This window comes from Ramlibacter sp. (genome assembly GCA_019635435.1).
Taxonomy (GTDB): Bacteria; Pseudomonadota; Gammaproteobacteria; order Burkholderiales; family Burkholderiaceae_C; genus JAHBZM01.
This window is the reverse complement of the sequence record JAHBZM010000001.1, coordinates 4,157,644-4,209,251: the sequence shown is the minus strand read 5'-3', so window position 1 is coordinate 4,209,251 and position 51,608 is coordinate 4,157,644. Positions and strand designations below refer to the sequence as shown.

63 protein-coding genes, 1 tRNA gene and 2 pseudogenes (2 of these 66 only partly in view) are annotated in these 51,608 nt (G+C 68.2%); 36 read left to right on the top strand and 30 right to left on the bottom strand.

Annotated elements, in window-relative coordinates; all coding sequences use genetic code 11:
* The 9 genes from KF796_20620 to KF796_20580 all read left to right on the top strand — a co-directional run.
* Window positions 1-33, top strand: partial view of a hypothetical protein gene (locus tag KF796_20620; GenBank protein ID MBX3589041.1) — the final stretch only. It extends 171 nt beyond the left edge of the window; the window shows 33 of its 204 coding nt (coding positions 172-204); the start codon falls outside the window, past its left edge; it ends in the stop codon at window positions 31-33.
* Window positions 30-416, top strand: a complete 387-nt coding sequence (locus KF796_20615) for a hypothetical protein (GenBank protein ID MBX3589040.1) — start codon at window positions 30-32, stop codon at window positions 414-416. Before KF796_20620 ends, KF796_20615 begins: the two co-directional genes overlap by 4 nt.
* 13 nt (window positions 417-429) lie before the next feature.
* A complete protein-coding gene (locus KF796_20610; protein ID MBX3589039.1) occupies window positions 430-681 on the top strand; it encodes a hypothetical protein in 252 nt (83 codons plus the stop codon).
* Entirely contained in the window at window positions 678-926 is a 249-nt protein-coding gene (locus KF796_20605; protein ID MBX3589038.1) for a hypothetical protein, read from the top strand. The genes KF796_20610 and KF796_20605 overlap by 4 nt, the downstream gene beginning before the upstream one ends.
* Entirely contained in the window at window positions 926-1,231 is a 306-nt protein-coding gene (locus KF796_20600) for a hypothetical protein (protein ID MBX3589037.1), read from the top strand. The genes KF796_20605 and KF796_20600 overlap by 1 nt, the downstream gene beginning before the upstream one ends.
* The gene (locus KF796_20595; GenBank protein MBX3589036.1) at window positions 1,215-1,604 is read left to right on the top strand and encodes a hypothetical protein; all 390 of its coding nucleotides are present in this window, start codon (window positions 1,215-1,217) and stop codon (window positions 1,602-1,604) included. Before KF796_20600 ends, KF796_20595 begins: the two co-directional genes overlap by 17 nt.
* A complete protein-coding gene (locus tag KF796_20590; protein ID MBX3589035.1) occupies window positions 1,601-2,113 on the top strand; it encodes a hypothetical protein in 513 nt (170 codons plus the stop codon). The genes KF796_20595 and KF796_20590 overlap by 4 nt, the downstream gene beginning before the upstream one ends.
* A gap of 198 nt (window positions 2,114-2,311) precedes the next feature.
* Window positions 2,312-2,752, top strand: a complete 441-nt coding sequence (locus KF796_20585; protein MBX3589034.1) for a regulatory protein GemA — start codon at window positions 2,312-2,314, stop codon at window positions 2,750-2,752.
* Window positions 2,749-3,129, top strand: coding sequence for a hypothetical protein (locus tag KF796_20580; protein ID MBX3589033.1), 381 nt, complete (start codon window positions 2,749-2,751; stop codon window positions 3,127-3,129). The genes KF796_20585 and KF796_20580 overlap by 4 nt, the downstream gene beginning before the upstream one ends.
* Before the next feature lie 125 nt (window positions 3,130-3,254).
* Here the strand turns inward: KF796_20580 and KF796_20575 are convergent, their stop codons facing one another.
* The 8 genes from KF796_20575 to KF796_20540 all read right to left on the bottom strand — a co-directional run bounded on the left by KF796_20575 (window position 3,255) and on the right by KF796_20540 (window position 12,936).
* On the bottom strand, window positions 3,255-3,866 hold the full coding sequence (locus tag KF796_20575; protein MBX3589032.1) for a 50S ribosome-binding GTPase: 612 nt from the start codon (window positions 3,864-3,866) through the stop codon (window positions 3,255-3,257).
* Window positions 3,863-4,138 (bottom strand): ferrous iron transport protein A, encoded by a 276-nt coding sequence (locus KF796_20570; protein MBX3589031.1) that lies wholly within the window; start codon window positions 4,136-4,138, stop codon window positions 3,863-3,865. The genes KF796_20575 and KF796_20570 overlap by 4 nt, the downstream gene beginning before the upstream one ends.
* Window positions 4,139-4,309: 171 nt before the next feature.
* Window positions 4,310-4,384 (bottom strand) — tRNA-Arg (locus KF796_20565).
* A 49-nt stretch (window positions 4,385-4,433) separates the two neighbouring features.
* Window positions 4,434-8,294 carry a translocation/assembly module TamB domain-containing protein gene (locus tag KF796_20560; GenBank protein MBX3589030.1) on the bottom strand — a complete coding sequence of 1,287 codons (3,861 nt, stop codon included), beginning with the start codon at window positions 8,292-8,294 and terminating at the stop codon, window positions 4,434-4,436.
* Window positions 8,294-10,195: a BamA/TamA family outer membrane protein gene (locus KF796_20555; protein ID MBX3589029.1), complete on the bottom strand. Its 1,902-nt coding sequence runs from the start codon at window positions 10,193-10,195 to the stop codon at window positions 8,294-8,296. Before KF796_20555 ends, KF796_20560 begins: the two co-directional genes overlap by 1 nt.
* A gap of 78 nt (window positions 10,196-10,273) precedes the next feature.
* A complete protein-coding gene (locus KF796_20550) occupies window positions 10,274-11,464 on the bottom strand; it encodes a VWA domain-containing protein (protein ID MBX3589028.1) in 1,191 nt (396 codons plus the stop codon).
* Window positions 11,465-11,474: 10 nt separating this feature from the next.
* Window positions 11,475-12,077, bottom strand: a complete 603-nt coding sequence (locus KF796_20545) for a GNAT family N-acetyltransferase (GenBank protein ID MBX3589027.1) — start codon at window positions 12,075-12,077, stop codon at window positions 11,475-11,477.
* Window positions 12,078-12,093: 16 nt separating this feature from the next.
* The gene (locus KF796_20540) at window positions 12,094-12,936 is read right to left on the bottom strand and encodes a MoxR family ATPase (protein ID MBX3589026.1); all 843 of its coding nucleotides are present in this window, start codon (window positions 12,934-12,936) and stop codon (window positions 12,094-12,096) included.
* Between the two features lie 88 nt (window positions 12,937-13,024).
* Here KF796_20540 and KF796_20535 point away from each other — a divergent pair, with 88 nt between their 5' ends.
* The gene (locus tag KF796_20535) at window positions 13,025-13,690 is read left to right on the top strand and encodes a cytochrome c4 (GenBank protein ID MBX3589025.1); all 666 of its coding nucleotides are present in this window, start codon (window positions 13,025-13,027) and stop codon (window positions 13,688-13,690) included.
* An 82-nt stretch (window positions 13,691-13,772) separates the two neighbouring features.
* Here KF796_20535 and KF796_20530 read toward each other — a convergent pair whose 3' ends face one another.
* A complete protein-coding gene (locus KF796_20530; GenBank protein ID MBX3589024.1) occupies window positions 13,773-14,573 on the bottom strand; it encodes a helix-turn-helix domain-containing protein in 801 nt (266 codons plus the stop codon).
* A gap of 88 nt (window positions 14,574-14,661) precedes the next feature.
* Between KF796_20530 and KF796_20525 the strand changes: the two genes are divergently transcribed.
* Window positions 14,662-15,075 (top strand): MAPEG family protein, encoded by a 414-nt coding sequence (locus KF796_20525; GenBank protein MBX3589023.1) that lies wholly within the window; start codon window positions 14,662-14,664, stop codon window positions 15,073-15,075.
* Between the two features lie 57 nt (window positions 15,076-15,132).
* Here KF796_20525 and KF796_20520 read toward each other — a convergent pair whose 3' ends face one another.
* The 6 genes from KF796_20520 to KF796_20495 form a co-directional block, all read right to left on the bottom strand.
* Window positions 15,133-16,644 (bottom strand): tripartite tricarboxylate transporter permease, encoded by a 1,512-nt coding sequence (locus KF796_20520; protein ID MBX3589022.1) that lies wholly within the window; start codon window positions 16,642-16,644, stop codon window positions 15,133-15,135.
* Window positions 16,644-17,090 (bottom strand): tripartite tricarboxylate transporter TctB family protein, encoded by a 447-nt coding sequence (locus tag KF796_20515; GenBank protein ID MBX3589021.1) that lies wholly within the window; start codon window positions 17,088-17,090, stop codon window positions 16,644-16,646. Before KF796_20515 ends, KF796_20520 begins: the two co-directional genes overlap by 1 nt.
* Window positions 17,091-17,113: 23 nt before the next feature.
* Window positions 17,114-18,094: a tripartite tricarboxylate transporter substrate binding protein gene (locus KF796_20510; GenBank protein MBX3589020.1), complete on the bottom strand. Its 981-nt coding sequence runs from the start codon at window positions 18,092-18,094 to the stop codon at window positions 17,114-17,116.
* A gap of 125 nt (window positions 18,095-18,219) precedes the next feature.
* Window positions 18,220-19,635: a sensor histidine kinase gene (locus KF796_20505; GenBank protein ID MBX3589019.1), complete on the bottom strand. Its 1,416-nt coding sequence runs from the start codon at window positions 19,633-19,635 to the stop codon at window positions 18,220-18,222.
* A complete protein-coding gene (locus KF796_20500; protein MBX3589018.1) occupies window positions 19,632-20,300 on the bottom strand; it encodes a response regulator in 669 nt (222 codons plus the stop codon). The genes KF796_20505 and KF796_20500 overlap by 4 nt, the downstream gene beginning before the upstream one ends.
* A gap of 26 nt (window positions 20,301-20,326) precedes the next feature.
* Complete coding sequence (locus tag KF796_20495; GenBank protein MBX3589017.1) at window positions 20,327-20,761, bottom strand: DUF1841 family protein; 435 nt, start codon at window positions 20,759-20,761, stop codon at window positions 20,327-20,329.
* 115 nt (window positions 20,762-20,876) lie between these two features.
* Here KF796_20495 and KF796_20490 point away from each other — a divergent pair, with 115 nt between their 5' ends.
* Window positions 20,877-21,098, top strand: coding sequence for a hypothetical protein (locus tag KF796_20490; protein ID MBX3589016.1), 222 nt, complete (start codon window positions 20,877-20,879; stop codon window positions 21,096-21,098).
* Window positions 21,099-21,104: 6 nt separating this feature from the next.
* On the opposite strand, the gene KF796_20485 is transcribed toward KF796_20490, so the two are convergent.
* A complete protein-coding gene (locus KF796_20485; GenBank protein MBX3589015.1) occupies window positions 21,105-21,905 on the bottom strand; it encodes a helix-turn-helix domain-containing protein in 801 nt (266 codons plus the stop codon).
* 95 nt (window positions 21,906-22,000) lie between these two features.
* On the opposite strand from KF796_20485, the gene KF796_20480 reads away from it, so the two are divergent.
* The 5 genes from KF796_20480 to KF796_20460 all read left to right on the top strand — a co-directional run bounded on the left by KF796_20480 (window position 22,001) and on the right by KF796_20460 (window position 26,632).
* Window positions 22,001-22,717, top strand: a complete 717-nt coding sequence (locus KF796_20480) for a 3-oxoacid CoA-transferase subunit A (GenBank protein ID MBX3589014.1) — start codon at window positions 22,001-22,003, stop codon at window positions 22,715-22,717.
* Complete coding sequence (locus KF796_20475; protein ID MBX3589013.1) at window positions 22,714-23,379, top strand: 3-oxoacid CoA-transferase subunit B; 666 nt, start codon at window positions 22,714-22,716, stop codon at window positions 23,377-23,379. The genes KF796_20480 and KF796_20475 overlap by 4 nt, the downstream gene beginning before the upstream one ends.
* A 9-nt stretch (window positions 23,380-23,388) precedes the next feature.
* Window positions 23,389-24,462, top strand: coding sequence for a maleylacetate reductase (locus KF796_20470; GenBank protein ID MBX3589012.1), 1,074 nt, complete (start codon window positions 23,389-23,391; stop codon window positions 24,460-24,462).
* Window positions 24,463-24,479: 17 nt separating this feature from the next.
* Entirely contained in the window at window positions 24,480-25,682 is a 1,203-nt protein-coding gene (gene pcaF / locus KF796_20465) for a 3-oxoadipyl-CoA thiolase (GenBank protein MBX3589011.1), read from the top strand.
* 89 nt (window positions 25,683-25,771) lie between these two features.
* On the top strand, window positions 25,772-26,632 hold the full coding sequence (locus tag KF796_20460; protein MBX3589010.1) for an NAD(P)-dependent oxidoreductase: 861 nt from the start codon (window positions 25,772-25,774) through the stop codon (window positions 26,630-26,632).
* 27 nt (window positions 26,633-26,659) lie between these two features.
* On the opposite strand, the gene KF796_20455 is transcribed toward KF796_20460, so the two are convergent.
* Genes KF796_20455 through KF796_20445 form a run of 3 tightly spaced genes read right to left on the bottom strand, consistent with a single transcriptional unit; the run spans window position 26,660 to window position 28,295 of the window.
* Window positions 26,660-27,514: a sterol desaturase family protein gene (locus KF796_20455; protein ID MBX3589009.1), complete on the bottom strand. Its 855-nt coding sequence runs from the start codon at window positions 27,512-27,514 to the stop codon at window positions 26,660-26,662.
* 17 nt (window positions 27,515-27,531) lie between these two features.
* Window positions 27,532-27,879, bottom strand: coding sequence for a hypothetical protein (locus KF796_20450; protein ID MBX3589008.1), 348 nt, complete (start codon window positions 27,877-27,879; stop codon window positions 27,532-27,534).
* Window positions 27,880-27,893: 14 nt separating this feature from the next.
* Window positions 27,894-28,295 carry a hypothetical protein gene (locus tag KF796_20445; GenBank protein MBX3589007.1) on the bottom strand — a complete coding sequence of 134 codons (402 nt, stop codon included), beginning with the start codon at window positions 28,293-28,295 and terminating at the stop codon, window positions 27,894-27,896.
* Window positions 28,296-28,428: 133 nt separating this feature from the next.
* Here KF796_20445 and KF796_20440 point away from each other — a divergent pair, with 133 nt between their 5' ends.
* The 3 genes from KF796_20440 (at window position 28,429) to KF796_20430 (ending at window position 31,267) form a co-directional block, all read left to right on the top strand.
* Complete coding sequence (locus tag KF796_20440; protein ID MBX3589006.1) at window positions 28,429-29,124, top strand: response regulator transcription factor; 696 nt, start codon at window positions 28,429-28,431, stop codon at window positions 29,122-29,124.
* A gap of 22 nt (window positions 29,125-29,146) precedes the next feature.
* Window positions 29,147-30,460 carry a hypothetical protein gene (locus tag KF796_20435; GenBank protein MBX3589005.1) on the top strand — a complete coding sequence of 438 codons (1,314 nt, stop codon included), beginning with the start codon at window positions 29,147-29,149 and terminating at the stop codon, window positions 30,458-30,460.
* A gap of 102 nt (window positions 30,461-30,562) precedes the next feature.
* On the top strand, window positions 30,563-31,267 hold the full coding sequence (locus KF796_20430) for a hypothetical protein (protein MBX3589004.1): 705 nt from the start codon (window positions 30,563-30,565) through the stop codon (window positions 31,265-31,267).
* A 10-nt stretch (window positions 31,268-31,277) separates the two neighbouring features.
* Here the strand turns inward: KF796_20430 and KF796_20425 are convergent, their stop codons facing one another.
* Window positions 31,278-31,982 carry a glutathione S-transferase N-terminal domain-containing protein gene (locus KF796_20425; GenBank protein ID MBX3589003.1) on the bottom strand — a complete coding sequence of 235 codons (705 nt, stop codon included), beginning with the start codon at window positions 31,980-31,982 and terminating at the stop codon, window positions 31,278-31,280.
* A 177-nt stretch (window positions 31,983-32,159) separates the two neighbouring features.
* Between KF796_20425 and KF796_20420 the strand changes: the two genes are divergently transcribed.
* Window positions 32,160-33,443, top strand: a complete 1,284-nt coding sequence (locus KF796_20420; GenBank protein MBX3589002.1) for a serine hydrolase — start codon at window positions 32,160-32,162, stop codon at window positions 33,441-33,443.
* 77 nt (window positions 33,444-33,520) lie between these two features.
* On the opposite strand, the gene KF796_20415 is transcribed toward KF796_20420, so the two are convergent.
* The 3 genes from KF796_20415 to KF796_20405 form a co-directional block, all read right to left on the bottom strand.
* Complete coding sequence (locus tag KF796_20415) at window positions 33,521-34,642, bottom strand: multidrug effflux MFS transporter (protein MBX3589001.1); 1,122 nt, start codon at window positions 34,640-34,642, stop codon at window positions 33,521-33,523.
* A 56-nt stretch (window positions 34,643-34,698) separates the two neighbouring features.
* Entirely contained in the window at window positions 34,699-35,133 is a 435-nt protein-coding gene (locus tag KF796_20410) for a YciI family protein (protein MBX3589000.1), read from the bottom strand.
* An 89-nt stretch (window positions 35,134-35,222) separates the two neighbouring features.
* Window positions 35,223-36,311 (bottom strand): MBL fold metallo-hydrolase, encoded by a 1,089-nt coding sequence (locus KF796_20405; protein ID MBX3588999.1) that lies wholly within the window; start codon window positions 36,309-36,311, stop codon window positions 35,223-35,225.
* Between the two features lie 105 nt (window positions 36,312-36,416).
* On the opposite strand from KF796_20405, the gene KF796_20400 reads away from it, so the two are divergent.
* The 3 genes from KF796_20400 (at window position 36,417) to KF796_20390 (ending at window position 38,231) form a co-directional block, all read left to right on the top strand.
* Window positions 36,417-37,664, top strand: a complete 1,248-nt coding sequence (locus tag KF796_20400) for a serine hydrolase (GenBank protein ID MBX3588998.1) — start codon at window positions 36,417-36,419, stop codon at window positions 37,662-37,664.
* Between the two features lie 61 nt (window positions 37,665-37,725).
* On the top strand, window positions 37,726-37,971 hold the full coding sequence (locus KF796_20395) for a type II toxin-antitoxin system Phd/YefM family antitoxin (GenBank protein ID MBX3588997.1): 246 nt from the start codon (window positions 37,726-37,728) through the stop codon (window positions 37,969-37,971).
* Window positions 37,968-38,231 (top strand): Txe/YoeB family addiction module toxin, encoded by a 264-nt coding sequence (locus tag KF796_20390; GenBank protein MBX3588996.1) that lies wholly within the window; start codon window positions 37,968-37,970, stop codon window positions 38,229-38,231. Before KF796_20395 ends, KF796_20390 begins: the two co-directional genes overlap by 4 nt.
* A gap of 46 nt (window positions 38,232-38,277) precedes the next feature.
* Here the strand turns inward: KF796_20390 and KF796_20385 are convergent, their stop codons facing one another.
* The 4 genes from KF796_20385 to KF796_20370 are packed head-to-tail and all read right to left on the bottom strand — an operon-like array spanning window position 38,278 to window position 41,240.
* Complete coding sequence (locus KF796_20385) at window positions 38,278-38,874, bottom strand: DUF429 domain-containing protein (protein ID MBX3588995.1); 597 nt, start codon at window positions 38,872-38,874, stop codon at window positions 38,278-38,280.
* 24 nt (window positions 38,875-38,898) lie between these two features.
* Window positions 38,899-39,531 (bottom strand): glutathione S-transferase, encoded by a 633-nt coding sequence (locus tag KF796_20380; GenBank protein ID MBX3588994.1) that lies wholly within the window; start codon window positions 39,529-39,531, stop codon window positions 38,899-38,901.
* Between the two features lie 26 nt (window positions 39,532-39,557).
* Entirely contained in the window at window positions 39,558-40,427 is an 870-nt protein-coding gene (gene yghU / locus KF796_20375) for a glutathione-dependent disulfide-bond oxidoreductase (GenBank protein MBX3588993.1), read from the bottom strand.
* A 57-nt stretch (window positions 40,428-40,484) separates the two neighbouring features.
* The gene (locus KF796_20370) at window positions 40,485-41,240 is read right to left on the bottom strand and encodes an AraC family transcriptional regulator (GenBank protein ID MBX3588992.1); all 756 of its coding nucleotides are present in this window, start codon (window positions 41,238-41,240) and stop codon (window positions 40,485-40,487) included.
* 252 nt (window positions 41,241-41,492) lie between these two features.
* Here KF796_20370 and KF796_20365 point away from each other — a divergent pair, with 252 nt between their 5' ends.
* From KF796_20365 to KF796_20340, 6 genes and pseudogenes are all read left to right on the top strand, one after another.
* The gene (locus KF796_20365) at window positions 41,493-41,963 is read left to right on the top strand and encodes an SRPBCC domain-containing protein (protein MBX3588991.1); all 471 of its coding nucleotides are present in this window, start codon (window positions 41,493-41,495) and stop codon (window positions 41,961-41,963) included.
* Window positions 41,964-41,975: 12 nt separating this feature from the next.
* On the top strand, window positions 41,976-42,362 hold the full coding sequence (locus tag KF796_20360; protein MBX3588990.1) for a hypothetical protein: 387 nt from the start codon (window positions 41,976-41,978) through the stop codon (window positions 42,360-42,362).
* A gap of 40 nt (window positions 42,363-42,402) precedes the next feature.
* A pseudogene (locus KF796_20355) lies at window positions 42,403-43,620 on the top strand (helix-turn-helix domain-containing protein).
* A 44-nt stretch (window positions 43,621-43,664) separates the two neighbouring features.
* Window positions 43,665-44,357: a PQQ-binding-like beta-propeller repeat protein gene (locus tag KF796_20350; protein MBX3588989.1), complete on the top strand. Its 693-nt coding sequence runs from the start codon at window positions 43,665-43,667 to the stop codon at window positions 44,355-44,357.
* Window positions 44,354-45,133 (top strand): DUF899 domain-containing protein, encoded by a 780-nt coding sequence (locus KF796_20345; GenBank protein ID MBX3588988.1) that lies wholly within the window; start codon window positions 44,354-44,356, stop codon window positions 45,131-45,133. The genes KF796_20350 and KF796_20345 overlap by 4 nt, the downstream gene beginning before the upstream one ends.
* A 27-nt stretch (window positions 45,134-45,160) precedes the next feature.
* Window positions 45,161-45,712 (top strand): annotated as a pseudogene (locus KF796_20340) (hypothetical protein).
* A 14-nt stretch (window positions 45,713-45,726) separates the two neighbouring features.
* Here the strand turns inward: KF796_20340 and KF796_20335 are convergent.
* On the bottom strand, window positions 45,727-46,035 hold the full coding sequence (locus KF796_20335) for an MTH1187 family thiamine-binding protein (protein MBX3588987.1): 309 nt from the start codon (window positions 46,033-46,035) through the stop codon (window positions 45,727-45,729).
* Between the two features lie 103 nt (window positions 46,036-46,138).
* On the opposite strand from KF796_20335, the gene KF796_20330 reads away from it, so the two are divergent.
* The 3 genes from KF796_20330 to KF796_20320 all read left to right on the top strand — a co-directional run bounded on the left by KF796_20330 (window position 46,139) and on the right by KF796_20320 (window position 48,811).
* Entirely contained in the window at window positions 46,139-46,597 is a 459-nt protein-coding gene (locus KF796_20330) for a hypothetical protein (protein MBX3588986.1), read from the top strand.
* Window positions 46,598-46,778: 181 nt separating this feature from the next.
* Window positions 46,779-47,861, top strand: coding sequence for a serine hydrolase (locus tag KF796_20325; GenBank protein ID MBX3588985.1), 1,083 nt, complete (start codon window positions 46,779-46,781; stop codon window positions 47,859-47,861).
* Window positions 47,858-48,811: a pseudouridine-5'-phosphate glycosidase gene (locus KF796_20320; protein ID MBX3588984.1), complete on the top strand. Its 954-nt coding sequence runs from the start codon at window positions 47,858-47,860 to the stop codon at window positions 48,809-48,811. Before KF796_20325 ends, KF796_20320 begins: the two co-directional genes overlap by 4 nt.
* Here the strand turns inward: KF796_20320 and KF796_20315 are convergent.
* Window positions 48,792-49,223, bottom strand: coding sequence for a helix-turn-helix domain-containing protein (locus KF796_20315; GenBank protein MBX3588983.1), 432 nt, complete (start codon window positions 49,221-49,223; stop codon window positions 48,792-48,794). The two genes, KF796_20320 and KF796_20315, sit on opposite strands and share 20 nt — an antisense overlap.
* Before the next feature lie 97 nt (window positions 49,224-49,320).
* Here KF796_20315 and KF796_20310 point away from each other — a divergent pair, with 97 nt between their 5' ends.
* From KF796_20310 to KF796_20300, 3 genes are read left to right on the top strand one after another with little or no spacing between them, the layout of a single operon-like run.
* Complete coding sequence (locus tag KF796_20310; GenBank protein MBX3588982.1) at window positions 49,321-49,806, top strand: DUF2938 domain-containing protein; 486 nt, start codon at window positions 49,321-49,323, stop codon at window positions 49,804-49,806.
* A gap of 46 nt (window positions 49,807-49,852) precedes the next feature.
* Window positions 49,853-50,440, top strand: a complete 588-nt coding sequence (locus KF796_20305) for a flavodoxin family protein (GenBank protein ID MBX3588981.1) — start codon at window positions 49,853-49,855, stop codon at window positions 50,438-50,440.
* Window positions 50,437-50,673 (top strand): DUF2798 domain-containing protein, encoded by a 237-nt coding sequence (locus KF796_20300; protein MBX3588980.1) that lies wholly within the window; start codon window positions 50,437-50,439, stop codon window positions 50,671-50,673. The genes KF796_20305 and KF796_20300 overlap by 4 nt, the downstream gene beginning before the upstream one ends.
* Before the next feature lie 21 nt (window positions 50,674-50,694).
* Here the strand turns inward: KF796_20300 and dhaK are convergent, their stop codons facing one another.
* Window positions 50,695-51,608: the 3' portion of a dihydroxyacetone kinase subunit DhaK gene (gene dhaK, locus KF796_20295; protein ID MBX3588979.1), read on the bottom strand. The gene runs 70 nt beyond the window's last position; 914 of the gene's 984 nt are visible here — the last part of the coding sequence; the start codon falls outside the window, past its right edge; its stop codon occupies window positions 50,695-50,697.

Genomic DNA, 51,608 nt, shown 5'->3' with positions numbered 1-51,608 from the left:
GCGCGCTTGAAAAAGTCACGGGGGAAGAAGTGACCAACGACCACATTCAGAGCGTTCTCGCCATGTCCGGAGCCCTCTACAAAGACGATGTGCGGGGTATGGTTTGGTATGTCAACGAGTCCGCCTGCTTGCTCGCACAGATCGCCAAGTCAGGCGGCGCCATCAGCATCGCCGACGAGGCGTCGTGGGAACTCATTCAGTCCGAATGCCGAGGGCGGGAACTCAACGGCGTCAACTGGTACGAGGTTCACGCAACGAACCTGAGGCTCGATTTGAACGGAGAGGACGAGGAGATTTTCCAACGGGTTTCCGAGGCCGTTTCCTACCTCACGTCGCGCGGGCTGCTGGTTGCTCACCCCGACAACGCGACGTTGGTGCGGCAAAGAGACCCTGCGTCACCCGAGGTTCGGACCTGAAATGGAGCACGCAGTGAGCAACTACATGTCCCAGGCCGAGGCCAACGCCTATTGGGCCGGCAAGTCCCCCAAGAAGTACGTCGTCACCCTGGAGCTCGGGCGTCAGAGCAAGCCCGACCAAGAGCTGAAATTCGTGAGTGCCAGCACCACGGCCGGCGCAATCAAAACGGCGCGTGCAAACGCTTTTCGCGTCAAGAATCCGACCCGCATCCTCTGCCGCCTGGCCACGGCTCAAGACCTGGGCTGCGTGAGGACATCACGATGAGCCATATGCAGTGGCTCCTGATCGGCGGCCCAGCGCACGGCCAAACGCTGCGGGTGAAGGGCGGCTCTCAGATCCGATACCGCCATTCGGACGCGGAGGAATACCTCTATTGCGCGAGAACCTTCAGGCACCAGGGCCGGGAATATCGCCTGGGCGTTTGCTACTCAGACAGCAAGCGCTACTCGGACGACATGATCGCCACGCTGGTCGAGCGCAGCGGCGTTCAATCACTGGGTGCTGCCTGATGCCCTTCTATCGCGTCAAAGGCATGCGTATTCACATGAGAGGCACCAAGCTGCCCGATCCCTGCGCGGCCGTCGTCGGGATCGCTGACAAGCGCTATGTCTGCGAGGACATGAGCCGCTACTTGTGTGACTGGCCTGTTGGCGGTGGCCGTAGCTGCGACAAGGCCCTTTGCGAGGCCCACGCCCACCAGGTGGGGCCGAACAAGCACTACTGCCCGGAACACCTAGCGGAATACATCGACGGGCAGAGCGATTTGTTCTCTGGCGTCCAGGTTGAGGAGACTGACCATGCCGATCAAGCCTGAAAACCGCCACCGCTACCCGGCCAACTGGCCGGAGATCGTTGACCAGGTGCGGGAGCGGTCGGGCGACCGCTGCGAAGGCTCGCCGGCCTTCCCGGATTGCCGGCGGCCGAACGGGTGGCTGCTCAACAAAACGACCGGCGAACTGACCGATGACGGTGCGTTGGCCGAGGCGTGGGAACTGGCTGACGGCGACAAAGTCGTTCGCATCGTCTTGACGACGGCGCACCTTGACCACGTGCCAGAGCATTGCGAGCTCAGCAACCTGCGCCACTGGTGCCAGCGCTGCCACCTGGCATACGACCAAAAGCACCACCTTCAAACCGCGTACATGGCCCGCATGGCCCGTGCGCAGACCCTGGAGTTGCCGCTGTGAGAAAGCCTGATGACTTCCTACGCATCCGCATCCTCAAGCAGCTGCGCACTGAACAGCCGGAGCCGGTGGGCATGATTGAGTTGGGCCTGACGCTGGGCATGAAGAAGTCGAAGATCGACAAGGTGGTCTGGCTGCAGCTCAAGCTGCTTCGCGCCGACGATCTGGTAGCTCGCACGGGCAGCCCCCGGTACTACCGCTACGCGATCACTCACAACGGAATCGCACACCTGTCCGACGTTGAGGCCGGCAAGCATCCGGGCCACAACTTTGCTGCCGGCGCCAAAAAGCGCGATGCAACGCGCCGCCACGACGGCGCGCGCAGGGCCGCTGCCAAGTCCGCACACTTCAGGGCCTGGGCTGACAGCCGCGCGGCTTTGTCCGACGAAGAGCTGTCAATGGCCCCCTACGATGACCGGCACATCATCTGGTCGCAGGCCAGGCAGGGGCAGGCCCCGGCCCGCCCAATAGCGTCCGTTTTTCACCTGGGCATGTACCGCAATGAGCAGTAAACGTGCCCAGCGTCGCAAGGCCTGCAAGGGCAAACGTCGCTTCGACTCCTTCGATGCCGCCCACCATGCCATGAGTGCCCTGATTCATCACCGGGGCAACGGCGGGTGGCCCATGCAGCCGTACCCGTGCAGGTTCTGCGGCGAGTTTCATTTCGGCCACACGCCGAGCACTTTGCTTCGAGCACGAAAGGGGCGCAGATGAGCAAACTCGCGCGAGATCACCGCAACCGTGAACTGGCACAGATTCACGTCGCCAAAAAGCAGTTTTTGGACTCTGGAAAGTTCGCCAGTGACGACGACTATCGGGCGATGCTCTGGACACAGGCCCGGGTTCGGTCGGCCGCTGAGCTGGATCACGCGGGCCGGCAGAAAGTGCTGGACTACCTCAAGCGCATGGGCTTCTCGGCCACGAAAGCCGGCGCCCGCGCCAAGGCGAGGAAACTGGAGCCGCGGGAACGCCTCATGTTCTCGCTGTGGCAGCAGCTGGCCGACGCCAGGGAGGTTCGAGATCGGCGCATGCCGGCATTGCTGGCCTTCATCAAGGCCCAGACTGGCGTAGACCGCCTGGAGTGGCTGAATACGGCCCAGCAGGACCTGGTCATCGAGCGCCTGAAGCGCTGGCTGGGGCGCGTCGAATGAGCAAGAGCCGCAAGCTGATCAAGGCCAAGAACCGCACCCGCGTTCGGGCGTTTGTGGCCAGCGCCACCGAGATCATCAAGCGCCGGCTGATGGCCGACGTCGGCGTCTTGCCCGTCCAGGCCGAGGAAATCGCCAGGGACTGCGCGCACGACATTTGCGCCGGCCACGGCGGCTTGTTCATGTATGTGCCCAAGGATGTAGAGTTCACCCTTACGAAGCGCGATCTGGAGATTTTCGAGCGCTACAACGGCCGCAACATGCCTGAGCTGGTCGAGGAATTCGGGGTGACCCACATCCGCATTTACCAGATCGTGGCCAAGGTCAAGGCCAGGCTGACCGCCGAGCGGCAGGGCGTGCTGCCGGGCATGGATGAGTAGGCAGCAGGGCAAATGCGTCGGTAGCGACGCATTTCGGGGGCCCGATTTTCTTTCCCCCTGCTAAAGTCCATTTAAGCGGGGTCCGTTTTTTTCCGGCCTCTTCCGACATCTTCCGGCCGTTTTTCTCATTTCCCCCTGTGGGTTTTCTCAATACCGGTCACCGAGGGCAGGGTCATGGGTGTATCGCCAATGGTCTGGGCCAGGTCCGGCGAAGCCAGCAGTTCGCGCAGGGCCTTCGCGCCATCGTCGTCCACGGCGACCGTGGTCACCACGGGCAGGCCCAGCTCCCGCGACAACGCCGGGGCATCAATGTGGATGCCCCGGCGCGTGGCCATGTCGGCCATGTTGAGGGCCACGACACAGGGAATGCCCAGCCGCTGGACGCCCAGCACCAGGCGCAGGCCGCGCCGCAGGTTGGTGGCGTCGACCACGCAGACCACGAGGTCCGGTCGCTTCTCGCCGGCCGCAATGCCGCGCAGCACATTGCAGGTGACTTTCTCGTCGGGTGAGCGCGGGTGCAGGCTGTAGGTGCCCGGCAGGTCGAGCACGCGCAGGGTTTTGCCGGTGGGCAGGGCCATCCGGCCTTCCTTGCGCTCCACGGTGACCCCCGCGTAGTTCGCCACCTTCTGGCGGCTGCCCGTCAGCAGGTTGAAGAGCGCGGTCTTGCCGCAGTTCGGGTTGCCGACCAGCGCCGCCAGCCGGCCGGCCGGATGGACATGAATGATCGACGGGCTCATGCGGCCGCGGGCCTCTCGACCTGGATGCAGGCGGCCTCGGCGCGGCGCAAGGCAAAGGTGGATTGCCCCACGCGAACCACCAGCGGGTCACCGCCCATCAGGGCCCGGCGGGCCACCATCACCTGTTCCCCGGGCACAAAGCCGATGTCTTCCAGCCAGCGCAGCCACTCGGCCGGCCCGTTGCCAACGTGCACACCGGCGACGACGCAGGGCGCGTTCAGCTCGACCAGGTCCAGGGTGGTCGGGGCTGGAAGGCGGTCAGCGCGGATCATGGAATTTGGAGGCGAATGCAAATGAGAACAATACGCAATCATAACGACATCAGAATCTGGGTCTGCCGTGGGGGTTTGCGAATGGCGGCGGGGTGGAGGCGTTCACCGGGGCCTGCGCGCAACGAGGCGCTGGCGGGGCGGGCCGGCACAGGGTGCTGCGGCCGTGCGGGATGGCGCCCCCGACGGGAATCGAACCCATATCTAGCGCTTAGGAGGCGCTCGTTCTATCCATTGAACTACGGCGGCAAGGTGCTCATTGTAGGGCGGCACCGGGGGGTGTTCGGGCGGGGGTGGCTCAGTCGTACTGCAGGGTGTAGATCAGGTCCACCGCGCTTTGGCCGCCGGCCTGGCCGCGCACGGTCAGGTGTTTGGTGAGGTCGTAAAACACGAAGAACGTACCCATGGCGCTGGCCAGGCTGCGCTCATAGGCGACGTAGAAGTTGCTGGCAAAGCGCTTGCCCAGCGTGACCACGCCCTGGCTGGTGCTGCCGTCTTCCTGTGAGGCGGCACCGCGGAACGAGAGTTCATCGAGCCCCAGCGAGCCTGCCAGCCCGCCCGACATCGCGCCGCCCCGGCTGCCCAGCAGCGCCAGCGCGGCCTGCTGGAGCAGGGCAGCCTCGGCGCCACCACTGGCCGAGGAGCGGCCCAGCACCAGCCATGACAGTTTTTCCGCGTCCGGCATGTCGGGCTGGGCGTACAGGCGCACCCGCGGCAGCAGCGCGCTGCCGGTGATCTGCACGCCCACGCGCTGCGTCATGCTCGGGCGGATTGCCAGGATGTCCAGCGACGGATTGGCCGGCGCGCCGGTGAAGCGCAGCACACCCTGCTCCACATTGAGTTGCTGGCCATAGGCCCGGTAGCGGCCGCCAAAGGTGTTCACAGTGCCGGTGAGGCGGGGCGCGGCCAGCGAGTCGCCGCCAATCTGCAGCGTGCCGCGCAAGCGGGTGTCCAGCCCGTGGCCCTGCACGCGCAGGTTGTCTCCCAGGTCCAGCTCGACGGCCAGGGTTACGGTGCGATGGGGCTCATTGCCGGCGCCCTGCGGCGCCGCGGCCTTGCCCGGGGCCTTGGGGCCCAGCGCCGCGGTCTGCGTGTTGCGGACCAGCACGTCGTCGCCCAGCCGTGGTGTGTCTTCATCGGGCAGCAGGATGCTGGCCTCGTCCACATGCAGCGCGCCTTGCAGGCCGATCTCGGCCTGACTCCAGCGGCCCTGCAATTGCCCCGACAGGGTGATGCGCCGGTCGGTGCGGATGCTGGCGCGCAGCCGCTCGAGCCTGGCACTGAGTTGCACCTGGGGCTGCCCGTTGTTCCAGCCGGCCTCGCCCCGGGCCGTCAGCGTTCCGCCGGATGCCTGGTCGCCCACGCCGCGCAGCATGAACTCATCGATCAGCAGGCGGTCGCCATCCAGTCGCAGCCGCATCCGGCCATCGCGGAACTCGATGCCATCCACCACGGAGCGCAGCGCCAGGTCGTCCGCCTGCAGCGTGCCTTCGAGCCGCGGCGCGGCGCGGGCGCCGCCGATGTTGAGGTTCGCATCCACCGATCCGCGCAGGCGCCAGCCCGGCGGCGCCAGCACCGACCAGACCCCGATGCGGGGCAGCCGTGCCTTGAGCTGCCCAGTCAACGGGGCCGCGGCGGGCCACTGCCAGCCATCGGCCTGGCGGGCCAGCCGCGTCACCAGAGTACCCTGGGCCGTGCCGGCGCGTTCGCTGTCCCAGCGCAGCGCGAGGCGGACCTCGTCGCCCTGGTTGTCGAGCGTGACCTGCGCTTCGCGCACGCCCGCCGGAACGCGCGTGGGGGCGCCCTGCGCCGATTCGGCCCGCACGCTGACATCGCCGCTGCGCCGCTTCAGGGCAGCGTGAATCCGTGGCGTTGCGGTCAGCGAGGCATCCCATTCGCCATCGAGGACCAGGTCACCCATGAGGCCCGCGCCCGCCATCTGCGCGCCGCCCACCAGATCGATCCAGGCCATGGGCAGGCCGGTGATGCGTCCGGCCGTGGTGAGCCCACCCGGCTTCCATTGCGCTGGTTGCCAGGCCACGCGTGTGGGCTCACCCGCCGGCGATGCGCTGGCCGCTCCGGTGCCCGAAGGCGCGGTGAGCGTGGCGGTGCCCGCCCCCAGGTCGAACGATGCGCCTGGCGCCCATCGCAGCGCCGCCGGGGCGTCAAGCGCAACCCGCCATTCGCCGCTGCCCAGGGCCGGGTCCTGCGCCGTGGCCATGAGCCGGGTCACGCGCGCCTGCCAGAGCGGCAGGGTCACGCGCGGCGCGGTTGACGTGGCAGCCCGCTGACCACCTTCGGCGGCGGCCTGCAGGCTGAAGCGGCGCTTGCCGGCTTCGACCCGCCCGCTCACGGTGGCTTCAAGCCGCTCGATGGGGCCGGCCACGGTGGCCTGTAGCGCCGTGGCGGTCCAGGGGGGCACAGCCGAATCACCGTGCCACACCAGGCGCGGCACGCTCAGCTTGGCGTCCAGCGTGGGGTGGCCCCAGCCGCCTTGCCATGTGGCGTCCAGCGTGCCGCTGCCCTCGGCCCGCGCGTCGCGCAGGCCGGTGGGCCAGCCGGGAATTTGCCGCAGCCACCGCAGGGTGCGCGCGGTATCGGCGGCGCGCACGTTCAGGGTTCCGCGTCCGGCCCGCTCAGACAGTGCGCCATGGACATGGGCCTGCAGGCCCGGTGCGGCCAGCGTCGCGGTGCCACTGCCGGCGCGCGCGGCCGGCCGCAGGTCCAGCGTGGCGTCGAGTGTGGCCTCGCGCGTGCGCACTTCCAGCCGGGGCAGCGAGAGCTGGCCGGCTTCCCAGCGGCCGCGTGCCGTGGCGCTGCGCAGGTCCAGTCCGGTGGCATTCGCCTGGCCGCGCGAGCCGGCCTGAGCCGCGCGCAGGGCCGCGTCGAAGCCGATCGCCGCGCCAAGGCCTTCAAGGTGAGCCTTGCCATTGATCACGGGGCAGGCCAGCGCACTGTGCAACTGCGTGGGGTCCACCCCTCGCAGTTGGGCATCGAGCTGCCAGGCCGGTTGCGCGGCGCCAGCAGGGGCCCAGCGTCCGCTGGCCTGCAATTGCCCGCGGGCCAGGCGTGCCGTGAGGCTTTTGACGAGCGAGGCGCCATCGCGCCATTCACCTTCCAGCACCACCTGCTCCAGTGGCAGGCGCTGCTGGTCCCAGCGGCCTGCCATGGCGTTGTCGGCCGTGGCCTGCACCCGCCAGGTGTTGCTGGCGGCTGGATCGGGCTGCACGCTGAGATGGCCCGTCAGCTCGGTCTGGGGTGCCTGGGGCCACAGGGCGCCAAGGTCCAGAGCCCGGAAGCCCGCCTCGGCTTGCTGCAGGGGCTGCGCCGCCCAGGCCGTGATGCGGGCTGTCGCCGTGGCGTGGGGCAACGACTGACGCGGCGCGGCGGTGTCCGCCTGCACCAGGGCCTGCAGGCGCAGATCGGCCAGCGGCCCGGCCAACGTGGCCTGGAACGACAGGGGCAGCGTGGCCGCGGCGTTGGGCACGCGGGACACCACCGCACCCGACAGGCGCGCGTCCAGTTGCATGGGGCCAGATGCCTGCAGGCGGGCCTGGCCGTGGTACTGGCCGCCCGCGGCCTGCAACTGGCGCAGCACGATCTGGTGGTCCAGGCCGTCAAAGGTGTAGCGGCCCGCCAGGGATCGGGCCTCAAGGGCGACCGGCCCCGCCAGCTCGATGCGCGCGATGTCCAGGTTCGCCAGCGTCACACGCAACGGAAGACCCAGTGCCTTGGGTGGTGTTGAGAGGGCCTGCGGCGCGGGGGGGCGCCGGTCGTTGACCCGCACCGCCGCGGCGGACAGGCGGTCAAGCTGCAGGGTGCCCGAGAGCAGGGCCAGCGGTTGCCAGGCCAGCGCCAGCGCGTCCACGTTCACGGTCAGTCCATCCCGCTGCCAGTTGAGATGCCCGATGCGCCCGCCCGCGCGCAGCGAGCCACTGACGTCCTGCACCGTCAGTGGCTGCGTGCGTTGCAGCCATCGCGTCGCGGTGGCCAGCGAGCCTTCGGTGCCGGCCCACCACCAGAGGACGGCGACCGCCATGGCGGCCAGGGCCAGCAGCAGGGCCAGCAGCCGCAAGCCGGCCCTGAGCCAGACCAGGGCGCGGTGGCGCCGGCGCACCGGCGGCGCGTCGTGAACGTCGCTGTACACCGGCTGCGTCATCAGAAAGTGAACCCTACGTTCAGGTGCAAGCGGAAACGCCGCGGCTGCACGCCGTAGGCGAGGTCAATCTGCAGCGGGCCGATGGGGCTGCGCCAGCGCGCGCCGACGCCCACGCCAAACACCGCATGGAGGTCCTGTGCCTTGTCGGCCACCGCGCCGGTGTCGATGAACAGCGTGCTTTCCCACTCGGTCCGCACGCCATTGCGCACGATCGGACGCTGCCATTCCACGCTGCCCGCCGTCATGTAGCGGCCGGGGCCGATCACGCCGCCCGGCAGCGTGACGCCAATGTCGCGGTACCCATAGCCGCGCACGGTGGTGTCGCCGCCCGTGCGGAACAGCTGGGACGAGGGCACCTGGGCATCGGCCGCCACCGCCACACCGCCGGCTTCGGCGCGCAAGGCGAGGCGCCCGGTTCCCAAAGGCTGGATGCCGAGCCAGCGGGCCACGCCGCGCAGGTAAGGCTTGCGCTGGGCGCCGAGGGTGATGCCGCCACCGGCTTCGAACCCCAGGCCATAGCCGCGCGAGGGGAAGGGCAGGCTGTCAAAGTAGCGGCCAGTCCAGACGTAGTTGGCGCTCAATGCGGAGCCGTCCCCCGTGCTGGCATCGGTCAGGGCGAGCGCGCCATCCTGCTTCACGTTGGCACGGTCGTACTGCACGTAGATGTTGCGGTCGATGTGTTCACCCGCCTCGGAGCGGCCCACACGCAGCTTTTGCCCGTAGGTCACGAGCGCGCCATCGTCCACGCGGTCCACCCGGCCCAGAACGCCCCAGCGCCAGCCATCTTCGTCGGGGATGGCGGTCCACTCGCTTTGCAGCGAGGGGGACTGGCGCTCGACCTGCAGCTTGGTCACGGCCCGCCAGCCCACGCCGGGCACTCGGTGGTGGGTGTATTCGACCGAGGCGCGGGGCCCGGTGTCGGTGGCTGCGCCGATGCCGAACACCACTTTTTGCAGCGGCGCTTCGCGCACCTGTACCTGCACAGGGGCAGCCGCCGGATCGCTTTGCGGGTCCACATAGAAATAGACCGAGTCAAAGTAACCGCTGGCCGACAGGCGCTGCTGGGCATCCACCAACTGCTGCTGGTCATACACCGTGCCTGCGGGCAGGCGCGCCAGGCGCGGCACCAGCCGCGGGTCGTAGCGCTCCATGCCCGACACGTTCATGGGCCCGAGCCGGAACAGCGGCCCCGAATCGAGTTGCAGGCCCAGGCTGACCCGGTTGGCTGGCGCGTTCACGTCGGCCAGGCTGTAGGAGACCTGACCGGCCGGGTACCGGCGCGCGACCAGCTGGCGCAGGGCCTGCGACTTGGCGGCGTCCCAGGCGTCCTGCGTGAAGGGCCGGCCGGCGGGCAAGCGCCAGTCGCGCCGGATCTCCGCCTGCTGGCGCTGCGCATCGGCGTCCGCCGATTCGGCAATGTCACCGCTGAAGGCGATGTTGACGCTGTCAATTTGCGTGACGGGACCGGTCGCCACGGTCACCACGATGCGCGGTCGGCCTCCGGCGCCGGCTTCGCGGACGATGTCGATGGTGGGGCTGAAATAACCCAGCGTGCCCACCAGGTTGCGCACGTCCTGCCGGGCCAGTGCCACAAGGCGCGCGAGTTCGGCCTGGTCCAGGTCGGTCACTGCACGGTAGCGGCGCAGCTCCATGTGCTTCTCCAGCATCCCGCGGACGGGTTCCGGCGCCCGCACCTCGATGTCAAAAGCCGTGACTTCGGGATCGGCCTGGGTCGGCCCCACGGAGCCACCTGGCGTGTCCGGCGCTTTGACTGCGGGTGGCGGTGGCTCGGGAGGGGGCGCCGTCTGCGTGGCGCCGGACGCCGGGGTCAGCGTGACGGTGGCGGTGACGGCGGACTGGGCGCCCGCGGGGAGCGCCCAAAAGCCCGCCAGCATGCCCATCAGGATGACAGGCCGCAACCAGGCGGGCAGGACAGGCAGGGGAGAGCAAAAGGCAGGAAGGCGGGGCACCCGCCTACCTTACTTGGAAAGCAGGCGCATGGCTTCCTCAAGCCCCTTGATGGTCAGGGGGTACATGCGGTGGCTCATGAGTTGCTGGATCACGCTGATGCTCTGGCGGTACTGCCAGACGCCCCGTGGCTCGGGGTTGATCCACGCGAACTTGGGGAAGGCATGGGTGAGGCGCTGCAGCCATTCGGCGCCCGCTTCCTCATTGTTGTACTCGACGCTGCCGCCCGGTTGCAATATTTCGTAAGGGCTCATGGTCGCATCGCCGATGAAGATCAGCTTGTAGTCCTTGTTGTACTTGCGGATGATGTCCCAGGTGGCAAACTTCTCGCTGAAGCGGCGGCGGTTGTTCTTCCACATGAAGTCGTAGACGCAGTTGTGGAAGTAATAAAACTCCATGTGCTTGAACTCGGTCTTGGTGGCCGAGAACATTTCTTCCACGCGGTGGATGTGCTCGTCCATGGTGCCGCCCACGTCCATGAGCAGCAGTACCTTGACGTTGTTGTGCCGCTCGGGCCGCATCTTGATGTCGAGCCAGCCGGCATTGGCGGCCGTGCTGCGGATGGTGTCGTCCAGGTCCAGCTCGTCTTCATGGCCCTCGCGCGCGAACTTGCGCAGGCGGCGCAGGGCGATCTTGATGTTGCGCGTGCCCAGTTCCTGCTGGTCGTCGTAGTCCTTGTAGGCCCGCTGGTCCCAGACCTTGACCGCGCTCCTGTTGCGGCTTTTTTCCTGGCCGATGCGGATGCCCTGGGGGTTGAAGCCGTTGGCGCCGAAGGGGCTGGTGCCGCCCGTGCCAATCATCTTGCTGCCGCCTTCGTGGCGCTCCTTCTGCTCTTCAAAACGCTTCTTGAGCGTCTCCATGAGCTCATCCCAGCCCATGGCCTCGATCTTGGCCTTTTCCTCGGGGCTGAGTTCCAGCTCGAGGTTCTTGCGCAGCCACTCCAGGGGAACGTCCTTGGTGAAGTCGGCCACCATCTCGACACCCTTGAAATAGGCGGCAAAGGCACGGTCAAACTTGTCGTAGTGCTTCTCGTCCTTGACCAGCGCGGTGCGGCTCAGGTAGTAGAAGTCGTCGATCTTGTAGCCGTCGTCGCTGTTGGGGCCCACCACGCCCTCCTTGAGCGCCTCCATCAGCGTCAGGTATTCCTTGACGGACACGGGCAGCTTGGCGCTGCGCAGGGTGTAGAAGAAGTCGATCAGCATGGGCGTCTCCTCAGGGCCGCGGCTTGTCCAGCAGATACAGCAGTTGGGCACGCACTTCGGGCCACTCGCCGGATCGCAGGCTGTACATCACGGTGTCACGGATGGTGCCGTCGCGGCGCAGGGCGTGGCCGCGGATCACGCCGTCCTTGCGCGCGCCCAGCCGCTCGATGGCGGCCTGCGAGGCAAAGTTGAAATTGTCGGTGCGCCAGCCCACCACATGGCAACCCAGGGTGTCGAAGGCATGGCGCATCATGAGCAGCTTGCAGGTGGTGTTGATGTGGGTGCGCTGGCAGCGTTTGGCGTACCAGGTGTAGCCAATTTCCACGCGCTTCACCGCGGGCAGGATGTCGTGGAAGCTGGTGCTGCCCAGCACGGTGCCCGTGGCCGCGTCGGTCACGGCAAAGGCAAAGCGATGGCCTTCGGCGCGCATTTTCAGCGCATCCTCGATGTACTTGCGGGTCTGGCCGGGCTCGGGCACCGAGGTGATGCGCAGCGTCCAGAGTTCACCATCGGCCGCGGCGGCGCGCAGGCCCTCTTCATGCTCCAGGCCCAGCGGCACCAGCCGCACGCCACGGTCCTGCAGCTCGACGGGTTGAACAAATGCGTCAGCCATCGCGACTCCCCGGTGCTCAGCGGTTGTGCCGCTGCATGAACACCAGTTTCTCGAACAGGGTCACGTCCTGTTCGTTCTTGAGCAGGGCGCCCACCAGTGGCGGCACGGCGACCTTGTCTTCCTTGCTCTGCAGGGCTTCGAGCGGAATGTCCTCGGCCACCAGCAGCTTGAGCCAGTCCAGCAATTCGCTGGTGCTGGGTTTCTTCTTCAGGCCGGGCAGGTTGCGCACGTCGTAGAAGGTCTTCATCGCGGCCGTGAGCAGCTCTTTCTTCAGGCCGGGGAAATGCACGTCCACGATCTGCTGCATCGTGGCGGCGTCGGGGAACTTGATGTAGTGGAAGAAGCAGCGGCGCAGGAACGCGTCAGGCAGTTCCTTCTCGTTGTTGGAGGTGATGAACACCAGCGGCCGGTGGGTGGCGCGGATCAGCTCCCGGGTCTCGTAGCAGTAGAACTCCATGCGGTCGAGCTCGCGCAGCAGGTCGTTCGGAAACTCGATGTCGGCCTTGTCGATCTCGTCGATCAGCAGTGCCACGGGCTTGTCGGCCGTGAAGGCCTGCCACAGCACACCCTTGACGATGTAGTTGTGGATGTCCTTGACCCGCTCCTCGCCCAACTGGGAGTCGCGCAGCCGGCTGACCGCGTCGTACTCGTACAGGCCCTGCTGGGCCTTGGTGGTGGACTTGATGTGCCACTGCAGCAGTGGCATGTCCAGGGCCTGGGCCACTTCCTCGGCCAGCATGGTTTTGCCGGTGCCGGGTTCGCCCTTGACCAGCAGCGGGCGCTTGAGTGTGATGGCGGCATTCACGGCAAGCATCAAATCCTGCGTGGCGACGTAGTTCTGGGAGCCTTGGAACTTCATGAGCGGGTGCGTTGGGGGGTTAGGGTTGTGCCGGATATAATCAAAGGTTGATTACAAGTGTGAACTCTCACGGGATTGTGCGCGCAAAATGAACAAGTTGTTGACCACGGTATTTGCCCTTGCTGTCGCTTGCGTGACGGCCGTTTCCCATGCCCAGGACATCAAGGGCGATGCGAAAGCTGGCGAGAAAAAGATTGACATGTGCATCGGCTGCCACGGCATTATTGGCTACCAGGCCAGTTTTCCCGAGGTCTACAAGGTGCCGAAGATCTCCGGCCAGGGCGCGAAATACATCATTTCGGCGCTCAATGCCTACAAGAAGGGCGAGCGCAAGCACCCCACCATGCGCGGCATTGCCGACTCGCTGAGCGATCAGGACATGGCCGATGTGGCCGCCTTCTACAGCCAGCACGGCGTGGTCGAAGGTGCCACGTTGCCGGCCACGGCATCGGTGCAGCCCAGCGCCGAAGTTGACGCGCTGCTCAAGAAGGCGGCCTGCGTCTCCTGCCACGGCGCCAATTTCGCCAAGCCCATCGATCCTTCCTACCCCAAGATCGCGGGCCAGAATGCCGACTACCTCTATGTGGCCCTCAAGGCCTACAAGACCGAGAACAATGCCAACGTCGGCCGGTCCAATGGCGTGATGGCGGGCATTGCCAAGCAGTTCAGCAATGCCGAACTCAAGGCACTCGCCAAGTATGTGGGCTCTCTCGAAGGCGATCTGAAGACCGTGCCCGAGAGCAAGTTTCGCTGAACTGCGGCGCAGTTCATCTCCGCAAAAAGCCCCGCTCAGCGGGGCTTTTTTCATGGCGGCGCACAAATTCGCTGGCTGGGCCTCAGGGCAGGCTGCGCCAGCGCGAGGGCGGCAACCCGAAGCGCTGGCGAAACATCCGCGAAAAATGCGAGCTGTCCTTGAACCCCAGGCCGTGGGCGATCTGGGTCACTGGCCGCCTGGGGGCGTCGCGCAATTGTTCCGCCGCCAGGGCCAGCCGGCGGTCCCACAAATGCTGGCCCAGGGTCTTGCCGGTGGACGCGAAGGCTCCGTCCAGATGGCGACGGCTCACACGAAGATGAGCGGCGAGCGAGGCGGCACTCGCGCTGGCGATGTCCAGTTCCAGCAGGGCCAATGCCCGTGCCCGCAATTGCGCGCGGGCGTCTTGCGGCGCACGCTGGGCCAACCCACCCAGCAACGCCAGCACGGCGCCTGCGGCGTGGGCCACGGCGGTATCGGACAGCGCGCCCGAACGCGCGGCCAGTGCCTGCAGGAAATCGGCCAGCAGCGCTTCGTCAGGGCCGCTGCCCTGGACGCGGGCCGTCTGGCGGTGAATCCCCGCGTGGCGGTCCAGCACGCGCTGGCGCGGCAAGGCCACGACCAACTGGGCGCCCGGCGCGCCTGCCCGCAGGTGGAAGGCCTGGGCACCGTCCAGCAGCGTGAACTGGCCTGCATCGAGCCTGGCCAGCCGCCCCTGCTGCTGAACGTCCAGTCGGCCCCGGACCTGCCACAGCAGTTTGAAAGGCCGGCCCCCGGTGGGGTCGGGGCCTGCCCGCAGATCGAGCGCGGGCGCCTGCACCGCCAGCAGTTGCGGACGCTGGCCGCGCAAGAGCGACGGAGGCGACGCGGACAGGGTTGTTTCCATGAGAGTCCATTTCCTGTTCCGGCGCAGACCTGCTCGCGCGGCGGCCCGTGCCTATCGTGCAGGCTTCTCAACGACCTGAAGGTGCTGGATGAAATCTGCTGTTTCTGCCGAATTGCTGTGGCTGGCCGCCACCTGCGTGACGACCGGTCTGCTCTGGGTGCCCTATGTTATCAACCGCTTTCGGGAACTCGGGCCGCCCGGCTGGGACTGGTTCCCTGCGCCGGACCCGCCGCCGCGCGCGGCCTGGGCGGATCGCGCCCAGCGGGCCCACGCCAATGCCGTGGAAAACCTGGTGGTGTTCGCGCCCCTGGCGCTGGCGGTGCACGCGGGGGGGCTTTCAAGCACCGCCACCGTCTTGGCCTGTCAGGTGTACTTTGTGGCCCGCCTGGCGCACTACGCCATCAGCCTGTGCGGGCTGCCGATCGTGCCGAGGACCATCGCTTTCCTCGCGGGCGTGGGTTGCCAGCTTGCGCTCGGGGCGGCCTTGCTGGGGCTTGCGTAGCCGCGCAAGGCCCGGTGGTGCCAGGCCTTCTGGCCTTGGCCCCCAGCGCCGAGCCCGTCAATGCGCGGGCACGAGCGTCTTGCGGCGACGCGCGAGCCATCGCAGCAGCGGCGGGATCGTGACCATGGCCGCGGCGCCAGCCCAGAGCCCGATCGAAATCGGGCTTTCCACCAGGATGCCGAGCTCGCCATTGGTGATCGAAAGGGCGCGCCGCAGGTTCTGCTCCATCATGTCGCCCAGCACAAAGCCGAGGATCAGCGGGGCCATGGGCACGCCCTGCTTGCGCAGCAGAAAACCCACGGTGCCAAACACCGCCATCAGCATCAGGTCAAAAGTGGTGGCGTGGACCGAATACACCCCCACCGCGCTGACGGCCAGAATGCCCGGCACCAGGGCCCAGTTGGGCAACCGCAGCACGCGGGTGAACACGCCCACCATGGGGATGTTGATGAACAGCAGCATCACGTTGGCCACAAACAGCGACGCAATCAGGCCCCATACCAGCGTGGGGTTCTGCGAGAACAGCGCCGGACCGGGCGTGATGTTGTACAGGGACAGCGCGCCGACCATGACGGCCGTGGTTCCCGAGCCCGGGACGCCCAGCGTCAGCATGGGCACAAACGAGCCCGCCGCCGACGCATTGTTGGCCGCCTCAGGCGCGGAGACGCCACGGATGTCACCCTCGCCAAAATGGCCGTCATCCGCTGCAATGCGCTTTTCCATGGCATAGGTCATGGCGCTGGCGATGGTGGCGCCGGCACCGGGCAAAACCCCCACCACAAAGCCCACGATGCTGGACCGCACGGTGCCCCACCAGGTCAGCGACAGCTCCTTGAGGTTGAACAGCGAGCGGCCCGACACCTTGATCAGGCCCTCGCTGCTGTGGTGCTGCTCCAGCATCAGGAGGATCTCGCTGATGGAGAAAACGCCAATCACCACCACGATGAACTGGATGCCGTCCGACAGGTGGACATCGCCGCCGGTGAACCGGTAGACACCTGAGTTCGAGTCCAGGCCCACCGTGGACAGCGACAGGCCGATGATGGCCGCCAGCGCAGCCTTCATCGGCGCGTCACCCATCAGGCCGGTGATGCAGGCGAAGGCAAAGCACATGAGCGCGAAATACTCAGCCGGTCCGAAGGCCAGGGCCCAGCGCGCCAGCAGGGGGGCAAACAGCACAATGCCCATGGTCGCCACCAGCGAACCGATGAAGGAGGACCAGGCCGAAATCGACAGGGCGACCCCGCCCAGTCCCTTTCTGGCCATGGGGTAACCATCCATCGCAGTCATGATTGCCCCGGCGTCGCCCGGCACGTTCAGCAGGATGGAGGAAATGCGGCCCCCGTATTCGCAACCCATGTAGACGGCGGCGAGCAGGATCAGGGCGGTTTCAGGGGGGAGTTTGAGCGCGAAGGCCAGGGGCATCAGAATGGCCACGCCGTTGATGGGCCCCAGGCCAGGCAGCATGCCCACGATGGTGCCGATGAACGCGCCCAGCGCGGCCACCGCCAGATTGGTGGGGGTGAGCGCCACGCCAAAACCGGAGAGCAGGTATTGCAGGGTTTCCATCAACGCCCTCCCAGAAGAATGGACAGAACGCCGGTGGGCAGCACCACGTCCAGCGCCTTGTCAAACAGCAGGTACAGCACGAGCCCGAGGCCGATGCCCCCAGCCAGGGCCTGCTTCCAGCTGCCCCCAAAGGCCATGCCCACCGGCAAGGCCATCAGCGTCGTTGCCAGGGGGAAGCCCAGCGCCTCGAACAGGCCGGCGTAGACGAACACCGCGGCGACCGCCAGCGCGAGCGGCTTCAACTGGGGCAAGCGGGCCCGCAGTTCCCCGGGGCCGGGCTTGATGACCAGCCAGGCGCCCGCAGCGGCCATCAGGCCTGCCAACAACAGCGGAAATGCCCGGGGCCCCACGGGCTCGTAGGAGATGGGCGCGGTGTAGGCCTGCGCGGCCCAGGCCATGCCCGCGCCCAGCGCCACACACACCGCGCCAAGAAGGCGGTCACTCATGGTTTGTCTCCGTTGGCTGACGGCTACTTGGCCACGTTCAGGCCGAAATCGGCGGCCAGCGTGCGATAGAAGGCCACGCGTTGCTTGATGTAGGTGTCGAGCTCGGCCCCGGTTTTGGCGTACTGGAACAGGCCGCGCTCGGCGCGCAGCTTGTTGTAGGCCGGCGTGGCCATCATCTTGTTGAAGGTCTCCACCCAGACCTTGTAGTCCGCGTCACTGACCTTGGGCCCTACATAGAAGCCCCGGATGATGGGCCACTCCACATCCATGCCCTGCTCCCGGGCGGTGGGCACGCTGGCCAGGCTGCCTTCCAGGCGCTTGTCGGCCATCACGGCGAGCACGCGGATCTTGGCGCCGGCCTTGATCTGCTCCTCGGCCTCGGAAGCGTCGCCTGAATAGACCTGCACGTGGCCACCCTGCAGTGCCGTGAGCGCTTCGCCCCCGCCCTCGAAGGCAACAAAGCGCATGGACTTGGGATTCAGGCCCGCGGCGCGTGCCGTCAGCGCGGCTTTCATCCAGTCCTGGCTGCCCACGGTCCCGCCGGCGCCGAACACCACCTTGGTGGGGTCTGCCTTGACCGCGGCGATCAGGTCCTTGAGCGACTTGAATGGGGAATTCTGGGCCACGATGACGGCGCCAAAATCGCTGCCCACGGCCGCCAGCCAGCGCACGTCGTTTTCGTTGTAGCGGCCAAACTTGCCCTGGGCCAGATTCAGCAGCGAGCCGCCAGAGAACGCCACCAGGGTGTTGGCCTCAGCGGGCCGCTGCGCAATGATGGCGTTGTAAGCCACCGCGCCAATGCCGCCTGGCATGTACGAGATGCGCATGGGATCGCTGATGAACTTGCCGTCCATCAGGGCCGACTGGGCCAGTTTGCAGGTGAGGTCGAAGCCTCCGCCCGGCTTGGCCGGGGCAATGCACTCGGTCTTGTCGAGCGGGCCTGCGGCCGCAGCGGTGGCGGCGCAGCACAGGGCCAGGGAAATGAGGGAAAGCCTGCTGTTCATCGGTGTGTCTCCTTGAAGGGTGGTCAGACCCGGCAACCCAGGCGGGTTGGGGGGGTGGAGGCACTGTATCGAGCGACGACTTTCAACTGCCTTTCACTCAAAATCGTCAAACCTAAGGGCTAACCCTAGGCTTTGGAGGGCGCTTTTGCCGTCGGCAGGCACAGGGATGCGCACAGGCCGCGCCCGCCGGGGCCGGCCTCCAGCAGCAAGCGCCCGCCGTGGCGTTCAACAATCGATTTGACAATGGCCAGCCCCAGTCCTGTTCCCGGAAGCCGGGCGTTGGCCCCACGGAAAAAACGCTCTCCCGCCCGGGCAATGTCCTCGGCGGGCATGCCCGGGCCGTCGTCAAGCACCGAGACCAGGCTTTGGTCTTCATGGGCGAGCACCTTCACGGTAACTTCGCTGCCTGAAGGCGCGTAGCGAATGGCGTTGTGCAGCAGGTTGGAAAGCGCCTCCCGCAAAAGCGCGGGCTGGGCCAGTACCCAGACGGCTTGCCCGGCGGGTTCCAGGCCCAGATCAATGCCCCGTTCGCGTGCGTCGCCCCACCAATGCCGCGCCACGTCGCGCGCCAGGGGGTTCAGGTCAACGGGCTCGTGCTGGATGTCGGCGCTGTCCGCCTTGGCCAGTGCCAGCATCTGGTTGGTTTGCCTGACGGTCTCGTCGAGCTGGGCTTTGATGGCGGCCAGCGCCTGGCGTTGCTGCTGGGCATCCGTTTCGCGCAAGGCAAAGCCGACCTGCGTGGCCAGCGTGGTGAGCGGCGTGCGCAGCTGGTGCGATGCGTCGTCAATGAAGCGGCGGCGGGCCTCGGCCTGCTGACGGTTGCGCTCCACGTGGTGGTTGATGGCCTCCACCAGGGGCTGCACGTCGGCCGGAATGCCGGTCGATGAAATGGGCGTCATGTCCAGCGCCGAACGTGCCTGCACTTCCGCGCGGAGCCGGGTCAGCGGACGAAGCGCCCAGGCGACGGCAAGGACCAGCAGCCCGGTGGCCGCCAGCACCAGCAGGAGATCGCGCGCCACCGAATCGATCAGCAAGGTGCGCGTGAAAGCCTGGCGCGACTCCAGTGTTTCCGCCACCTGGATGACCACGCGCTGGGCCTTGCGCTGGCCCGCCACCGGTCGGTCCAGCAGGCGGGCGTAGGAGCCCACGCGCACCGGCTCATCAAAATAGGTGGCGTCGCGGAACTGGGGCTGTCCTGTCACCAGGGCATGGGGCGGCAGGGGCAGGCCCGGGGTGCCAATTTCAACCAGGCCGTCCTCGGAGGCCACGCGGTAATAGACCCGCCCGCTGGCCGTCAGCTCAAAAAACTCCAGCATGCGGTAGGGCAACTCGACCCCAAGCCCGCCGCTGTCGGTGGAAATGCGGGCATCCATGGCCTTGATCGCACCCAGCAGCGAGCGGTCATAGGCTGAGTTGGCGGCGTCGACTGCCGTGCGCCAGGTCAGGGCCAGTTCCACCCCCACCAGCAGCAACAGCCCGGGGAACAGCACCAGCAGCAGGGTGCGCCGCAAGCTCAGCGAGTGCCAGGCCTGGGCTGTCATGGCTTGCACTCCAGCAGGTAGCCGAGCCCGCGCAGGGTCGTGATGTGGACGGGGCTGTTCGCCAGGCGTTTGCGCAGGCGGTGGACCAGCACTTCGATCGCTTCCGGGTTCACGTCCTGCTCGTCGGAAAAGACCCGATCGAGGATCTCCTGCTTGGACAGCGGCTCCCCGCTGCACTGGATCAGGGCCCTCAGGGTGGCGTGCTCGCGTGGCGTCAGTGCCAGCGGTTCATGGTCCAGCGTGAATTGTCTGGCGGTGGTGTCATACACCAGGGGGCCGCAGGCAAAACGCGGGTGCTCGCTGCCCCGTGCGCGGCGAATCAGCGCCGTCAGCCGCGCCTCCAGTTCTGGCAGTTCAAAGGGCTTGGCCAGAAAATCATCGGCACCGCTGTTCAGGGTGCTGACCCGTTCCATCAGCGAATCCCGGGCCGTGAGGATCAACACCGGAAGCCGGTGACCGGCGTCGCGCAGGTCGTCCAGCACGTCGTGGCCGCCCAGCCCGGGCAGGCCCAGGTCGAGGATCAGGGCGTCGTACCGGGTGCTTTTGAGGCTGCGCCTGACCATGCGCCCATCGTCCACCCAGTCAACGATGAATCCGCTTTGATGCAGGGCGCGCACCAGCCAGGCCGCGAGTTCGCGTTCGTCTTCGGCCAGGAGGATGCGCATGGGGCTGGCGTCCGGCGGGCCAGGTGTCAATCCCTGGTGGCCCGGCGCTGCACACAGTCGATGTAGGCCTGCCCGTCGGGCGGGCGGCCCGCGCGCTGGCTTTCCCAGAGCATCTGGCCCAGGCATTCCATGGCTTCGTGGTGCGCGTCGTGCAGCGAGCCCCGGCGCGCGGCCAGCAGTTCCACCGCCTGGCGGATGCCCTGGGGCTGGTCAATGGAGCACTGCTCGCTGATCGACAGGTGCATCGACAGGTGCAGGAAGGGGTTGGTCCGGCCGTCGTCGCCCGCGTACTGGCGCTGAAGCGCGGCATCCACGTCGGCCAGGTCGCCGTGGTATTCGGGGTGCTCGGCCACCCATTGGCCAGCCAGGGTTTCCAGCGCTTCCATGGGCTCGCCGACGCGGGTCTTGGCATGGACGTCGCAGAAAAAGCGGCGGACGTCGGCTTGCGAGGGGCTGAACATGGGCGCAAAGCGTAGCAGATCAGCTTGCCACGCACAGGGGCTTGCGGTGGCGTCCTACGATTTGAAACACGCTGGGGCCGCACCATAGCGGTCATTCCAACCAAGGAGAAACAGCATGAACGCAGCAAGAATCACCGGCATCGTCCTGATCGTCCTGGGCCTCGCGGGCTTTTTCACCGGCGGCTTCAGCTTCACCAAGGACTCGACCAAGGCCGAGATCGGCCCCGTGAAGCTCAAGGTGCAGGAGCAGGAATCCGTCAACGTGCCGCAGTGGCTGAGCATTGGCGCGATGGTGCTGGGCGGCGTGGTGCTGGTGCTTGGCTTCCGCAGGAACTGAAGCGCCTCACACCGACTGAGACAGCAGGCCCGAAATGGTCTGCGCACTCGCCAGCAGCGCAGGCAGCAATTGCTCCTGCGCTGTTTTCACGTTGGTGCGGTTGGCCTGGCCGCTGATGTTCAGCGCCGCCACGGTGCGCCCCGCGCGGTTGGTGATGGGCACGGCCACCGAGATCAGCCCCTCCTCCAGTTCCTGGTTGACGATGCACCAGCCTTGGCGCCGCACCTGGGCCACCCTGGCCACCAGTGCGTCAATGTCGGTGAGGGTGTGCCGGGTGCGCTGGCTGCGCTCGCTGGCGTTGAGCCGCTTCACCAGGTCGTCCTCGGGCAGGTCAGCCAGCAGCACCCGGCCCATGGACGTGCAGTAAGCCGGCAGGCGCGAACCCACGCCCAGCGTGATGCTCATGATCTTGTGCGTGGGCACGCGCAGCACATAGACAATGTCGGTCGCGTCCAGCACGGCAGCCGAGCAGGATTCCTTGACCTGCGCCACCAGGGACTCCATGACCGGTTCGGCCAGGTTCCAGATGGGCATGGACGAGAGGTAGGCAAAGCCCAGGTCCAGGATGCGCGGCGTCAGCCGGTACAGGCGGCCGTCGGTCTGCACGTAGCCCAGCGCCTGCAGCGTGAGCAGGATGCGCCGCGCGCCCGCGCGCGTGAGGCCGCTGCGCTGCGCCACCTCGCTCAGTGTCTGCTGCGGGGCCTGGGCATTGAAGGAGCGGATCACTTCCAGCCCGCGCGCGAACGACTGCACGTAGCTGTCGCCGGGGCGGGGCGCGTCAACGGTTCGCGGAGCGGCATTTGCCATGATCGGGGGCTTCCTTTAAAATCCATTATACGAACAAATGTTCTTTATACGAACATTTTTGAAGAAGTCGTGAAGAAGCCAAAAGGAGACATCAGATGATCAACAAGGTGGCCGCCTCGGTGGCCGACGCGCTGGCCGGCATTGCCGATGGCGCGACCGTGATGATTGGCGGCTTCGGCACCGCCGGCATCCCCAATGAGCTGATCGACGGCCTGATCGCCCAGGGCGCGAAAGACCTCACGGTGGTCAACAACAACGCCGGCAATGGCGACACCGGCCTGGCGGCCCTGCTGGCCACCGGGCGCGTGCGCAAGATCATCTGCAGCTTTCCGCGCCAGGCCGACAGCCAGGTGTTTGACGGCCTGTACCGCAGCGGCAAGCTGGAGCTGGAACTGGTGCCGCAGGGCAACCTGTCGGAACGCATCCGCGCGGCGGGCGCGGGCATTGGCGCCTTCTTCACGCCCACGGGCTTTGGCACCGAGCTGGCCAAAAACGCCGACGGCAGCCCCAAGGAGACGCGCGAGATCAACGGCCGCCACTATGTGCTCGAGTACCCCATCCACGGCGATGTGGCGCTGATCAAGGCCGAGCGCGGCGACCGCTGGGGCAACCTCACCTACCGCAAGACCGCGCGTAACTTCGGCCCCAGCATGGCCATGGCCTGCCAGCGCACGGTGGCCAGCGTGCACGAGGTGGTGGAACTGGGTGCGCTCGACCCCGAGGCCATCGTGACGCCCGCCATCTTCGTCAGCCAGATCGTGCAGGTCCCGCGCCAGATCACGCAGGCCGGCGGCCTGAGGAAGGCAGCATGAGCTTCACCCGCAGAACCAAGGACCAACTCGCCGCGCGCGTGGCCCGGGACATCCCCGAGGGCGCCACGGTCAACCTGGGCATTGGCCAGCCCACGCTGGTGGCCAACCACATCCCCGCGAGCCGCGAGGTGCTGCTGCACAGCGAGAACGGCCTGCTCGGCATGGGCCCGGCCCCCACGCCGGGCGAGGAAGACTACGACCTCATCAATGCCGGCAAGCAGCCCGTCACGCTGCTGCCGGGGGGCTCGTACTTTCACCACACCGACAGCTTTGCCATGATGCGCGGCGGCCACCTGGACATCTGCGTGCTCGGCGCCTTCCAGGTCAGCGAAAAGGGCGACCTGGCCAACTGGCACACCGGCGAGCCCGGCGCCATCCCCGCGGTGGGTGGCGCCATGGACCTGGCCGTGGGCGCCCGGCAGACCTGGGTCATGATGGACCTTCAGACCAAACAGGGCACCAGCAAGATCGTGCGCGAATGCAGCTACCCACTCACCGGCCTGGCCTGCGTCAAGCGCATCTACACCGACGTCGCCACGCTCGACGTCACACCCACCGGCCTGCTTTGCGTGGACCGGGTCGAGGGCCTGAGCCATGCCGGTCTGGAGCAGCTGGTGGGCCTGCCGATTGCCCCATCGATGGCCGAACCCCTGGCTGAATAGGACACCCTGATGCGCCACTTCATCTTCAATGGCCAGCCCTCGCGCGTGGTGTTTGGTGCCGGGTCCATCCAGCACCTGGAGCGCGAGATCGATGCCCTGGGCGCGCGGCGCGCACTGGTGCTGTCCACGCCCGAGCAGTCGCACCAGGCCCAGGCCATCGCCGACCGCCTTGGCGCCCGCGCCGCCGGCATTTTTCCGCGCGCCGTGATGCATGTGCCCATCGAGACCGCGCGCGAGGCGCGTGAGGAAGCGCGGCGCCTGGGCGCCGACTGCGCCGTGGCCATTGGCGGCGGTTCCACCACGGGGCTGGGCAAGGCCATCGCGCTGGACTCGGGCCTGCCCATCCTGGCCATCCCCACCACCTATGCCGGCAGCGAAATGACGCCGATCTACGGCATCACCGAGGGCGGCCTCAAGAAGACCGGCAAGGACCCGCGCGTGCTGCCGCGCACCGTGATCTACGACCCCGAACTCACGCTCACCCTGCCCGTGGCCATGAGCGTGACCAGCGGCATGAATGCCATTGCCCATGCGGCCGAAGGCCTGTACGCGCGGGACAGCAACCCCATCATGGACCTGATGGCCGGGGAAGGCATTGCCGCGATCGCGCGGGCGCTGCCGGTGATCCGCCAGAACATGGGCGACGTGCAGGCCCGGGGCGATGCGCTCTATGGCGCCTGGCTGTGCGGCGCCGTGCTGGGCAATGTGGGCATGGCCCTGCACCACAAGCTGTGCCACACGCTGGGCGGCAGCTTCAACCTGCCGCATGCCGAGGTCCACACCGTGGTGCTGCCCCAGGCCATGGCCTTCAACGCCGCCGCCGCGCCGCAGGCCATGGCGCGCATCGCGCGTGCCTTGCAGGCCCCATCGGCCGCCGGCGGCCTGTTCGATCTGGCGCGCCACAATGGCGCGCCCGTGGCCCTGAAAGACATTGGCATGAAGGCGCAGGACCTTGACCGCGCGGCCGACATTGCCGTGAGCAACCCCTACTGGAACCCGCGGCCCATCGGCGCGGGCGAGCGCGCCGCCATCCGCGAGCTGCTGCAGCGCGCCTACGATGGCGTGCGACCTGAAGACATTTGAACCACCGGAGACCGACCATGACCCAAGCCTTCATCTGCGACGCGATTCGCACCCCCTTTGGCCGTTACGGCGGCGCGCTCAGCAGCGTGCGCACCGATGACCTGGGCGCCATCCCGATCCAGGCGCTGATGGCGCGCAACGCCGGGGTGGACTGGGAAGCCCTGAGCGACCTGATCTACGGCTGCGCCAACCAGGCCGGCGAAGACAACCGCAACGTGGGCCACATGGCCAGCCTGCTCGCGGGCTTGCCCACGGCCGTGCCGGGCGCCACCATCAACCGCCTGTGCGGCTCGGGGCTGGACGCCATCGGCACGGCCGCGCGAGCCATCAAGGCCGGGGAAGCCACGATGATGATCGCCGGTGGCGTGGAGAGCATGAGCCGCGCGCCCTTCGTGATGCCCAAGGCCGAGAGCGCCTTCAGCCGCGCCAACGCGGTGTACGACACCACCATTGGCTGGCGCTTCGTCAACAAGCTCATGAAGGCGCAGTACGGTGTTGACTCCATGCCCGAGACCGCCGAGAACGTGGCCACCGACTACAGGATCGAGCGCGAAGCGCAGGACCGCATGGCCCTGGCCAGCCAGCTCAAGGCCGTGGCCGCGCAGAAGGCCGGCTACCTGGACGCCGAGATCACGCCCGTGACCATCCCGCAGAAAAAGGGCGACGCCGTGGTGGTCAGCAAGGACGAGCACCCCCGCGAGACCAGCCTGGAGGCACTGGCCAGGCTCAAGGGCGTGGTCAAGCCCGACGGCACCGTGACGGCGGGCAATGCCAGCGGCGTCAATGACGGCGCCTGCGCGCTGCTGCTGGCCGACGAAGCCACGGCCGCCAGAAACGGCTTGACGCCACGCGCGCGCGTGGTGGGCATGGCCACCGCGGGCGTGGCGCCGCGCATCATGGGCATCGGCCCCGCGCCCGCCACGCAGAAGGTGCTGGCCCTGACCGGGCTCAAGCTCGAGCAGCTCGACGTGATCGAACTCAACGAGGCCTTTGCGGCCCAGGGCCTGGCGGTGCTGCGCACCCTGGGCCTGCAGGACGACGACCCGCGCGTCAACCGCTGGGGCGGCGCTATTGCGCTGGGCCACCCGCTGGGCGCCAGCGGCGCGCGGCTGGCCACCACCGCGGTCAGCCAGTTGCACCAGGGCGGCGGCCGCTATGCGCTGTGCACCATGTGCATTGGCGTGGGCCAGGGCATTGCGCTGATCCTCGAGCGGGTCTGAGCATTCGGATTGCTCTGCTTTTGATAGCGCACAGTGGCCGCCCCGCCTGGACTCCAGCCACTTTTCATTCATAAACAGGGCTTGACCCCATGAAAATCCACCTGATTGGCGCCGGCAAGATGGGCCTGCCCATGGCCACGCATTTCCTGAACGCCGGGCACAGCGTCAGCGTCAGTGACCCCAGCGCCGAGCGGCTGGTCCTGGCCCGGGCAGCGGGCCTGGGGGTGGCTGAGTTGCCCGCCGCGCTGGCGGGCGCCGAGGTGGTGTTCACCTCGCTGCCGCATGACGATGCGCTGCGGGCCGTGGGCGCGCAGGTGGCACGGCACGCGGCACCAGGCACCGTGCTGGTGGACACCAGCACGGTGTCGCAGGCCGCGTCCGCGGCCGTTGCCCAGGCCTGTGAGGTGGCCGGCGTGCGCTACCTGCGCACCACGGTGTCGGGCAACAACAAGATGGCCGAGGCCGCCCAGCTCACGGTCATGGCCTCGGGGCCGCGCAGCGTGTACGACGCCCTGCTGCCGCTGCTGCGCCTGCTCGGGCCGAACCAGTTCTGGCTGGGGGAGGGCGAGCAGGCCCGGCTGATGAAGCTGGTGGTCAACCTGCTGATCGCGCAGACCAGCGCCATGCTGGCCGAGGCGCTCACGCTGGGCCAGAAAGGCGGCCTGGCCTGGCGCGACATGTGGGACGTGCTGGGCGCCAGCGCCGTGGCCTCGCCCATCCTCAAGGCCAAGGCCGTGCAGCTCAAGGAGCGCGACTTTGGCGCCACCTTCACCGTGCCGCAGATGCTCAAGGATGTGGACCTGATCCTGGGCGAAGGCGCCCAGGCCCAGGTGCCGTTGCCGCAGGTGGCCCTGACGCGCCAGATGCTGCAGGCCGCGCAGGCCCAGGGCTTCAGCGACGAGGACTACGCCGCCATCATCAAGGTGGTGGAAGCCAGCGCGGCGCTGTAGCGCCGGGCCCTTGCTGCCCGCCGGGGCTCAGCGGCGCCCGGGCGGCCCCAGCACCAGGCGCAGGCGGGCCCGCCAGCCGCGGGTGTGCCACAGGTCGCGGCCCAGTTCCCACCAGCCATGCAGGCCGATGCGCAGCGGGTTGTGGCTGTGCAGCGGCTCGGTCAGGCCATAGCGGATGGCCACGTCGGCGCGCTCGGCCTGGAAGGTGCCGAACAGTCGGTCAAACACGATCAGCACCCCGCCGAAGTTGCGGTCCAGGTATTCGGGGTTGCTCGCGTGGTGCACCCGGTGGTGCGAGGGCGTGTTGAACACCCACTCGAGCGGGCCGAGCCTGGGGATCCAGGTGGCGTGCAGCCAGAACTGGTAGAGCAGGTTCAACGCCACAACGGCCAGCACCGCGCCGGGTGCAAAGCCCAGCCACACCAGTGGCGCAAAGAACACCGTCGTGCCCGTGAGTTTGCCGGTCCAGCCCAGGCGCAGGGCCGAGGCCAGCGTCAGCTCGTTGGGCGAGTGGTGCACGCAATGCGTGGCCCAGAACCAGCGCACGCGGTGCGCCGCCCGGTGGTACCCGTAATAGAAGAATTCCTGCCCGGCAAACAGCAGGGCAAAGGCCGCCAGCGAGTTCAGCGGGATGTGCGTCAGCGGGTGCGCGGCCGCCCAGGCGAGCGCGGGCGCGGCCAGCGTCAGGCCCAGCGCGTCCATGGCCCGCCGGCCCAGGGCGTCGCCCACCGAGGCGGCGTAGGCGCGCCAGTCATAGGGCTGGTGCCTGACCCAGGTCTGCACGCAGCCCTCCAGCGTGCTGGCCAGCAGCACACCGAGTGGCAGCGCCAGCAGCCAGGGCAGGGCCTGCGCCGGCACCTGATCGATCAGGTTCGGGCTCATGGGGGCCTCACGGCGATTCAGCCGCCGCTGCCGCACACCGGGCGCAGCTGCGCGGCATGGGCCTTCACGCAGTCGCGCAGGCCGGCCTGGCCCGCGCTGGCGCACAGCTGCCGGACCTGCTGGCTGCAGGCACTCAGCGTGCCCAGCTGCGCCTTGCAGGCGGGCTGCAGTTCGGCTTCATGCTGCTTGAGGCAGTCGGCCACGCCGCCGCCGCCGGGCTTGACCGAGGCGCAGAAGCTCTTGTGGTCGGCCCGGCAGGCACTGAACAAGGCGTTGCCCGTGCGGGCCTGCGCGGTATCCAGGCTGGCAAGGCTGGCGAGACCGGTCACCATCAGGGCTGCGAGGAGCCGTTGGAGGTTCTTCATGGCGAGGCTCCGGTTCAGGGTTGGCGGGTCACGCTGACCGAACCGCTTTGGCCGTTCGGGCCGGTTACCGTGGTCTGCGAACCGGTGTCGGTGCGCTCGGTGGTGCGGCTCAGCGTCTTGCCGTTCGGGCCGGTGCTGGTGGCCGTCGTGCCCGATGCCGAGCGGTCGACCAGGCGGCTGCTGGTCTTGCCGTTGGGGCCGGTGGTGCTGCTGCTCACGTCGCCCCGGAAGCGGTTCACGTCGCGGCTGGCCGTGCGGCCCTGGCCGCCCGTGACGTCGGTGTGGCGCGAGCGCGCCTGGGCTTCGCCGGTGGCCACCAGCAGGGCGCAGGCGCCGGCCAGGGCCAGCAGCGCGGCGCGCACGGGGTGCGAGGTGCGGGAAGGGTGGGCGTTGCGGGAAGGAGAAAGCTTCAGCATGGCGGTTTCCTTTCGTTGGGGTGACCTCCATTGAACGGCCGGTTGGCGCCGTGGCGCGCCACAGGGGGCGACGAATTGCGACAGTTTTGAAACACGGTCGTCACGCCCGGGTGCCCGCCCTAAACTCGGGCCCATGAGCAAACCGCTGGTCCTGATCGTGGACGATGACGCCGAGCTGAACGCCATGGTGGCCGAGCTGCTGCTGCGCGAAGGCTGGGCCGTGCACACCGTGCTCACGGCCGGCGACGGCGAGCGTGCCCTGGGCCAGTGGCAACCCGAGGCGGTGCTGCTGGACGTGATGCTGCCCGATGCCAACGGCTTTGATGTCTGCCGGCGCTGGCGCGCGCAGCACCCGGGGCTGGGCATCGTGATGCTCACCGCGCGCGGCGACCCCATGGACCGTGTGTTGGGCCTGGAGATTGGCGCCGACGACTACCTGGCCAAACCGTTCGAGCCGCGCGAGTTGGTGGCCCGGGTGCGGGCACTGCTGCGGCGCCAGGCGCCCGGGCGCGCCGACGCCGGCCAGCTGCGCTTTGGCGGCCTCACCATCAACCTGCTGCAGCGCGAGGTGCTGGCCGGTGCGCGGGCCGTGGCGTTGACCAGCGTGGAGTACAAGCTGCTCGTCACGCTGGCGCGCGCGCCCGGCACCGCGCTGTCGCGCGCGCAACTGAGCGAGGCGGTGCAGGCCGGCGGCTACAGGCCGCTGGACCGAACGGTGGACGTGCAGGTGGCGCGCCTGCGCCGCAAGCTGGCCGAAGCCGCGCCCGGCGTCGAGTGGATCGACACCGTGCGCGGCGAAGGCTATGTGTTCGTGCCGCGCAGCCACTGAGGGGCTTGCAGCCCTGATGCACATGCCGCCCCCAAGCCCGCGCCGCTTTGACAGCCTGTTCGCGCGGCTGCTGCTGAGCCAACTGGCGCTGGTGCTCACGCTCGGGCTGGTGTTTGGCGGCCTGTTTTATGTGGAGCGCAATACCTCGGTGGCCGTGCTCTATGCCGACCTGTGGGGCCCCGAGCTGGCCAGCGCCGCCGGCCTGCGCGCGGGCGCGCCGGCCGCGGCGCCGCTGCGCATCCTGCAGCGCGACAGCGCGCCCGAGGGCACCTACCGGCCCTCGCGCTATGCGCCGCGTTTTGTGGCGTTGCGCCACGCGCTCGCGGCGCAGGGCGTGGAGGTGGACGAGGTTCGCCTGAGCCTGCGCACGGCCGAGCCCATGGTCTGGCTGCAGGTGCGGCGGGCCGGGCAGCCAGCGCTGTGGCTGGGCGTGGCAGGGCAGCTGCTGGTGCCCGAGTGGCCGCGCCGCACCTTGCTGGCCATGGCGTTGCTGACCGCCGTGCTGGTGCTGGCCAGCTGGGCGCTGGCGCGCTGGCTCACGCGGCCGCTGGAGCAGTTGCGCCTGCGCATCCAGAACCAGCAACCCGGCGAGGCCGGCCTGCCCGCCCTGGCCACGGGCCCGGCTGCGGGCTCCCCCGAGATCGCCGCCATCCACACGGCCTATTCGGATCTGCTGGCACGCCTGGCCCAGCACGAGCGTGAGCGCGCCGTGCTGCTGGCCGGTGTCTCGCACGATTTGCGCAGCCCGCTGGGGCGCATCCGCATGGCGGCCGAACTGCTGCCTGATGCCGAGGGCACGCGCACCCAGCAGGAGGCCATCGTGCGCAACGTGGGCGTGGCCGACCGGCTGATCGAAAGCTTTCTGGACTATGTGCGCTCGGGCACCCTGGCGCTGGACGCCACGGTGGACCTCGCGGCCGTGGCCCGCGCCGCCGCAGCGCGGCTTGAGCCGCCGGCCGGCGCGCTGCGGGTCGAGCTGCCCGCGAGCCTGCCCTGGCCGCAGGCCAACGAGCTGCTGGTGGACCGGCTCATCACCAACCTGCTGGACAACGCCTTCAAGCATGGCTGCGCGCCCGTGGTGCTGCGCGTGGCCGCCACCGCGCAGGGCGCCTGCATGGAGGTCCAGGACGCCGGGCCGGGCCTGCCGCCCGGCAGCGCGGCGCAGATGCAGGAGGCCTTCACGCGCGGCAGCGGCAGCCGCGGCATTCCGGGCACCGGGCTGGGCCTGGCCATCGTGCGGCAGATTGCCGCGCGGCTGGGCGGCGAGGTGACCATGGCCTCAGCGCCGGGCCGGCACCTGGTGCGGGTGCTGCTGCAGCGGCGACCGGGCCCTTGACCCAGCCCCGCCACCGGCTGGCGCAATAACGTTCAAGACGGCGGCCCGGCCCGCAGGCCACACTGGGCGCTGTCCAACCCCTGCGCCACGCGCCACCTGCCCATGCACTTCAGCCATGCCCCCGAGATCTGGAACCACCATGGCGCGCTCGTGCCCGGCGTGCTGGCGGTTGCGGGCCTGCATGCCCATGCCAACGTGGCCGAAGCGGTGGCGCTGTTTCACGCCACGGCCGCGCAGCGGCTGGCGGCGGGCACCGAAAGCGAGTGGCTCGAAATCCAGGCCTGGCGCCGCGCGTATTCGCGCATGGGCTTCAAGCCCACGCAGTACCGCTGCGCCTCGGAGTCCTTGCTGCGGCGCTTGCGGCTCGATGGCAGCCTGCCGCGAATTCACCCGTTGATTGACCTGTGCAATGCCGCTTCGGTGGCCTTTGCCATACCCGTGGCGGTGTTTGACCTGGACCGCATCACCGGCGACCTGCAGGTCATCCGCGCGCGCGGCACGGAGAGTTACCAGACCTTCTCGGGCGACACCGAACAGCCCGAACCCGGCGAGGTCATTTTTGCCGACGCGGGTGGCCGGGCCCATGCCCGGCGCTGGGTGAACCGCCAAAGTGGGGCATCGGCCGTGCGCGCGGACACGCGCCGCGCATTGATCGTGGCCGAGGCCATGCATGCGCAGGCGCCAGAGCATGTGCCCCAGCTGGTAGCGGCGCTCGCGCAGGCCTTGCGGGCGGCCTGGGGCACGGCTGCGCAAACCGCGGTGCTCAGCGCGGCCGCGCCCCGTTTCGAGGTGAACCTGCCAGGCTGAACCCGCGGCTTCAGCCCCGCGCGGGAATGGCCAGGCCCCGCGCCACGGCGGGCCGCGCCGCAAAGGCCTCGACCACGCGCGCCAGCTCGGGGAAGTCGCCATACCCCACGATCTCGCCCGCGCCGTAAAAGCCCACGAGGTTGCGCACCCAGGGCCAGGTGGCCATGTCGGCAATGGTGTAGCCCTCGCCCATGAGCCAGTCGCGCCCGGCCATGCGCTGGTTGAGCACGCCCAGCAGGCGTTTTGTTTCGGCCACGTAGCGGTCACGCGGCCGCTTGTCTTCGTAGTCCTTGCCGGCAAACTTGTGGAAGAAGCCAAGCTGGCCGAACATCGGCCCCACGCCGCCCATCTGGAACATCAGCCACTGGATGGTTTCGTAGCGCGCGGCCGGGTCCTGCGGCAGAAACTGCCCGGTCTTCTCGGCCAGGTAGAGCAGGATGGCGCCCGACTCGAACAGCGCCAGTGGCTGGCCACCCGGCCCGTTCGGGTCGAGGATGGCGGGGATCTTGTTGTTGGGGTTGAGCGAGAGAAAGGCCGGTGACATCTGGTCATTGGTCTCAAAGCTCACCAGGTGCGGCTCGTAGGGCAGGCCAGTTTCCTCCAGCATGATCGACACCTTCACGCCATTGGGCGTGGGCAGCGAATACAGCTGCAGCCGGTCAGGGTGGCGGGCAGGCCATTTTTGCGTGATGCTGAAGGCAGACAGATCGGTCACGGGGGCTCCTCTTTTTCCGGGGTTGCCAACAAGGCGTTGGGTGAAAGGGGCTCATTTGACACCGCCACGCAATGCCCCTGCCGCCCTTGCGCCCATGCGGTTTGCGGCAGCGTTCTTGCCGCTGGGGCGGGGCTGGGCTACCCTGCGTGTTCTGGCCCCCCAAACCCAAGGAGACACATGACCCCCGGCACCCTTCATTTTGACGGCAAGGACTACCTCGACGGCGTGGCCTCGACCCCGCAGCAGCAGGGCTGGATGCAGGGCAGCCCGCCGCCGGCCGACAAGCGCATCCGCTTTGAGGACGACCGCTTTCTGGACTTTCCGCAAATCCGCTGGTCGCTCTCGCACATGCGCGAACTCGCGCCCACGGTCAACGTCTGGCGCGGCGAAGCGCCGCCCAGCGCGCTGGGGCATGCGCACGCGGCGGATGAGTCGGCCATTGATGCGCTGACCTTCACCGACATGGACGGGCGCGAGCGCACCTGGGCCCAGTCGCTGCACGACACCTACACCGACGGCATGCTGGTGCTGCACAAGGGCCGGCGCATCTACGAGCGCTACCTGGGCGCGCTGCGGCCCGAGCTGCCCCACGCCTGTTTCTCCATCACCAAGTCGTATGTGGCCACGCTGGCCGCCACGCTGGTGCACGAGGGCGTGCTGGACGCGCAGCAACGCGTGCCCCATTACCTGCCCGACATGCGGGGCACGGCCTATGAAGATGCCACGCTGCGCGACGTGCTGGACATGCAGATTGGCGTGGACTACTCCGAGCTGTACTCCGACCCCGCCGCGCAGATCTGGGACTACGCCCGCGCCGGCGGCCTGCGCCCGCGCCCGGCGGGCTACAGCGGCGCCGGCAACTTCTATGAGTTTTTGCAGACCCTGCGCAAGCAGGGCGAACACGGCCAGGCCTTTGCCTACAAGACCATCAACACCGAGCTGCTGAGCTGGGTGATGAAGCGCGTGACCGGCGTGGCGCTGGCCGACATGCTCAGCCAGCGCCTGTGGCGGCACCTGGGCTGCGAGCAGGATGCCTACCTCACCGTGGACCCGATTGGCGTGCCCATGGGCGGCGGCGGCATGAGCGCCACGCTGCGTGACATGGCGCGCTTTGGCGAACTGATGCGCTGCGAGGGCGCGGCCCCCAGCGGCGTGCAGGCCGTGCCCGCGGCCGTGGTGGCGCAGATTGCCGCGGGCAGCAGCAATGCCAAGTTCGTCAAGGCCGGCTACACGCTGCTGCCCCACTACTCCTACCGCGACATGTGGTGGGTCACGCACAACGAACATGGCGCCTACGAGGCCCGCGGCATCCATGGCCAGCGCCTGTACGTGGCCCCCGGCGCCGAGCTGGTGGTCGCGCGCTTTGGCTCGCACCCGATCGCGGCCAGTTCGGCGCACGACCCGATCACCATGCCCGCGTTGCTGGCGCTGGGGCGCCTGCTGAAGCAGGCGTCTGCCTGAGTTTTGAGCCAAAAGTGCCTGGAGTCCACGGCTGGCGGCCACTGCGTGCTACATAAACAATAGCAAACGGGCTGACGCTAGTGCGCGGGGCGGGCCCGCCGCGTGAGCAGCGCCAGCGCCACGGTGGCGCACAGCGCAAAGCCGATCATCAGCCAGCCCAGGTTGACCGCGCCGTGGTGCGGCACCAGGCCCACGGTGTAGCCGCCGGCCGCGCCCATGAGCTGCTGCATCAGCCCGGCCACGGCGGCGGCCGAGCCCGCCAGCGCCGGCACCAGGCTCACCGTACCCGTCAGCGTGGGCGGCACCAGCAGGCCATGGCCGATGCCCAGCAGGATCAGCGGCAGCGAGAACGCCAGCGGCGTGTTCACGCCCGCCAGGCCCAGCCCCAGCATCAGCGCGATGCCGAGGAGCGTGCAGGCCTGGCCCATGAACATCATGGCGTGGTCGCCGGTGCGGTGGGCCAGGCGGCTGGTGATCCAGTTGCCCATGATGTAGGCCAGCGGAATGCACATGATGTAGTAGCCAATGCGGTCCGGCCCCACGCCGTAGCTGCCCAGCACGATGGGCGCGCCGGCCAGGAACACATAGAACGTGCCCGTGGTCATGGCCAGGATCAGCACATACAGGATGAAGGCCGGCTCGCGCCCGAGCCGGGCATACGAGGCCCCCATCGCGGCCAGCCAGTGCGGCTGCGCGCCGGCGGGCTTCTGGTGGTCGGGCAGGCCGCGCCAGGCCGCCACCCACAGCACCACGGCAAGCAGCGCAATCACCCAGAAATTGGCCTGCCAGCCCAGGCGCACATGCAGCTGCCCGCCCAGGATGGTGGCGGCCGGCGGGCACAGGCCCATGGCCATGCCCACAAAGGCCATCACGCGGGTGCGCTGCGGGCCCTGGTACAGGTCCTGCACCATGGCGCGTCCCACCACCATGCCGGCGGCGCTGCCGGCGCCCTGCAGCACGCGCGCCGCCGTGAGGGTGGCGATGCCGGGCGCCAGCGCCGCCAGCACCGAGCCCAGCCCGGCCAGCGAGAGCCCGGCCAGCAGGATCTTCTTGCGCCCCAGCCGGTCCGACAGCGGGCCGTACAGCAGTTGCAGAAAACCATAGGCCATCACGTAGCCGCTGAAGGTCAGCTGCACCGCGGCCTGGTCGGCGCCGAAAATGGCGCCCCACTCCTGCATGGACGGCAGGCAGATGGTCATGGCCAGCAGGCCGAAAGCCAGCTGGCCGATGAGGTTGAGGGTCAGCAGGCCGTGGTTCAGGGGGCGCCCTCTTTTTGCGCCAGTTGCGCGCGCAGCCGCTCTTCCTGCTCGCGCAGCTCGGGCGTGAAGGCCTCGCCAAAGTCATCGGCCTCGAACACCTGGCGGATTTCAATCTCCGACTCGCCCAGCATCGGGTTGGGGCAGCGCTTGACCCAGTCAATCGCCTCCTGCAACGAGGCGCATTCCCACATCCAGAAGCCGGCCACCAGCTCCTTGGTCTCGGCAAACGGGCCGTCGATCACGTGGCGTTCCTTGCCCGAGAAGCGCACGCGCGCGCCCCTGGCGCTGGGGTGCAGGCCCTCGCCGGCCTTCATCACGCCGGCCTTGACCAGCTCCTCGTTGTAGCGGCCCATGTCGGCCAGCAGTTGCTCACTGGGCATGACGCCCGCTTCGCTGTTGGCATCCGCCTTGACCAGCACCATGAATTTCATTGCGATCTCCTTTGCGTTGGGTTGCAGAACCTGTGTGTTCTGCCCTCACGACGAACGGCGTGCCGCGGTTTCGACATCAGGCTTCGACATCAGCGCAGGCCTTCCCACCAGTGGCGGTTCTCGCGTGGCTGGCCCAGCGTCAGCACCTCGCCGATTTCCGGAGTGGCCAGCGCAATCCCGCGCTGCTTGGCCAGGGCGGCCACCCGCTCCAGCGGTTCGCGCCAGCCGTGAAAGGCCAGGTCAAAGGTACTGTTGTGCACCAGGTAGAGGGTGCGCGCGCCCAGGTCCTGGAAGGCCTGCACGGTTTCCTCGGGGCTCATGTGCACACCGGGCCAGAAATCGTCGTAGGCGCCATTTTCCATCAGCGCGACATCGATCGCGCCGAGGCGCGTGCCGATGTCCTTGAAGCCTGCGAAGTAGCCGGAGTCGCCGCTGTAGAAAATCTGCTCGCCGCCGCTTTTGAGTGACCACGAGGCCCACAGCGTCTTGTTGCGGTCCCACAGCGTGCGGCCCGAGAAATGCTGCGCTGGCGAGGCCGTGACCGTCACCTCGCCCCATTTCCTTTCCTGCCACCAGTCGAACTCTTCAATGCGGTCGGCGGGCACGCCCCAGTCGCGCAGGTGCTGGCCCACGCCCAAGGGCACAAAGTAGCGCTGCACCCGGTCTTTCAGCGCCTCGATGGTGGGCACGTCCAGGTGGTCGTAGTGGTCGTGCGACAGCACCAGGCCTTCGATAGCGGGCACGTCGTCCAGAGCCACGGGCGGCGCATGAAATCGTTTCGGTCCGGCCCAGCTCACGGGCGAGGCGCGGGGCCCGAACACCGGGTCGATCAGCCACCACTTGCCGCGCAGCTTGAGCAGGTGCGAGGAGTGGCCCAGGCGGATGATGTGGTTGGCCCGGGTGTCCAGCGCCGCCAGCGCGGCGCGGTCCAGCCGGCGCACGGGGATGGCGTCCACCGGCACCGTGCCCACCTTCTTTTCAAGCAGCACGCGCGACCAGATGTCCCAGCTGGAGCGGTTGGGCTTGAGGTCGGGGTTGGGCGGGTTCTGGAAGCGGCAGTCCTGCGCCGCGAACTGCGGCGACCTGGCAAAGCGCGGGTCGCAGTCACCGGCCCGTGCATCGGCGGGCAGCAGCGCGCTGAACAGGGGCAGCAGGCAGCCGCAGGTGAAACGTTTCATGGGGGCCTCTCGCGGTCAGGGGGTTGAGCATAGCGGCACGGCGCCCAGGCCGCTGGGCGCCCCCACGGGAATGCCCTCTGTTCAACGCGGGCACCCTTGGGCCCAATGCCTGCAGTTGTCACTCGCGTTGAGGAGCCCGCGTTGAAAGTCAGGAAGATCGCCCTCGGGCTGCTGGCCGCCCTGGCCCTGGCCGGCACGGCCGGCTGGTTCAGCCTGGACAAGGAGACCCGCGGCCTGCTGACCACGCTGCCCACCAACCGCGACCTGCTGTTCTGGAGCCAGGCGCAACGCGACGCCGCGTTCCGGGCGCTGGACCGCCTTCCCGTGCTGGCCAGGGCGCGGCCCATTCCCGCTGGCGGCCCGCCCATGCCGCTGCCCTCCGGGCCCGCGTTGAAGTTGCCGCTGGAGGTGGACGCCTACATGGCAGGCCAGCGCAGCGCGGCCTTGCTGATCGTGCAGGACGGCCGGCTGCGGCTGGAGCGCTATGGCCTGGGCTTTGACGGTGACGGGCGCTGGACCAGTTTTTCGGTGGCCAAGTCATTCACGTCCACCCTGCTGGGCGCCGCGCTGCGCGATGGCCACATCAAGAGCATGGACGACAAGGTGAGCGACTACATCCCGCAGATGAAGGGCTCGGCCTACGACGCGGTGAGCATCCGCCAGCTCATGACCATGACCTCGGGTGTGAAGTGGAACGAAGACTACGCCGACCCCAACTCCGACGTCGCCAGATTCAACAACCACAAGCCCGAGGAAGGCGTGGGCGCGCTGGTGAGCTACATGCGCAAGTTGCCGCGCGCCGTGCCCGCGGGCACGCGCTGGAACTACAGCACCGGCGAGACCAACCTGGTTGGCATCCTCATCAGCCAGGCCACGGGCAAGCCGCTGGCGCAGTACCTGTCTGAAAAGATCTGGGCGCCCGCGGGCATGGAGCAGCGGGCCACCTGGATTCTGAGCAAGACCGGGCAGGAGATCAGCGGCTGCTGCATCCAGGCCGCGGCGCGCGACTATGCGCGCTTTGGCCAGTTCATCCTCAATGGCGCGGCCGTCAACGGCCACAGCATCGTGCCCGAAGGCTGGCTCCACGAGGCCACCACCACGCAGGCCGATATCGGGCAGCCCGGCCGCGGCTATGGCTACCAGTGGTGGACCTATGCCGACGGCAGCTTTGCCGCGCGCGGCATCTTCGGCCAGGGCATCTTCATCGACCCCAAGCGCAAGCTCGTGATCGCGTCCAGCGCCAACTGGGCCGGCGGCGCGAGGGACCCCGTGGCCAGCCAGGCGCGCGAGGCGTTTTACCGCGTGGTGCAAAAGGCGGTGGATGCGGAGGGGACGGTTGGCACGGTGCGTTGACAAGCTTGGGTCATGAATTCATGGTACGCTTTAACGTACGCATTTACTCACCGGGCACAACATGACAATCCCCATCACGGCCAGTGAGGCCCGCGCCAGCCTTTACCGGCTCATCGATGAGGCCAGCGAGTCACATCAACCGATTTTGATCGCCGGCAAGCGCAGCAGCGCAGTGCTGGTCGCGGCCGAAGACTGGCAGGCCATCCAGGAAACGCTGTACCTTCTGTCCATCCTTGGCATGGGTGAGTCCATCCGCAAGGGCATGGCGGAGCCGCTGGCCAAAAGTGCCCGGAAGCTCAACTGGTGAAATGGGAACTTGCCTTTGCCAGGCACGCCGTCAAGGATGCAAAGAAGCTGGCCGCTGCGGGCCTGAAAGGCAACGCCCAGGAACTGCTGGACGTGCTGGCCAATGACCCGTTCCAGAACCCGCCGCCGTATGAAAAGCTGGTGGGCGACCTGGACGGCGCCTATTCACGGCGAATCAACATCCAGCACCGGCTGGTGTATGAAGTGTTTAAAAAGGAGCGCGTCGTGCGGGTGCTTCGGATGTGGTCGCATTACGAGTGAGTGGTGCGCAAAGGAGTGGGCCTGTACTTTCGAGCTTCTTGAGGGCCTACCTGCGAGGCATGCCCGGCATGAAATAGTGCAATGGGGCTCGAATGGGACTGTATGGATTTGCCTCGCCTTCCAACAAATCGATCCAACTCTCCGCGCGACGAGCCATCGCCCACGCCGTCACTGCTGCTAGTAGCGCATCTCGCTGGTCTTCGGATGCGCCGTTGACCTCTTTCGCTTCGGGAAGCAACCAGCGCAACGCCTTCGGATGAGCCTCCGTAATGGGCATTGTTGGATACTTTTCACGTAAGGCGAGAGCTGCAAGCATGCCTTGGACCAGACACGCACCTCGCAGCGAATTTACGTCTTGCACGGTGCCACTCGCATATGGCGCCCCCGCTGTCTTTATGGCCTCTCGCACCGAAGTGTCTGAATGTCGTGGTCCGGAGCGCGACCAGAACAATGGCGCATCAATTCCTGCACCGGAAATTTTTGCTCCAACTGGAAGCGCGGCCAGCGCATCCGAGACGGCGCTTGACGCATCATCCGCCAGCCCGGTACCCATAACCTTGAGAGGAAGGTGTTCGCTGTTCACGGCGACGCACCAGCCAAACTTATTCACTCCGCCAGGATCGAGACCAATGAGGAAAGTCACTTTGTATATCCCGAGCCCAAGGCGCTACAGCTTCATCGAGTCCCGCTCCCCCATGGCCGCCCGCCACCGCATCAGATGGGGATGCTGCTCACCCGGCTTGACCTTGACCACGCGGGCAAAGTCCACGGCGACCACCGCCGTGATGTCGGCGATGCTGAACTGGTCGGCGGCAATGAAGTCGCGGCCTTCCAGCCGCTCATTGAGCGTGGCAAAGAACTGCTGGACGCGGGCCTGGCCGCGCTGGGCCAGCTCGGGGATTTGCGCATAGTCCACCGGGCCGGGCAGGGCACGGTTGGCCATGGCGGGGGAGCTGTTGCGCAGGCCTTCGGCGATGGCGGCCAGGCCTTCAAACTCCACGCGCCATTGCCAGCTGGCGATCTCGGCCTTGTCTTCAGGCGTGGTGCCCATCAGCGGCGGCTGTGGAAACCGCGCCTCCACATAGGCCGCGATGGCGGCGTTGTCGGTCAGCACCAGACCCTCTTCGGTGCGCAGCGCGGGCACGGTGCATTGCGGGTTGATGGCGCGGTAGGCCTCGCTCATCTGCTCGTTGCTGCGCAGGTCGACCTGGATGCTGTGGTGGGTGATGCCTTTCTCGGCCAGCAGGATGCGCGCGCGCCGCGGGCTGGGCGCGGTGGCGCAGTCGTACAGCGTGAGCATGGCAGCGGTGGTGACGGGTGGCGCGCTCATGGCGCCACCTTGTCTTGGGTCTTGGTGTCGAAGTCGCCCGCGTCATGCCGCTCCAGCAACTGGCTCGACGGCTCGCCCCAGGCGCGGTTGACCATGCGGCCACGCTTGACGGCGGGGCGCTGGGCGATCTCGTTGGTCCAGCGCAGCACGTTGGTGTAGCCCTGCACCTGCAGGAATTCGCCCGCCTCGTACAACTGGCCCTTGGCCATGGTGCCGTACCAGGGCCACACGGCCATGTCGGCAATCGTGTACTCGCTGCCGGCCAGGTAGGGCACCTCGGCCAGGCGGCGGTCGAGCACGTCCATCTGGCGCTTCACCTCCATGGCGTAGCGGTCGATGGCGTACTCGATCTTGAGGGGCGCGTAGGCATAGAAGTGGCCAAAGCCGCCGCCCAGAAAGGGGGCGCTGCCCATGAGCCAGTTGAGCCAGGCCAGGCATTCGGCGCGCGCGGCGCGTTGGGTGGGCAGGAAGGCGCCAAACTTTTCAGCCAGGTATTGCAGGATGGCGCCCGACTCGAACACGCGCAGCGGCGTGGGCTCGCTGTGGTCCACCAGCACGGGGATTTTCGAGTTGGGGTTGGCCGCGACAAAGCCGCTGCCAAACTGCTCGCCCTCGTTGATGCGGATCAGCCAGGCGTCGTATTCCGCGCCGCGGTGGCCCAGGGCCAGCAGCTCCTCGAGCATCACGGTCACCTTCACGCCATTGGGCGTGCCCAGCGAATACAGCTGCAACGGGTGTTTGCCCACGGGCAGCGGCTTGTCATGCGTGGGGCCGGCCACGGGGCGGTTGATGTTGGCAAAGCGGCCGCCGCTGTTTTGCGGGGGCGACCAGATCTTGGCGGGGGTGTAGGAGGTGGGTTCGGTCATGCGGCGCATGTTGCACCAGATTGGCATTGTCTGCAGGGCCTGGCGCTTTTGGGGAGATCAATGGCGCGCCGCGCGCGAGCGGGCAAAGTCTCCCGGGCGGTAGCCATAGGCGTTCACGAAGAACCTGTGCAGGTGGGACTGGTCGGCAAAGCCGCAGGCCACCGCCGCCTCGCAGATCGGGGTGCCCACGGCAATCAAGGCCCGCGCCTTCTGTAGCCGCTTCTGCAGCCGGTACCGGTGGGGCGGCAGGCCCGTGGCCTTGCAGAACATGCGGATGAAGTGAAACGGGCTCAGTCCGGACAGATCGGCCAGTTGCTCAAGTGTCCAGTCCAGCTCGGGCTCATCGTCGATCTGCTGCTGAACCCGCTGGATGGCCTGGGGAATGCTCACGCAGCAGGGGGCTTCCAGCGACACCAGCGAGCCGACCAGCTCCACCATGAGGGAGTCCAGCAGAAGTCTGTCGGGTAACCCGGCTGCCCGGGTCAAGGCGCGGTGCCAGGCGATCCATGTGGCGCGGGTGGCCTCATCGATGAGCACGGGGTGGTGCAGCTCCGCGTCCGCCGACCGTCTGCACAGACGCAAGATGGGCGACATCACCGCCGGGTCGATGTACAGCATCCGCCATTGCCGGGTGTCGCAGCCCACGGGGTGGCCGTCATGAACCTCACCGGGGTTGACCGTGATGACATTGCCTTGCTGTGCAAAAACGGGGCCGCGACCGCTGGCCGATTGCTGCGCCCCGGCCAGCACCACGCCGATGCCGAACTCATCATGCATGTGGCGCCCGAACCTGCGGCCCGAAACGGCTTCCACGGCAGTGATGCCCGGCACCGCCGTGCAGCTGATCCTGAAAGATTCCGCGGATGAACACATGCTTGATTCGGAAACGAATGCCAGTCGGCTGAAAGATTAGCACCCCGGCGCGAGCCTGCGCAATATTGTTCAAGATCAAAGCCGGCGGTGCGCGGATCATGCGGGCACCGTGATGTTCAAGCGCTCGACCCGCGACATCCAGACCAGGCAACCGGTCGCATGCGACCCGATGAACCGAAAGGAGTTTTCAAGATGATCTCTGCAGGACCTTGTCACAAGTGGCAGCTTTGGATTCGGGCTCAGCCGTCCGCGGTGTGGTCGATCCTCACCGACGACGCGCAGACGGCGCGGTGGCAGCACCTGAACATGCCCTCGCGCACCGATTGGCGTGCCGGCGGTGATATCCGCTTCTTCATGGGCGATCGCGCCGTCATCACCGGCAAGCTGATCGAGCTGCGCCCGCCGCGGCACCTGTCGCACACCTTCAGCGCCCAGTGGAGTCCCGAGGTTGCGGCGGATCCGGCCTCGCGCGTGGCCTGGGAGCTGGAGCCCATCGGCCAGGATGCGTGCCGGCTGACGCTCACCCACTCGGATTTTGGCGGCGACACCGCGACGGCGCGCGCGGTCGCCGATGGATGGCCCGAGGCACTGTCACGGCTCAAGACACTCGCGGAAACCGGGCAGCCCTTTCTTTTGCCGGAGGCGGTCCTTCCCGCGAACTGAAAGGGCCGCTGGATGACTCTTTTTTGGATGCCGTTTGCCGGCACAGTGTTGCAGCTTGCCATGGGCCTGGCCATGGCTTTGGGCTCGATCGGACACAGTGTGTACTCGGGGCCGCGCATGGCGGCCGAGCTGGGTTCATCCCACCTCGCCGTGGAGCGCCAGGTTCTCATCATGGTTGTCTGGCATTTCGCCGGCGGCTGCATGGCCTTGATGGGGAGCACGGTCGTTGCGGCTGTCTGGATCCGGCAGCTTTCGCTGGCCGCATGGCTCGTTGCCGCGTTTTACGCCTTGTTTGGCGTTGCCGCGGGTGTGTGGTCAGGCCAAAGGTTCTTCTTTGTCTTTGCCGTCCTGGGTGTCGGCGCTCTCGGCGCGATGGGGCTGCGGGGCCTGGCGGGCTGAAGCGGCCACCGGCAGGGCGCGGCTGCGTTAGCCTCTGCCCATGGATTCGCTGATTTCTGCTTCTGCCCGCGCGCTGGCCGCGGGCGACGCCCTGGGCGCGCTCAAGCGGGTGGCGCTGCGTGACGACCCGCCGGCGCTGGCCTTGCGCGGCATTGCCATGGCCCAGCTGGGCGAGCACCCGCGCGCCCGCGAGCTGCTGCGCCGTGCGGCGCGCGGCTTTGGCGCGCACGAGGCACTGTCGCGCGCTCGCTGCGTGGTGGCCGAAGCCGAGGTGGCGCTGGCCATGCGTGACCTGGGTGGGGCGCCACGCGCGCTGCTGGCCGCCGCCGACACCCTGCAGGCGCATGCCGACCCCGCCAACGCGCTGCAGGCACGGTTGATCGCGGCGCGCCGGCTGCTGCTGGTGGGCCGCCTGGCCGACGCCGCCGCGGCCCTGGCGCCGCTGGACGCCCGCGGCATGCCGCCCGCCCTGACCGCAGTGGCGGCATTGACCACGGCCGAGCTGGCGCTGCGCTCGCTGGCCATCGCCCCGGCGCGCGCCGCGCTGGCCCAGCCGGGGAGGCCGCCCGGCGCGCCCGTGTGCCCGCGTTGCTGGCCGAGGTGGCCTGGGCGCGCGCAGCTGGAGCGGCCCGCGGCGCGGCGCCTGGCCGCCGGTGGCGCGCAAGCCTTGCGTCTGGAAGAAGTGGCCACCTTGCTGGCCTCCGACGCCCTGGTGGTGGACGCCTGCCGCCGTGGCCTGGGCGTGGGCACCGTCTGGCTGCCGCTGGCGCGCCGGCCCATTTTGTTCACGCTGGCGCTGGCACTGGCCGAGGCCTGGCCCGGCGATGCCGACCGCGAGGCGCTGATTGCCACCGCGTTTCGCACCCGCCATCCTGACGAGACGCATCGCGCGCGGCTGCGCGTGGAGATCGGCCGCCTGCGCGCCCTCGTCAAACCGGTGGCCCGCATTGAGGCCACGGCGCGCGGCTTTGCCCTGCGGCCCCTGCAGGCGCGTGAGGTGGCCCTGCTGGTGCCGCCAATTGCGGGGGAGCAGGCTTCGCTGGTGGCGCTGCTGTCCGACGGCGCGGCCTGGTCCACCTCGGCGCTGGCGCTGGCGCTGGGCGCGAGCCAGCGCACGGTGCAGCGCGCGCTGGCCGAGCTGCAGGAGGCCGGCCAGGTGCGCGCCATCGGGCGTGCGCGGGCGCAGCGCTGGCTGGCGCCGCCACTGGCCGGATTCACGACGATCTTGTTACTCCCCGCTGTGCTGCCGATTGAATAGAGTTGTCTCCACGGCGCCGACGTCCGGCGCCACAAGGAGCAACGATGAAGAGCAAGGACAAGCCCCAGGCCGCGGCCGGGCCCCAGGCAAGGCCGGCCGAGGTGGTGCGCGAGTACGCCTTTGAAGGCGTGACCTCTGTCGCTGGCGTCACCCATGACGGCCAACGCGTGTGGGCCGCCGTGGGCGCGAAGATGCTGGCCTTCGACCCCGCCAGCGGCGCCACGGCCCGCACCCTGGACCACGCCTGCGACGCCGGCACGGCCTTCGACGGCAAGCACCTGTACCAGATCGCCGAATCGCGGATCGACAAGATCGACCCGTCCACCGGCGCCGTGCTGGCCTCCATTCCGGCCCCCGGCGGCGGCGGTGACTCGGGCCTGACCTGGGCCGAGGGCAGCCTGTGGGTGGGCCAGTACCGCGACCGCAAGATCCACCAGATCAACCCCGAGACCGGCGCGGTGATCCGCAGCATCGAGTCCAACCGCTTCGTCACGGGGGTGACCTGGGTCGATGGCGAGCTGTGGCACGGCACCTGGGAGGGCGACGAGAGCGAGCTGCGGCGCATTGACCCGAAGGATGGCGCGGTGCTGGAACGGCTGCAGATGCCCCAGGGCATGGGCATCAGCGGGCTGGAGTCCGATGGCGCCGGTCTTTTTTACTGCGGTGGCGGAGGAGCTGGCAAGGTCCGCGCCGTTCGGCGCCCCAAGGGCGCATCAACCTCAAGGAGCACACCATGAACCCCCTGATTGCCGAAGTGAACATCAAGAACCACGCCATCGTCGCGGGCGACCGCTGGCTGGCCGAGCGCAAGGCCCTGCTGGCGCGCGAGAAAGAGCTGACACGCCTGCGCGACCAGATCGCCAACGAACGCCGCGCGCTGCCCTGGGTGCGGATTGAAAAGAACTACGTGTTCGACACCCCCCAGGGCAAGCGCTCGCTGGCGGACCTGTTTGAAGGCCGACGCCAGCTGCTGGTGCAGCACTTCATGTTCGGACCGGGCTGGGGGCAGGGCTGCCCCAGCTGCTCGTACATGGCCGACCACATGGGCGGCATGCAGGTCCATCTGGAGCACCGCGACATTTCCGTCGTGGCTGTGTCGCGCGCGCCGCTGGCCGAGATCCTGCCGTTTCGCGAGCGCATGGGCTGGAAATTCCGTTGGGTGTCGTCCCACGGCGGGGACTTCAACTACGACTTCCATGTGTCGTTCACGCCCGAGGAGCGGGCCACCGGCAAGGTCCATTACAACTACACCGAGGTGGCGTTTCCCTCCGAGGAGGCGCCGGGCATCAGCGTGTTTTACAAGGACGATGCGGGCGATGTCTTTCTGACCTACTCCACCTTCGGCCGGGGCGTGGAAGCCATGATGGGCACCTACCAGATGATCGACCTCACGCCCCAGGGGCGCGGTGAGAAAAGCCCCATGGACTGGCTGGAGTACCACGACCGCTACGAGCCGGTACCCGTGGCCACGGCGCCGGCCGAGGCGGGCGCGTGCTGCCACGCCAGGGCCTGAAAGACGGACCGGACCGGAACGCGCGCCATGAACAACCTCTGGCCCTGGTTCGCCGTGGCCGGGCTGGGTGCCCTGCACGGGCTCAACCCGGCCACCGGCTGGGCGCTGGCGGCGGCCTGGGGAGCGCACTCAGGCAACCGGACGCAGGCGCTGCGGGCCCTCGTGCCCATTGCGCTGGGGCACACGGCGTCGGTCGCGCTGGTGGCTGCCGCCGTGGTCTGGGGCCTGGGGCTGGACCGGGTGCTGCTGCAGCTTGTGGCCGGTGCGCTGTGTGTGGCCGCGCTGGCCGTGCACCTGTGGCGCCGGGCGCCCCAGGCCGCGCGTGCACCGGCGGGCCACGCCGGGCTGGCACTCTGGTCCTTCATGATGGCCACCGGCCATGGCGCGGGGCTGATGCTGGTGCCTGCGCTGATCCCGCTGTGCGCGGGCGATGCCGCCGCCAGGGAGATCGGCGCGTCGGGCTCGGTGGGCATGGCCTTGGCGGCGGTCGGCGTTCACACGCTGGCCATGCTGGCGGTGACGGGGCTGGCGGCCTGCGGCGCCTGTCGCGGGCTGGGCGCCGCGGCGCGCTGGCTCCGCGATGGCGCACCCCGTCAGGTCGACAGCTTGCGCCCCAACTGGGCCTCGACCTTGTCGATCTTGCTGCGCAGGCGCGACTGCGGCCCGGCGCGGTAGTCCACCTTGAGGTTCATGCCGATGCGCGGGCAGTCGGCCTGCAAGGCCTTGAAGCAGGCCGTGACCACGGCCATCACGTCGTCCCACTCGCCCTCCAGGATCGTGCCCATGGGTGTGAGCTGGTAGGGCAGGCCGCTTCGGTCGATCACGTCGAGGATGCGCGCCACAGGCGCGCTCAGGCTCTCGCCCTGGCCATGGGGCGCCATGGCAAATTCAAGCAGGACCATTTGTGCTCCGGTGGTGAAGGGGGTACTGTAGCGAGTGGGGCTTGGGGCCGCCCCACCCGGATCACGTCGCCCAGGGGATTTTTCAATGCAAAGGGGAGGCGTCATGCACGCATTCCAGCAACAAGACACTGAAGCCACGCTGGCGCAAGGGCTTGAGGAATACTTCGCGGCCAACCCCGGCCTGGCGAAAACCAGGCTCATGTCGCCGCCGGCCCAGGCGTTTTTCCGCTGCCACGATGTTGCCCATGTGGTCTTTGGCTGCGACATCTCGCTCGATGACGAAGCCGTTGTCAAGATCTCCAGCCTGCTGGGAACCACGGCGGGTTTTTCCGTGCTCAAGGGCTACCGGCTGCACGAGTCCTTGCAGATCTACCGGCAGTTGCGCGTGGCGGACGTGCTGCTGTCCATCATGCGCGCGGTGGTCATCGTCCCGCGAACGGTGCTGCGCTGCCTGGCCCAGCGGGCACGGTGGCCCTGGTCGGACCACCAGCGCTATCTGCACACTCCGCTGCGGCAATTGCGGCAGGAGTTTGGCATCCGGGTGGCGCACCGGCAGCCATGAATGAAAGTCAACCGCGCGCGCCGCCGCAGCCACGGCAAGCGGCAAGGCGGATGGCAGGCATTTTTGAATCAAAAAGGCCTGGAGTCCAATACCAACGGCTATCTTCAGCTATCAAATACATAGCAAATGGACGCCGGGCAGCTCCAGTATCATCGGCTCAAACGCCTGAGGGAAACCTGCCATGCCAACCACGCGCCGCGCCCTGCTTGCCACCGGAATGACCGCTTTGCTGGGCAACTCCCTCAAGGCGCAACCGGTGGCCGCGGGGGCGCCCGACTGGCCCGAGCCGCCGGGCGGCGCACCGGCCGATTCGGCGCTGGCCGGCCTGCTGGCCGCGGGTGACGAGGTGGCGGCCCTGCGCAGCCTGCTGGTGGTGCGCCAGGGCGCGCTGGTGGGCGAGCGCTATTACCGCGGGGCCACGGCCGACGGCTTGCATGGCATCAACTCGGTGACCAAGAGCGTCACGTCCATGCTGGTGGGGCTCTCGCTGCACCAAGGGGTGCTTGCCAACCTGCAACAGACCGTGGGGGCGCTGCTGCCCGAGGCCGCCGCTGCGCAGCCCGCGGCACCTGCCAATGCGGCCACGCTGGCCCAACTGCTCACCGGCACCTCGGGCCTGGCCTACGACTATCGCTACCAATACCGCGCGCTGGGCAGCGCCGCCGACCCCGTGCGGTTTGCGCAGCAACTGCCGCTGGCACCCGCGCCGGCGTCGGGCCCGGTGCCGTGGGTCTACAACGATGCCGCGGTGGGCCTGCTGTCACCGATCCTCGCGCGGGCCCATGGGCAGCGCTTGGACCAGCTGGCCGCGCAAGCGCTGTTTGCGCCGCTGGGCATTGCCCGGCATGAATGGGCGCTGGACCGCGCGGGGCAGGCCACCGCCTACGCGGGCCTGCGCCTGCGCCCGCGTGACCTGGCGAAGCTGGCCTGGCTCATGGCCAATGGGGGCCGCTGGGGCGAGGCCCAGGTGCTGCCCGCCGCCTGGGTGGCCGACAGCACCCGCACGCACGTGCCCGCCAGCTGGCAGGTGGAACCGGTGGCCCAGGTGGGCTACGGCTACCTCTGGTTCACGGGCGAGCTGCAGGGCCGTGCAGTGGCCTGGGGCTGGGGCTATGGCGCGCAGTTTGCGCTGCTCGCCCCGAGCCTGGGCCTGGCCGTGGTCACCACGGCCACCGACCCGCTACCGCAACACCTGCCGGCCCAGAACCAGGCGGTGATGGCGCTGGTGGGGCGGGTGGTGGGCTGGGCGGTGGCCAGGGCATGAGCGACCGCATCGCGCTGGACCCCTGGCTCGCCTTCAGTGCCCCCGTCGCCGCCGCGCGGGCCCAGGGGCGGCCCGTGGTGGCGCTGGAGTCCACCATCATTGCGCATGGCATGCCCTACCCGCAGAACGTGCAGACGGCGCGCGAGGTGGAGGCCATCATCCGCGGCCTGGGCGCCGAGCCCGCCACCATGGCCGTGATCGGCGGGCGCATCCGCATCGGGTTGTCGGATGACGAGCTGGAACTGCTCGGCCGCTCGGGCGAGGCCGCCAAGGTCAGCCGCCGCGACCTGCCGGCCGTGCTGGCCAGCGGCGGGCTGGGCGCCACCACGGTGGCGGGCACCATGATCTGCGCGGCGCTCGCGGGCATCGAGGTGTTTGTGACCGGCGGCATTGGCGGCGTGCACCGCGGCGCCGAGCGCTCGTTTGACATCTCGGCCGACCTGCAGGAACTGGCCCGGACCTCGGTGGCCGTGGTCTGCGCGGGCGCCAAGTCGATTCTGGACATCGGCCTCACGCTGGAATACCTGGAGACGCACGGTGTGCCCGTGCTCAGCTGCGGGCAGGACAACTTTGCCGCGTTCTACACGCGCGACAGCGGCTTCAAGGCCGACTACCGGCTCGACGACCCGGCCAGCCAGGCGCGCTTTATCCGCACCAAGTGGCGCCTGGGGCTGGCCGGTGGCGTGGTGCTGAGCACGCCCGTGCCGGCGGCAGCGGCAATGCCCGGCGAAGAGATGGAGGCCCTCACCCGGCAGGCGCTGGCCGAGGCGGGCGCGCAGGGCATCACGGGCAAGGCCTTGACGCCGTTCTTGCTGGCGCGCCTCAAGGCGCTGACCGGCGGCAGGAGCCTGGCCACCAACATCGCGTTGGTGAAACACAACGCCGAAGTGGGGGCGCGGCTGGCGCTGGCCCTGGCAAGCCAGCCGCCCGTCACGCCGCCGACTGTTTGACTCGGCTCTTCTTGCTGCGCTGTTCAAGCGATCCGGCCGCCGCGGCGCGCAGCAGCCGCTGAAAGGTCGGGCATTCACTGTGGCTGGGGGCAGGGCACACGGCCGCGTGCTTCAGGCCGCGGCTCATGGCCTTGAGCCGCTTGATCATGGCGTCAAGCTCATCGGCCTTGGCTGACAGCCTGGCGCGGTCAATGCGGGGCTGCCCGTCAGGCAGCACCATCGAGCGGATGTCTTCCAGCGAGAAACCCGCTGACTGTCCCAGCGCGATCAGCGCCAACTGGTCCAGCACCCCGGGGGCGAAGCGCCGGCGCAGACCCTGCCGGCCCACCGAGGCAATCAGCCCTTTTTCTTCATAAAAGCGCAGCGTCGATGCGGGCACGCCCGTTTTTCTGGCGACTTCGGCGATGTCCATGAAAAAACCTCTTGACCTCAAGTTGACTTGAACTTCTATAGTGACCGCAACAGTGCAAATCGTCAACCCGTGAAAGGACATCCCCATGAATGAATTGATGAACAACCTGGGCCGCATCGCGCTCATCGGCATCGGCGCCACCGCCGTGATGGATGCATGGCTGATGCTGCTCAAGCGGCTGGGCGTGCCCACGCTGAACTTCGCGCTGATGGGCCGCTGGGTCGGCCATTGGCGGCGGGGCCAATGGGCCCACGACGCCATTGCCAGGGCTCCCGCGGTCAAGGGCGAACTGGCGCTGGGCTGGCTGCTCCACTACCTGACCGGCATGGCCTTCGCGGGCCTGTTGGTGGCTGTGGCCGGCGTGGCCTGGCTGGGCCATCCGCGTCTGCTGCCCGCGCTGGCCGTCGGGCTGATCACCGTGGCGGCGCCCTGGCTGGTGATGCAGCCTGCCATGGGCGCGGGCATAGCCTCGAGCAAGACCCCCACACCCCACAGGAACCGAATGCGTAGCCTGGCCAACCACGCAGTTTTTGGATCAGGCCTGTACCTGGCCGCCGTCGCCATCGCATGGATCTCGCGATAGCCCCGGTCACCTTCAACGAGATTCACTCTTCAATCCGGAAGCAATCATGAAAAAACTTGCAGTCATCTATCACAGCGCCCATGGGCACACCGCGCACATTGCGCAGCACGTCGCCGCGGGCGCGCGAACCATGGCCGACACCGAGGTCAGCCTGCTGCTGGCCGAGGAGCTGGCCAGGGCGCCCGCGCAACTCGTCGGCTACGACGGGTTCATCTTCGGCTCACCCACCTACCTGGGCGGCGTCTCCGGCCCCTTCAAGTCGTTCATGGACGCGACGGGGGGCCTCTGGAAGCGCCACCAGCTCAAGGGCAAGCTGGCCGCGGGCTTCACGGTGTCGTCGCTGCCGGCCGGTGACAAGCAGTCCACGCTGCTGTCGATGTTTGTCTTTGCCATGCAGCACGGCATGGTGTGGGTGGGCAATGCCATCCTGCCCGAGCAGCATGCGGGCGTGCCCTACGAGGAAGCGGCCAACCGGCTGGGCTCCTGGTCGGGCCTGATGGCGCAGGCCGGGCATTCGGCCCCTGCGGACTCGTTTGCGCCCGGCGACATCAAAACGGCCAGGATGTTTGGCGCCAACATTGCCCAGGCCCTGCAGCGCATGAGCTTTGAGGCGCCCGTGGCGGTGGCGTCATGATCCCGCGGCGGTTCGAACCGGTGGTGTTCGTCTTCGTCCTGTCGGGCCTGATGTCGCTCGTGGTGTCGGGCGTGTCCACGCTGAAGGTTCTCGGGCTGGCGCCGGGGTGGGCTGGCGTGTGGATGGACGCCTGGGCCACGGCCTGGCTGGTGGCCTTCCCCGTTGCACTGGTGGTGGTGCCCGTGGCGCGCCGCATTGTTCATCGGCTGGTCGGGGGGCCGGGCGGGCTTTGACGCCGGCACGGGGCCGCCGCGCTACCAGCGCAGGTGCGGGGTGTCGACCGGGGCGTCCCAGTACGCTTTCAGCTCGTCACTCAGCAGTGTCACGGTGAGCGATGCGCCCGCCATTTCCAGCGCGGTCGTGTGGTTGCCCACCAGCGACCGGGTGGTCCGCAGGCCCGCCTCAGTCAGGCGCTCGCTGGCCAAGTGGTACAGAAGGTACAGCTCCATCAGCGGCGTGCCGCCCAGGCCATTGACATGCAGCAAGACCTCTTGCCCTGCCTGGGGCTTGAGGTCCTTGAGGATGGCGTCCAGCATGGTTTGCACGATGGCGCTGGCAGGCTGGTAGGCGGCCCGTTGGCGGCCTGGCTCGCCATGGATGCCCACGCCGATCTCCATCTCGTTGGGCCCGATGTCGAAGGTGGCCACGCCGGCCTCGGGCACGGTGCAGCTTTCAAACGCCACGCCCATGGACGCCGTGCAGGCGTTGACCCGGTCGCCCAGCCGCTTGCAGGTGGCCAGGTCCGCGCCCTGCTCGGCGGCGGCGCCCACGATCTTTTCGACCACCAGCGTGCCGGCCAGGCCGCGCCGGCCGGTATGGCGGCCAAAGGCGTCCTGGGACACGTCGTCGTTCACCAGCACGGCGGCAAACTCACCGTCCATCATGTCCATGGCCATCTGGAAGTTCATCACGTCGCCGGCGTAGTTCTTGATGATGAACAGCACGCCCGCGTCGCCGCCCGTGGCCTTTGCGGCGGCCAGCATCTGGTTGGGCGTGGGGGAGGTGAACACCTGGCCCGGGCAGGCCGCGTCCAGCATGCCGGTGCCGACGTAGCCGGTGTGCAGGGGCTCGTGGCCGGAGCCACCGCCCGATATCAGGGCCACCTTGTCCCGCCGGGGCTGGGCGCGGCTGACGAACAGCGGGTCCAGGTTCACCTTGATCCGCCCCG

Coding starts and splice junctions, on each gene's coding strand:
- KF796_20585 (MBX3589034.1), top strand. CDS start 2,312: ATGAGCAAACTCGCGCGAGATCACCGCAACCGTGAACTGGCACAGATT.
- KF796_20545 (MBX3589027.1), bottom strand. CDS start 12,077: ATGGCTGACGCATTTGTTCAACCCGTCGAGCTGCAGGACCGTGGCGTG.
- KF796_20525 (MBX3589023.1), top strand. CDS start 14,662: ATGAAATCTGCTGTTTCTGCCGAATTGCTGTGGCTGGCCGCCACCTGC.
- KF796_20490 (MBX3589016.1), top strand. CDS start 20,877: ATGAACGCAGCAAGAATCACCGGCATCGTCCTGATCGTCCTGGGCCTC.
- KF796_20470 (MBX3589012.1), top strand. CDS start 23,389: ATGCGCCACTTCATCTTCAATGGCCAGCCCTCGCGCGTGGTGTTTGGT.
- KF796_20515 (MBX3589021.1), bottom strand. CDS start 17,090: ATGAGTGACCGCCTTCTTGGCGCGGTGTGTGTGGCGCTGGGCGCGGGC.
- KF796_20315 (MBX3588983.1), bottom strand. CDS start 49,223: ATGGACATCGCCGAAGTCGCCAGAAAAACGGGCGTGCCCGCATCGACG.
- KF796_20330 (MBX3588986.1), top strand. CDS start 46,139: ATGCACGCATTCCAGCAACAAGACACTGAAGCCACGCTGGCGCAAGGG.
- KF796_20595 (MBX3589036.1), top strand. CDS start 1,215: ATGCCGATCAAGCCTGAAAACCGCCACCGCTACCCGGCCAACTGGCCG.
- KF796_20605 (MBX3589038.1), top strand. CDS start 678: ATGAGCCATATGCAGTGGCTCCTGATCGGCGGCCCAGCGCACGGCCAA.
- KF796_20415 (MBX3589001.1), bottom strand. CDS start 34,642: ATGACCATCTGCCTGCCGTCCATGCAGGAGTGGGGCGCCATTTTCGGC.
- KF796_20520 (MBX3589022.1), bottom strand. CDS start 16,644: ATGGAAACCCTGCAATACCTGCTCTCCGGTTTTGGCGTGGCGCTCACC.
- KF796_20435 (MBX3589005.1), top strand. CDS start 29,147: ATGCCGCCCCCAAGCCCGCGCCGCTTTGACAGCCTGTTCGCGCGGCTG.
- KF796_20350 (MBX3588989.1), top strand. CDS start 43,665: ATGAAGAGCAAGGACAAGCCCCAGGCCGCGGCCGGGCCCCAGGCAAGG.
- KF796_20460 (MBX3589010.1), top strand. CDS start 25,772: ATGAAAATCCACCTGATTGGCGCCGGCAAGATGGGCCTGCCCATGGCC.
- pcaF (MBX3589011.1), top strand. CDS start 24,480: ATGACCCAAGCCTTCATCTGCGACGCGATTCGCACCCCCTTTGGCCGT.
- KF796_20445 (MBX3589007.1), bottom strand. CDS start 28,295: ATGCTGAAGCTTTCTCCTTCCCGCAACGCCCACCCTTCCCGCACCTCG.
- KF796_20575 (MBX3589032.1), bottom strand. CDS start 3,866: ATGAGCCCGTCGATCATTCATGTCCATCCGGCCGGCCGGCTGGCGGCG.
- KF796_20535 (MBX3589025.1), top strand. CDS start 13,025: ATGAACAAGTTGTTGACCACGGTATTTGCCCTTGCTGTCGCTTGCGTG.
- KF796_20305 (MBX3588981.1), top strand. CDS start 49,853: ATGAAAAAACTTGCAGTCATCTATCACAGCGCCCATGGGCACACCGCG.
- KF796_20365 (MBX3588991.1), top strand. CDS start 41,493: ATGATCTCTGCAGGACCTTGTCACAAGTGGCAGCTTTGGATTCGGGCT.
- KF796_20495 (MBX3589017.1), bottom strand. CDS start 20,761: ATGTTCAGCCCCTCGCAAGCCGACGTCCGCCGCTTTTTCTGCGACGTC.
- KF796_20300 (MBX3588980.1), top strand. CDS start 50,437: ATGATCCCGCGGCGGTTCGAACCGGTGGTGTTCGTCTTCGTCCTGTCG.
- KF796_20530 (MBX3589024.1), bottom strand. CDS start 14,573: ATGGAAACAACCCTGTCCGCGTCGCCTCCGTCGCTCTTGCGCGGCCAG.
- KF796_20485 (MBX3589015.1), bottom strand. CDS start 21,905: ATGGCAAATGCCGCTCCGCGAACCGTTGACGCGCCCCGCCCCGGCGAC.
- KF796_20450 (MBX3589008.1), bottom strand. CDS start 27,879: ATGAAGAACCTCCAACGGCTCCTCGCAGCCCTGATGGTGACCGGTCTC.
- KF796_20395 (MBX3588997.1), top strand. CDS start 37,726: ATGACAATCCCCATCACGGCCAGTGAGGCCCGCGCCAGCCTTTACCGG.
- KF796_20455 (MBX3589009.1), bottom strand. CDS start 27,514: ATGAGCCCGAACCTGATCGATCAGGTGCCGGCGCAGGCCCTGCCCTGG.
- KF796_20510 (MBX3589020.1), bottom strand. CDS start 18,094: ATGAACAGCAGGCTTTCCCTCATTTCCCTGGCCCTGTGCTGCGCCGCC.
- KF796_20320 (MBX3588984.1), top strand. CDS start 47,858: ATGAGCGACCGCATCGCGCTGGACCCCTGGCTCGCCTTCAGTGCCCCC.
- yghU (MBX3588993.1), bottom strand. CDS start 40,427: ATGACCGAACCCACCTCCTACACCCCCGCCAAGATCTGGTCGCCCCCG.
- KF796_20405 (MBX3588999.1), bottom strand. CDS start 36,311: ATGAAACGTTTCACCTGCGGCTGCCTGCTGCCCCTGTTCAGCGCGCTG.
- KF796_20360 (MBX3588990.1), top strand. CDS start 41,976: ATGACTCTTTTTTGGATGCCGTTTGCCGGCACAGTGTTGCAGCTTGCC.
- KF796_20560 (MBX3589030.1), bottom strand. CDS start 8,294: ATGACGCAGCCGGTGTACAGCGACGTTCACGACGCGCCGCCGGTGCGC.
- KF796_20430 (MBX3589004.1), top strand. CDS start 30,563: ATGCACTTCAGCCATGCCCCCGAGATCTGGAACCACCATGGCGCGCTC.
- KF796_20325 (MBX3588985.1), top strand. CDS start 46,779: ATGCCAACCACGCGCCGCGCCCTGCTTGCCACCGGAATGACCGCTTTG.
- KF796_20500 (MBX3589018.1), bottom strand. CDS start 20,300: ATGCGCATCCTCCTGGCCGAAGACGAACGCGAACTCGCGGCCTGGCTG.
- KF796_20475 (MBX3589013.1), top strand. CDS start 22,714: ATGAGCTTCACCCGCAGAACCAAGGACCAACTCGCCGCGCGCGTGGCC.
- KF796_20345 (MBX3588988.1), top strand. CDS start 44,354: ATGAACCCCCTGATTGCCGAAGTGAACATCAAGAACCACGCCATCGTC.
- KF796_20410 (MBX3589000.1), bottom strand. CDS start 35,133: ATGAAATTCATGGTGCTGGTCAAGGCGGATGCCAACAGCGAAGCGGGC.
- KF796_20505 (MBX3589019.1), bottom strand. CDS start 19,635: ATGACAGCCCAGGCCTGGCACTCGCTGAGCTTGCGGCGCACCCTGCTG.
- KF796_20555 (MBX3589029.1), bottom strand. CDS start 10,195: ATGGGCATGCTGGCGGGCTTTTGGGCGCTCCCCGCGGGCGCCCAGTCC.
- KF796_20540 (MBX3589026.1), bottom strand. CDS start 12,936: ATGAAGTTCCAAGGCTCCCAGAACTACGTCGCCACGCAGGATTTGATG.
- KF796_20420 (MBX3589002.1), top strand. CDS start 32,160: ATGACCCCCGGCACCCTTCATTTTGACGGCAAGGACTACCTCGACGGC.
- KF796_20440 (MBX3589006.1), top strand. CDS start 28,429: ATGAGCAAACCGCTGGTCCTGATCGTGGACGATGACGCCGAGCTGAAC.
- KF796_20550 (MBX3589028.1), bottom strand. CDS start 11,464: ATGCTGATCGACTTCTTCTACACCCTGCGCAGCGCCAAGCTGCCCGTG.
- KF796_20335 (MBX3588987.1), bottom strand. CDS start 46,035: ATGGTCCTGCTTGAATTTGCCATGGCGCCCCATGGCCAGGGCGAGAGC.
- KF796_20480 (MBX3589014.1), top strand. CDS start 22,001: ATGATCAACAAGGTGGCCGCCTCGGTGGCCGACGCGCTGGCCGGCATT.
- KF796_20580 (MBX3589033.1), top strand. CDS start 2,749: ATGAGCAAGAGCCGCAAGCTGATCAAGGCCAAGAACCGCACCCGCGTT.
- KF796_20380 (MBX3588994.1), bottom strand. CDS start 39,531: ATGCTCACGCTGTACGACTGCGCCACCGCGCCCAGCCCGCGGCGCGCG.
- KF796_20400 (MBX3588998.1), top strand. CDS start 36,417: ATGCCTGCAGTTGTCACTCGCGTTGAGGAGCCCGCGTTGAAAGTCAGG.
- KF796_20310 (MBX3588982.1), top strand. CDS start 49,321: ATGAACAACCTGGGCCGCATCGCGCTCATCGGCATCGGCGCCACCGCC.
- KF796_20570 (MBX3589031.1), bottom strand. CDS start 4,138: ATGATCCGCGCTGACCGCCTTCCAGCCCCGACCACCCTGGACCTGGTC.
- KF796_20600 (MBX3589037.1), top strand. CDS start 926: ATGCCCTTCTATCGCGTCAAAGGCATGCGTATTCACATGAGAGGCACC.